At 69.0% G+C, this 56856-nt stretch carries 53 protein-coding genes and 3 tRNA genes (2 of these 56 only partly in view); 40 read left to right on the top strand and 16 right to left on the bottom strand.

From position 1 onward, the window contains the following. The 4 genes in view from D7I44_RS17600 to D7I44_RS17585 are tightly spaced (at most 19 nt apart) and all read left to right on the top strand, a layout consistent with a single transcriptional unit that may run on beyond the window. Window positions 1–1333, top strand: the 3' portion of a protein-coding gene (locus D7I44_RS17600; RefSeq protein WP_120790676.1) for an FtsX-like permease family protein. 8 nt of this gene lie to the left of the window's left edge; only the last 1333 of its 1341 coding nucleotides appear in the window; the start codon falls outside the window, past its left edge; its stop codon occupies window positions 1331–1333. Between the two features lie 19 nt (window positions 1334–1352). Next, window positions 1353–1841, top strand: coding sequence for a ribose-5-phosphate isomerase (locus tag D7I44_RS17595; protein ID WP_120790675.1), 489 nt, complete (start codon window positions 1353–1355; stop codon window positions 1839–1841). A gap of 15 nt (window positions 1842–1856) precedes the next feature. Beyond that, the gene (locus D7I44_RS17590) at window positions 1857–2876 is read left to right on the top strand and encodes an Fpg/Nei family DNA glycosylase (RefSeq protein ID WP_120790674.1); all 1020 of its coding nucleotides are present in this window, start codon (window positions 1857–1859) and stop codon (window positions 2874–2876) included. 8 nt (window positions 2877–2884) lie between these two features. After that, window positions 2885–4351, top strand: a complete 1467-nt coding sequence (locus tag D7I44_RS17585; protein ID WP_120790673.1) for an amidohydrolase — start codon at window positions 2885–2887, stop codon at window positions 4349–4351. Here the strand turns inward: D7I44_RS17585 and D7I44_RS17580 are convergent. Then, entirely contained in the window at window positions 4286–4960 is a 675-nt protein-coding gene (locus D7I44_RS17580; protein WP_120790672.1) for a Pr6Pr family membrane protein, read from the bottom strand. The genes D7I44_RS17585 and D7I44_RS17580 overlap by 66 nt on opposite strands. A 75-nt stretch (window positions 4961–5035) precedes the next feature. Between D7I44_RS17580 and D7I44_RS17575 the strand changes: the two genes are divergently transcribed. From D7I44_RS17575 to D7I44_RS17545, 7 genes are all read left to right on the top strand, one after another. After that, window positions 5036–5106, top strand: a tRNA-Gly gene (locus tag D7I44_RS17575). A 30-nt stretch (window positions 5107–5136) separates the two neighbouring features. Next, a tRNA-Pro gene (locus D7I44_RS17570) sits at window positions 5137–5214 on the top strand. Window positions 5215–5251: 37 nt separating this feature from the next. Further along, the gene (gene tig, locus D7I44_RS17565) at window positions 5252–6673 is read left to right on the top strand and encodes a trigger factor (protein ID WP_162940352.1); all 1422 of its coding nucleotides are present in this window, start codon (window positions 5252–5254) and stop codon (window positions 6671–6673) included. A gap of 171 nt (window positions 6674–6844) precedes the next feature. Next, a complete protein-coding gene (locus D7I44_RS17560; RefSeq protein ID WP_120790670.1) occupies window positions 6845–7435 on the top strand; it encodes an ATP-dependent Clp protease proteolytic subunit in 591 nt (196 codons plus the stop codon). A 28-nt stretch (window positions 7436–7463) separates the two neighbouring features. After that, window positions 7464–8132, top strand: coding sequence for an ATP-dependent Clp protease proteolytic subunit (locus D7I44_RS17555; RefSeq protein ID WP_120790669.1), 669 nt, complete (start codon window positions 7464–7466; stop codon window positions 8130–8132). Window positions 8133–8260: 128 nt separating this feature from the next. Then, window positions 8261–9541: an ATP-dependent Clp protease ATP-binding subunit ClpX gene (clpX, locus tag D7I44_RS17550; RefSeq protein WP_120790668.1), complete on the top strand. Its 1281-nt coding sequence runs from the start codon at window positions 8261–8263 to the stop codon at window positions 9539–9541. Window positions 9542–9579: 38 nt separating this feature from the next. Further along, window positions 9580–9996: a GNAT family N-acetyltransferase gene (locus D7I44_RS17545; RefSeq protein ID WP_120790667.1), complete on the top strand. Its 417-nt coding sequence runs from the start codon at window positions 9580–9582 to the stop codon at window positions 9994–9996. A gap of 162 nt (window positions 9997–10158) precedes the next feature. On the opposite strand, the gene D7I44_RS17540 is transcribed toward D7I44_RS17545, so the two are convergent. Then, the gene (locus tag D7I44_RS17540; RefSeq protein WP_120790666.1) at window positions 10159–12204 is read right to left on the bottom strand and encodes a M3 family metallopeptidase; all 2046 of its coding nucleotides are present in this window, start codon (window positions 12202–12204) and stop codon (window positions 10159–10161) included. A 94-nt stretch (window positions 12205–12298) separates the two neighbouring features. Here D7I44_RS17540 and D7I44_RS17535 point away from each other — a divergent pair, with 94 nt between their 5' ends. Together D7I44_RS17535 and D7I44_RS17530 are read left to right on the top strand one after the other, a co-directional pair. Further along, window positions 12299–12889, top strand: coding sequence for an ArsR/SmtB family transcription factor (locus D7I44_RS17535; protein WP_245979804.1), 591 nt, complete (start codon window positions 12299–12301; stop codon window positions 12887–12889). Continuing rightward, window positions 12886–13092 carry a hypothetical protein gene (locus D7I44_RS17530; RefSeq protein ID WP_120790664.1) on the top strand — a complete coding sequence of 69 codons (207 nt, stop codon included), beginning with the start codon at window positions 12886–12888 and terminating at the stop codon, window positions 13090–13092. Before D7I44_RS17535 ends, D7I44_RS17530 begins: the two co-directional genes overlap by 4 nt. A 3-nt stretch (window positions 13093–13095) precedes the next feature. Here D7I44_RS17530 and D7I44_RS17525 read toward each other — a convergent pair whose 3' ends face one another. Genes D7I44_RS17525 through valS form a run of 3 tightly spaced genes read right to left on the bottom strand, consistent with a single transcriptional unit; the run spans window position 13096 to window position 16436 of the window. Continuing rightward, entirely contained in the window at window positions 13096–13350 is a 255-nt protein-coding gene (locus tag D7I44_RS17525) for a hypothetical protein (protein ID WP_120790663.1), read from the bottom strand. Between the two features lie 16 nt (window positions 13351–13366). Continuing rightward, the gene (locus tag D7I44_RS17520; protein WP_120790662.1) at window positions 13367–13816 is read right to left on the bottom strand and encodes a GNAT family N-acetyltransferase; all 450 of its coding nucleotides are present in this window, start codon (window positions 13814–13816) and stop codon (window positions 13367–13369) included. A 40-nt stretch (window positions 13817–13856) separates the two neighbouring features. After that, entirely contained in the window at window positions 13857–16436 is a 2580-nt protein-coding gene (gene valS, locus D7I44_RS17515) for a valine--tRNA ligase (RefSeq protein ID WP_120790661.1), read from the bottom strand. 291 nt (window positions 16437–16727) lie between these two features. On the opposite strand from valS, the gene ileS reads away from it, so the two are divergent. The 4 genes from ileS to ndk are packed head-to-tail and all read left to right on the top strand — an operon-like array spanning window position 16728 to window position 22157. Then, window positions 16728–19976 carry an isoleucine--tRNA ligase gene (ileS, locus tag D7I44_RS17510; protein ID WP_120790660.1) on the top strand — a complete coding sequence of 1083 codons (3249 nt, stop codon included), beginning with the start codon at window positions 16728–16730 and terminating at the stop codon, window positions 19974–19976. After that, window positions 19973–21346, top strand: a complete 1374-nt coding sequence (locus D7I44_RS17505) for a bifunctional folylpolyglutamate synthase/dihydrofolate synthase (RefSeq protein WP_120790659.1) — start codon at window positions 19973–19975, stop codon at window positions 21344–21346. Before ileS ends, D7I44_RS17505 begins: the two co-directional genes overlap by 4 nt. Then, window positions 21343–21738 (top strand): DUF4233 domain-containing protein, encoded by a 396-nt coding sequence (locus D7I44_RS17500; protein ID WP_120790658.1) that lies wholly within the window; start codon window positions 21343–21345, stop codon window positions 21736–21738. Before D7I44_RS17505 ends, D7I44_RS17500 begins: the two co-directional genes overlap by 4 nt. Continuing rightward, window positions 21735–22157, top strand: a complete 423-nt coding sequence (gene ndk / locus D7I44_RS17495) for a nucleoside-diphosphate kinase (protein WP_120790657.1) — start codon at window positions 21735–21737, stop codon at window positions 22155–22157. Before D7I44_RS17500 ends, ndk begins: the two co-directional genes overlap by 4 nt. A 34-nt stretch (window positions 22158–22191) precedes the next feature. Here the strand turns inward: ndk and D7I44_RS18355 are convergent, their stop codons facing one another. Continuing rightward, window positions 22192–22530: a hypothetical protein gene (locus tag D7I44_RS18355; protein ID WP_162940351.1), complete on the bottom strand. Its 339-nt coding sequence runs from the start codon at window positions 22528–22530 to the stop codon at window positions 22192–22194. A 68-nt stretch (window positions 22531–22598) separates the two neighbouring features. Further along, window positions 22599–23210 carry a vitamin K epoxide reductase family protein gene (locus D7I44_RS17485; RefSeq protein WP_245979798.1) on the bottom strand — a complete coding sequence of 204 codons (612 nt, stop codon included), beginning with the start codon at window positions 23208–23210 and terminating at the stop codon, window positions 22599–22601. Between the two features lie 259 nt (window positions 23211–23469). On the opposite strand from D7I44_RS17485, the gene D7I44_RS17480 reads away from it, so the two are divergent. Further along, window positions 23470–25899 (top strand): Rne/Rng family ribonuclease, encoded by a 2430-nt coding sequence (locus D7I44_RS17480; RefSeq protein ID WP_120790654.1) that lies wholly within the window; start codon window positions 23470–23472, stop codon window positions 25897–25899. On the opposite strand, the gene D7I44_RS17475 is transcribed toward D7I44_RS17480, so the two are convergent. Continuing rightward, a complete protein-coding gene (locus D7I44_RS17475) occupies window positions 25870–26136 on the bottom strand; it encodes a DUF4031 domain-containing protein (RefSeq protein WP_120790653.1) in 267 nt (88 codons plus the stop codon). The two genes, D7I44_RS17480 and D7I44_RS17475, sit on opposite strands and share 30 nt — an antisense overlap. 195 nt (window positions 26137–26331) lie before the next feature. On the opposite strand from D7I44_RS17475, the gene rplU reads away from it, so the two are divergent. The 10 genes from rplU (at window position 26332) to D7I44_RS17425 (ending at window position 33011) form a co-directional block, all read left to right on the top strand. Further along, window positions 26332–26640, top strand: coding sequence for a 50S ribosomal protein L21 (rplU, locus tag D7I44_RS17470; RefSeq protein WP_120790652.1), 309 nt, complete (start codon window positions 26332–26334; stop codon window positions 26638–26640). Window positions 26641–26678: 38 nt separating this feature from the next. Continuing rightward, window positions 26679–26936 carry a 50S ribosomal protein L27 gene (rpmA, locus tag D7I44_RS17465; protein ID WP_120790651.1) on the top strand — a complete coding sequence of 86 codons (258 nt, stop codon included), beginning with the start codon at window positions 26679–26681 and terminating at the stop codon, window positions 26934–26936. A gap of 73 nt (window positions 26937–27009) precedes the next feature. Continuing rightward, window positions 27010–28548, top strand: coding sequence for a GTPase ObgE (gene obgE / locus D7I44_RS17460; RefSeq protein WP_120790650.1), 1539 nt, complete (start codon window positions 27010–27012; stop codon window positions 28546–28548). After that, window positions 28505–29323 (top strand): glutamate 5-kinase, encoded by an 819-nt coding sequence (gene proB, locus D7I44_RS17455; protein ID WP_120790649.1) that lies wholly within the window; start codon window positions 28505–28507, stop codon window positions 29321–29323. Before obgE ends, proB begins: the two co-directional genes overlap by 44 nt. A 10-nt stretch (window positions 29324–29333) precedes the next feature. Further along, entirely contained in the window at window positions 29334–30596 is a 1263-nt protein-coding gene (locus D7I44_RS17450) for a glutamate-5-semialdehyde dehydrogenase (protein WP_120790648.1), read from the top strand. Between the two features lie 40 nt (window positions 30597–30636). Beyond that, complete coding sequence (locus tag D7I44_RS17445) at window positions 30637–30870, top strand: hypothetical protein (RefSeq protein ID WP_120790647.1); 234 nt, start codon at window positions 30637–30639, stop codon at window positions 30868–30870. Window positions 30871–30891: 21 nt separating this feature from the next. After that, on the top strand, window positions 30892–31494 hold the full coding sequence (nadD, locus tag D7I44_RS17440) for a nicotinate-nucleotide adenylyltransferase (RefSeq protein WP_120790646.1): 603 nt from the start codon (window positions 30892–30894) through the stop codon (window positions 31492–31494). Next, window positions 31491–32486, top strand: a complete 996-nt coding sequence (locus tag D7I44_RS17435) for a hypothetical protein (RefSeq protein WP_120790645.1) — start codon at window positions 31491–31493, stop codon at window positions 32484–32486. Before nadD ends, D7I44_RS17435 begins: the two co-directional genes overlap by 4 nt. Before the next feature lie 17 nt (window positions 32487–32503). After that, window positions 32504–32878 (top strand): ribosome silencing factor, encoded by a 375-nt coding sequence (gene rsfS / locus D7I44_RS17430; RefSeq protein WP_120790644.1) that lies wholly within the window; start codon window positions 32504–32506, stop codon window positions 32876–32878. 57 nt (window positions 32879–32935) lie between these two features. Continuing rightward, window positions 32936–33011, top strand: a tRNA-Ala gene (locus D7I44_RS17425). Between the two features lie 20 nt (window positions 33012–33031). Here the strand turns inward: D7I44_RS17425 and D7I44_RS17420 are convergent. Both D7I44_RS17420 and D7I44_RS17415 read right to left on the bottom strand, forming a co-directional pair. Next, complete coding sequence (locus tag D7I44_RS17420) at window positions 33032–34546, bottom strand: MFS transporter (RefSeq protein ID WP_120790643.1); 1515 nt, start codon at window positions 34544–34546, stop codon at window positions 33032–33034. A 24-nt stretch (window positions 34547–34570) separates the two neighbouring features. Next, window positions 34571–35224, bottom strand: coding sequence for a type 1 periplasmic-binding domain-containing protein (locus tag D7I44_RS17415; protein ID WP_181445585.1), 654 nt, complete (start codon window positions 35222–35224; stop codon window positions 34571–34573). A 128-nt stretch (window positions 35225–35352) separates the two neighbouring features. Here D7I44_RS17415 and D7I44_RS17410 point away from each other — a divergent pair, with 128 nt between their 5' ends. The 3 genes from D7I44_RS17410 (at window position 35353) to D7I44_RS17400 (ending at window position 39781) form a co-directional block, all read left to right on the top strand. Next, window positions 35353–36567, top strand: coding sequence for a HupE/UreJ family protein (locus D7I44_RS17410; RefSeq protein WP_120790642.1), 1215 nt, complete (start codon window positions 35353–35355; stop codon window positions 36565–36567). Between the two features lie 61 nt (window positions 36568–36628). Then, on the top strand, window positions 36629–38623 hold the full coding sequence (locus D7I44_RS17405) for a purple acid phosphatase family protein (RefSeq protein ID WP_120790641.1): 1995 nt from the start codon (window positions 36629–36631) through the stop codon (window positions 38621–38623). A gap of 102 nt (window positions 38624–38725) precedes the next feature. Beyond that, entirely contained in the window at window positions 38726–39781 is a 1056-nt protein-coding gene (locus D7I44_RS17400) for a WxL protein peptidoglycan domain-containing protein (RefSeq protein WP_120790640.1), read from the top strand. A gap of 29 nt (window positions 39782–39810) precedes the next feature. Here the strand turns inward: D7I44_RS17400 and D7I44_RS17395 are convergent, their stop codons facing one another. The 4 genes from D7I44_RS17395 to D7I44_RS17380 all read right to left on the bottom strand — a co-directional run bounded on the left by D7I44_RS17395 (window position 39811) and on the right by D7I44_RS17380 (window position 44259). Continuing rightward, window positions 39811–41088, bottom strand: a complete 1278-nt coding sequence (locus D7I44_RS17395) for a sugar ABC transporter permease (protein ID WP_120790639.1) — start codon at window positions 41086–41088, stop codon at window positions 39811–39813. Then, a complete protein-coding gene (locus D7I44_RS17390) occupies window positions 41085–41843 on the bottom strand; it encodes an ATP-binding cassette domain-containing protein (protein ID WP_120790638.1) in 759 nt (252 codons plus the stop codon). The genes D7I44_RS17395 and D7I44_RS17390 overlap by 4 nt, the downstream gene beginning before the upstream one ends. A 91-nt stretch (window positions 41844–41934) precedes the next feature. After that, on the bottom strand, window positions 41935–43005 hold the full coding sequence (locus D7I44_RS17385; RefSeq protein WP_120790637.1) for a sugar ABC transporter substrate-binding protein: 1071 nt from the start codon (window positions 43003–43005) through the stop codon (window positions 41935–41937). Window positions 43006–43137: 132 nt separating this feature from the next. After that, window positions 43138–44259 (bottom strand): coiled-coil domain-containing protein, encoded by a 1122-nt coding sequence (locus tag D7I44_RS17380; RefSeq protein ID WP_181445584.1) that lies wholly within the window; start codon window positions 44257–44259, stop codon window positions 43138–43140. 143 nt (window positions 44260–44402) lie between these two features. On the opposite strand from D7I44_RS17380, the gene D7I44_RS17375 reads away from it, so the two are divergent. Further along, window positions 44403–45773 carry an MFS transporter gene (locus tag D7I44_RS17375; RefSeq protein WP_245979794.1) on the top strand — a complete coding sequence of 457 codons (1371 nt, stop codon included), beginning with the start codon at window positions 44403–44405 and terminating at the stop codon, window positions 45771–45773. Here D7I44_RS17375 and D7I44_RS17370 read toward each other — a convergent pair. Together D7I44_RS17370 and D7I44_RS17365 are read right to left on the bottom strand one after the other, a co-directional pair. Further along, a complete protein-coding gene (locus D7I44_RS17370; protein ID WP_162940350.1) occupies window positions 45751–46797 on the bottom strand; it encodes an FUSC family protein in 1047 nt (348 codons plus the stop codon). The two genes, D7I44_RS17375 and D7I44_RS17370, sit on opposite strands and share 23 nt — an antisense overlap. A gap of 73 nt (window positions 46798–46870) precedes the next feature. Further along, on the bottom strand, window positions 46871–47941 hold the full coding sequence (locus D7I44_RS17365) for an App1 family protein phosphatidate phosphatase (RefSeq protein ID WP_120790634.1): 1071 nt from the start codon (window positions 47939–47941) through the stop codon (window positions 46871–46873). A 119-nt stretch (window positions 47942–48060) separates the two neighbouring features. Here D7I44_RS17365 and D7I44_RS17360 point away from each other — a divergent pair, with 119 nt between their 5' ends. The 8 genes from D7I44_RS17360 to D7I44_RS17325 form a co-directional block, all read left to right on the top strand. After that, complete coding sequence (locus D7I44_RS17360; RefSeq protein ID WP_120790633.1) at window positions 48061–48711, top strand: TetR/AcrR family transcriptional regulator; 651 nt, start codon at window positions 48061–48063, stop codon at window positions 48709–48711. A gap of 74 nt (window positions 48712–48785) precedes the next feature. After that, a complete protein-coding gene (locus tag D7I44_RS17355; protein WP_120790632.1) occupies window positions 48786–49529 on the top strand; it encodes an ABC transporter ATP-binding protein in 744 nt (247 codons plus the stop codon). After that, a complete protein-coding gene (locus D7I44_RS17350) occupies window positions 49526–50215 on the top strand; it encodes an ABC transporter permease (RefSeq protein WP_120790631.1) in 690 nt (229 codons plus the stop codon). The genes D7I44_RS17355 and D7I44_RS17350 overlap by 4 nt, the downstream gene beginning before the upstream one ends. Further along, window positions 50212–50952, top strand: coding sequence for an ABC transporter permease (locus D7I44_RS17345; protein ID WP_120790630.1), 741 nt, complete (start codon window positions 50212–50214; stop codon window positions 50950–50952). The genes D7I44_RS17350 and D7I44_RS17345 overlap by 4 nt, the downstream gene beginning before the upstream one ends. Next, on the top strand, window positions 50928–51878 hold the full coding sequence (locus D7I44_RS17340) for an ABC transporter substrate-binding protein (protein ID WP_120790629.1): 951 nt from the start codon (window positions 50928–50930) through the stop codon (window positions 51876–51878). Before D7I44_RS17345 ends, D7I44_RS17340 begins: the two co-directional genes overlap by 25 nt. Before the next feature lie 136 nt (window positions 51879–52014). Continuing rightward, window positions 52015–54573, top strand: a complete 2559-nt coding sequence (leuS, locus tag D7I44_RS17335) for a leucine--tRNA ligase (RefSeq protein WP_181445632.1) — start codon at window positions 52015–52017, stop codon at window positions 54571–54573. A 96-nt stretch (window positions 54574–54669) separates the two neighbouring features. Next, window positions 54670–55338, top strand: coding sequence for a helix-hairpin-helix domain-containing protein (locus tag D7I44_RS17330; RefSeq protein ID WP_245979791.1), 669 nt, complete (start codon window positions 54670–54672; stop codon window positions 55336–55338). Then, window positions 55335–56856, top strand: the 5' portion of a protein-coding gene (locus tag D7I44_RS17325; protein WP_120790627.1) for a ComEC/Rec2 family competence protein. It continues 836 nt past the right edge of the window; only the first 1522 of its 2358 coding nucleotides appear in the window; it begins with the start codon at window positions 55335–55337; its stop codon lies off the right edge, out of view. The genes D7I44_RS17330 and D7I44_RS17325 overlap by 4 nt, the downstream gene beginning before the upstream one ends.

Below are 56856 nucleotides of genomic sequence, written 5' to 3'. Positions count from 1 at the left end.
CCTCACCATCGCCCGCCTGTTCGCGCGGCGCGCGGGAGGCGACGCGGCCACGGTCGTTCTGCCTGCGACCGCCTTCGCCGTCGTGACGCTGTGCACCACCGTGGTCGCGGGCGGTGTGTCCGCCTTCTTCACCTTCGGCGGCGAGACCGCAGTCACGTACCGCATGCTCGCCCTGCTCGCGCTCGTCCTGCTCGTCGTCCCGCTCGCGTCGCTCGGCGGCGCGGCCGCACGGCTGGCCGCTCGACGCCGTGACGAACGGCTCTCGAGCCTCAGGCTGTTGGGCGCGTCCAGCGGCCTGGTCTCCGCGCTGACCGTGCTGGAATCCACCGCCATCGCCCTTCTCGGTGCTGTCGTCGGCGCCGTCGTCTCACTCGTGGCGCTGCCGCTGTTCGGGCTGCTGCACTTCGACGGCAGAGCGCTGGGCGGCGCCATCTGGCCGCCCGTCTGGGTGTTCTTCGCAGTCATCGGCGCGGTCGGGCTGCTCAGCGCGGTGAGTGCCGCCGTCGGCCTGCGCGGCGTCCTGCTCACCCCGCTAGGCGTGCGCACCCGCGCCGTCAGCGCGCAGGCGAAGTGGATCCGTGCGCTGGTGGCTGTCGGGGTGCTCGTCGCCGCGGTCGCGGTCTCGAGCTCGCTCAACGCACTCGCGTCGATCGGGGGTCTGGTCCTGGTGATCGCGGTCCTGCTCGGCGGCTTCGCGGCGGTGCTCGCGGTGCTCGGTCTCGTGGGGCCGTTCGTGCTGCGACTGTTCGCCCAGCGCTGGCTGAAGCGCGCGAACTCGCCCGCACGGCTGATCGCTGCGCGCACCGTGCTCGACGACACGAAGGCCGCGTGGCGCCAGGTCGGCGCGCTCTCGATGGTGAGCTTCGTCGGGGTCTTCACCGGCATCGGGGTGGCCTTCACGCAGACGATCGGCAACGAGGACGCCGCGACGCGGCTGCTTGCCGCCGACATCCGCACCGGTGTCGTGCTCACGCTCGCCATGTCGTTCGCGATGGTCGCCTGCGCGATCGGCGTGAACCAAGCTGCAGGCATCCTCGACCGCCGGGCGCTGTACGTGAGCCTCGACCGCATCGGGATGCCGGCCGCCGTGATGGACGCCGCTCGTCGCAGGGCCGTGCTCGCACCGCTGCTCGTCGTCACGATCGGCTCCGCCGTCGCGGCCGCCCTGGTCCTGTTCCCGCTCACGGGGTACACGCTGCTGCTGCAGCCGCTCGGCCTCGCGATCGTCGCGGGGTGCCTCGCGCTCGGCATCGGGCTCGTCTGGGCCGGCCTCGCGGCGACGCGCCCGGTGCTGCGCAGGGTGCTCGCCATGGGCATCCTCGACGCCGTCTGACGCCGATATTCTGGTCAGCATGCGCATCCACATCGCCACGGACCACGCCGGACTCGACCTCAGCCAGAAGATCCAAGCGCACCTGCGCGAACAGGGTCACGAGGTCGTCGACCACGGCCCCACGGCGTACGACGCGCTCGACGACTACCCCGCCTTCTGCATCAACGCCGCACATGCCGTGATCGTCGACCAGCAGGCGGGTGTGCACGCGCTCGGTGTCGTCTTCGGCGGCTCGGGGAACGGCGAGCAGATCGCCGCGAACAAGGTGAAGGGCATTCGCGCGGCGCTCGTCTGGAACGAGTCGACGGCGCTGCTCGCCCGCCAGCACAACGACGCGAACGTGATCTCCATCGGCGCGCGCCAGCACACCGAAGACGAGGCGATCCGCTTCATCGATCTGTTCGTCGCCGAGCCGTTCAGCGGGGAGGAGCGCCACGCGCGCCGTATCGCGCAACTCGCCGAGTACGAGGCGACCGGCGACATCGCCGGCAAGGGCGTCGATCACTGATGCCGGTGTCGTTCGATGCCTGAGGGTCACTCCGTCCACCGCATCGCCCGGCAGTTCGCCCGCAACTTCGTCGGGCACCGGGTAGCCGTCTCGAGCCCGCAGGGCCGCTTCGCCGCCGGGGCGAAGATGCTCGACGGAGCCACCATGTCGCGCGCGACCGCTGTCGGCAAGCAGATGTTCCTCGAGTTCGACAACGGCCTCTGGCTGCGCGTTCACCTCGGCCTGTACGGCGCATGGGATTTCGCAGGCGAGATCACGACGGATGCCACGATCAGGTCCGCAGGCGGCCGGATGGGCCGGACGAACCAGCGCGGCACTGACCTTCCCGACGACACCGAGCTCGAGACCGACCGCGACTACCTCGACGACGCCGCGGGCGAAGACTCGGTGCGGTCCATCGGCGCCCCGCGCAAGGCTCGGCTGCACATGGCAGAGTCCGAGAAGGAGAACGACGACGCGGACTTCGACTTCCCCCCGCCGCCCGTCGGCGCGGTGCGCGTGCGCCTGCTCACCGATACCGCCTGCGCCGATCTGCGCGGGCCGACCGCGTGCGAGGCGATCACGGCGTTCGAGGTGCAGCAGGTGATCGACCGGCTCGGCCCCGACCCGCTGAACGACGACTCGCAGGCCGCCGAAGACCGGGTCGTCGCCGGCATCCGCAAGTCGAACCAGCCGGTCGGCCAGCTGCTCATGGACCAGTCGGTCGTGAGCGGCATCGGCAACGTCTACCGCGCGGAGATGCTGTTCCGCGCGCGCCTCGACCCGTTCACCCCGGGAAAGAAAGTGCCCGAGGAGACCGCGAGGGCACTCTGGCGCGACTGGGTTCACCTGCTCGACATCGGCGTGCGCACCGGCCAGATGATGACGATGGACGGCTTGACCGGCGAGGCCTATCGCCGCGCGATGGCGAAGCGCGATGATCGCCACTGGGTCTACCACCGCGCCGGCGAGCCGTGCCGGGTGTGCGGCACGCCGATCGCGATGACCGAGCTGGCGAACCGCAAGCTCTACTGGTGCCCGACCGACCAGAAGTGAGGCATCCGATGACATTGACGTTCAGCGGCGCGCGACTCATCGACGGCCGCATCGTCGACGTCACCGTGTCGGGCGGGACCATCACCGCGGTCACGCCGGCCGGCGAGCTGCCGACGGTGGGCGAGCACGTCGAGCTCGACGGCCACGTGCTGATCCCCGGCCTGTGGGACCGGCACACGCATTTCGCGCAGTGGGCGCAGTCCGCCAGGCGGGTTCAGCTCGGCGACGCGGGTTCCGCGGCGGATGCCGCGGCCGTGCTCGCCGCGCACGCCGAGACGCACCCCGACGGCGACCTCGTCGGGGTCGGCTTCCGCGACGCCCTGTGGCCCGACGCGCCGCACTTCGCGCTGCTCGACGAGGCGCTGGGGGACGACGCGGACCCGGAGCGTCGCGTCGTCGCCGTGAGCGCCGACCTGCACACGGTGTGGCTGAACTCGGCCGCGCTCAAGGCGCACGGCTTCTACGAGCACCCGAGCGGGGTGCTGCGCGAGCAGGACGCGTTCGCCGTGATCGACGCCCTTGACGACGTACCGGAGGCGACTGTCGACGGCTGGGCCCACGAGGCGGCCGAGGCGGCCGCGGCCCGCGGCGTCGTCGGAATCGTCGACTTCGAGCTGGGCTTCGCCCCCGACGCGTGGCGCCGCCGCTTCGCCGCCGGGTTCGACGAGCTGCGGGTCGAGGCCGCGTTCTACCCGGAGCGGCTCGCCGACGTGCTCGCGCTCGGTCTCGGCGGGGGAGCGCAGCTCGACGCGAGCGGCCTGCTCACCCTCGGCCCGCTCAAGGTGATCACCGACGGCTCGCTCAACACACGCACCGCGTACCTGCGCGAGCCATACGCAAGCGACGTCGGCGCTGACGAGCGCGGGCTGCTCACGGTGCCGCCCGACGAGCTCATCGAGCTGCTGCGCCAAGCGGTGCGCGCCGACCTGCAGGCGGCGGTGCACGCGATCGGCGACCGAGCCGTCTCGCACGCCCTCGACGCGTTCGCTCTCGCCGGAGCACGCGGCTCGGTCGAGCACGCGCAGCTCGTCCACCCGGAGGACCTGTCGCGCTTCGCCGAGCTCGGCGTCACCGCGAGCGTGCAGCCCGAGCACGCGATGGACGACCGCGATGTCGCCGAGCGGTACTGGGGCGCGCGCTCGCGGCGCGCGTTCCCCCTGCGCAGCCTGCTCGAGAGCGGGGCAACGCTCGCCTTCGGCTCCGACGCCCCCGTTGCGCCGCTCGACCCGTGGCTCGCGATCGCGTCCGCCGTCTTCCGCACCCGCGGTGACCGCGCGGCCTGGCACGCAGAGCAATGCGTGACGGTGCAGCAGGCGGTGCAGGCATCCGTTCGCTCATCGATCGCCGTCGGCCAGCCCGCCGATCTCGTCGTGCTGGGCGCGGACCCGCTGGGCGCCGAGGTGGCGGAGCTACGCAGCCAGCCGGTCGTCGCGACGATGGTCGCCGGCCGGTTCAGCTACGACGCGATCCGCTGAGCGGCGCAGCAGGATGCCCGGCAGCCTGCTCGCCGCCCAGAACAGCAGCGCGACCACGGTCGCGATGACGACGATCGCGCCGCAGTAGACGGCGACACTGCCGTAGCCGGTCGCCGGGTCCATGAACGGGTACGGCACCCAGCCGTCGCTCGCGCCGCGGATCAGCGTGACCGAGAGCCACGCGACCGCGTACGCGTAGATCACCCAGAGCCTGGAGAGGCGCAGCGGCGCGCGATCGCCGACGAGCAGCCAGTCGAGCAGGCAGTAGGCGGGAACGACGGCGTGCACGACGTCGTTCGTCCACGGGATGGGGACCGGCGTCACCGCGGCGAGCAAGGTCCAGAACACCGTCCCGACGATGAAGATGTAGGTGGTGACGGCGGCGCGCGCATACTCGATCCACCGCACGCGGCGGCCGCGCAGCAGCGCGATGCCGGCGAAGGTCAGCACGAATCCGGCAGCCAGATTGTTCTGGTTGGTGAAGTAGCCGAACCAGTCCCACGGCCACACCGAGACGCCGCGGCGCGCGTCGTTGACGAACGAGGTGCTCAGGGCGGCGAGCATGAGCGCGCTGACGGCGAATCGCAACGCTGCGATGGCGTACTTCACGGGGGCGAGCGTAGCCCGGCTACGCCCATGCCGTATGCTTGACAGGCTGCCTTCCGGCGGCGAAGAACACCTTCCGGGGGTGTAGCTCAATGGTAGAGCCTCAGTCTTCCAAACTGATTACGCGGGTTCGATTCCCGTCGCCCCCTCGCGGTACAACCGTGCGGATCGCATGCATCCGGGGCGTAGCTCAGCTTGGCTAGAGCGCCCGCTTTGGGGGCGGGAAGTCGCAGGTTCGAATCCTGTCGCCCCGACCACTGCCGCTTGAACGTCCACCATCTAGGAGAACCACCAGTGCCCACCACTGTCGAACAGCTGAGCCCGACGCGCGTCAAGCTCACCACCACGGTCTCGCCGGAGCAGCTGAAGCCCAGCATCACCCACGCCTACGAGCACATCGCGGCCGACGTCACCATCCCCGGCTTCCGCAAGGGCAAGGTGCCCCCCGCGATCATCGACACCCGGGTCGGCAAGGGAGCCGTCCTCGAGCACGCGATCAATGACTCGCTCGACGGCGCCTACCGCGAGGCCGTCACCGAGACCAAGGTGCGCCCCCTCGGCCGCCCGGAGGCCGACGTCGTGACCGTGCCCGACGTGAACACCTTCGCGGGCGACCTCGTCGTCACCTTCGAGGTCGACGTCCGCCCCGCGATCAGCGTGCCGGACTACGACAAGGTCGCCGTCACCGTCGAGACGTCCGAGATCACGGACGCCGACGTGGAGGAGGAGCTCCACCGCCTGCGCAGCCGCTTCGGCACGCTCGTGACCGTCGACCGCCCCGCGAAGTCCGGCGACTTCGTGCAGATCGACCTCGAGGCGAAGATCGGCGACGAGGTCGTCGACAGCGCCGAGAACATCTCCTACGAGCTCGGCTCCGGCGATCTGCTCGACGGCCTCGATGACGCGCTCGAGTCGCTCACGGCCGGCGAGGACACGACCTTCACGTCGAACCTGCTCGGTGGCGACCACGAGGGCGAGGAGGCCGAGATCTCGGTCACCGTCAACTCCGTCAAGGAGCGCGAGCTGCCCGAGGCCGACGACGACTTCGCTCAGATCTCGAGCGAGTACGACACCATCGCCGAGCTGCGCGAGGGCCTCAAGTCCGAGGCTGCGAAGTCGAAGGCCTTCGCCCAGGGCAACGAGGCGCGCACCAAGCTCGTCGACCTGCTCCTCGAGCAGGCCGAGATCCCAGTCCCTGAGGGCGTCATCGAAGACGAGGTGCACCGCCACCTCGAGGCCGAGAGCCGCCTCGAAGACGACGTGCACCGCGCCGAGGTGAAGGAGGCGAGCGAGAAGGCCCTGCGCACGCAGATCCTCTTCGACGAGATCGCCGAGTCCGAGAAGGTCACGGTCAGCCAGAACGAGCTCACGTCGTACCTCGTGCAGGCCTCCGCCCAGTACGGCATGGACCCGAACGAGTTCATCAAGGTCCTGGCCGACAACGGCCAGATCCCGCAGATGGTCGGCGAGGTCGCCCGCAGCAAGGCGATCTCGCTCGTCCTCGGCAAGGCCGTCGTCACGGACGAGGCCGGCAACCCGGTCGACCTGAGCGAGTTCGCGGTCGTCGACAACCCCGAGGACGACTCCGACATCATCCTCGAGGCCGAGCCGCAGCCGACCGAGGAAGAGGCCGTCGAGAGCGCAGCCGAGGCCATCGCCGAGGCGAACAGGCCGGCGAAGAAGAGCAAGAAGAAGGCCGCCTCCGAGGAGGAGTAGGCGAGTACGCGATACGGATGCCGGGCGCCACGTGCCCCGGCATCCGTTGTCGTTAATCGACACTGCACCGTCTGAGCGCCACGCACATGCGCCGTGGGCGAACAGTCCCGGTCCCGTGCGTTGCCCCCCGATAGATTCGATGCAGCTACTCACTGAAACGGAGCATCACACATGGCCGAAGCGACACTGCCCAACAGTGTTTTCGATCGACTGCTGAAGGACCGGATCGTCTGGCTCGGCGAAGAGGTGCGGGACGACAACGCCAACGAGATCGCCGCGAAGCTCCTCCTCCTCGCCGCCGAGGACCCCAAGAAGGACATCTACCTCTACATCAACTCGCCCGGTGGCTCGATCACGGCCGGCATGGCGATCTACGACACCATGCAGTTCGTCCCCAACGACATCGTGACCGTCGGCATCGGCATGGCCGCGTCGATGGGCCAGCTGCTGCTCACCGCGGGCACCAAGGGCAAGCGGTACATCACGCCGAACGCGCGCGTGCTGCTGCACCAGCCGCACGGCGGCTTCGGCGGCACCGCGAGCGACATCCAGACCCAGGCCGCGCTGATCATGGACATGAAGAAGCGGCTGGCCGAGATCACCGCCGCTCAGACCGGGAAGTCGGTCGAGCAGGTCACCGCCGACGGCGACCGCGACCACTGGTTCAACGCCGAGGAGGCGCTCGCGTACGGCTTCGTGGACCACATCCGCGAGAGCGCGGTCGACGTGTCCGGCGGCGGCGGCACGGACCCTCAGGCGTAGGCGAGAAGCAGAGACGAGGAACTGACTGATGGAGACCCCCACTTTCATGGCAGGCGGCACCGGGCTGCAGATGCCGAGCTCGCGCTACATCCTGCCGAGCTTCGAAGAGCGCACGGCGTACGGCTACAAGCGCCAGGACCCCTACGCGAAGCTGTTCGAGGACCGCATCATCTTCCTGGGCGTCCAGGTCGACGACGCGAGCGCCGACGACATCATGGCGCAGCTGCTGGTGCTCGAGAGCCAGGATCCCGACCGCGACATCGTGATGTACATCAACTCGCCTGGTGGCTCGTTCACGGCGATGACGGCGATCTACGACACGATGCAGTACATCCGCCCGCAGATCCAGACGGTCGTGCTCGGCCAGGCCGCGTCGGCCGCCGCGGTCCTGACCGCCGCGGGCACGCCGGGCAAGCGCCTCGCGCTGCCGAACGCGCGCATCCTGATCCACCAGCCCGCCGTCGGCGAGGCCGGTCGAGGTCAGGCCTCCGACATCGAGATCCAGGCGAACGAGATCATGCGCATGCGCACCTGGCTGGAGGAGACGCTGGCGAGGCACTCGAACCGCACCCAGGAAGAGGTCAACAAGGACATCGACCGCGACAAGATCCTGTCGGCGGCCGAGGCCCTGGAGTACGGCCTCATCGACCAGGTGCTGACGAGCCGCAAGACGATTCAGGCCGCCCTGGCCAAGTAGTCAGGACCGACGGGTAACACTCAGGGGCCGACATCGCGCAGATACCTGCCGATGTCGGCCCCTCGCGTTAGGCTCAACCCAGGCACCCCGCCACCCGCGACGGGGCTGTGCTTTCGACAGGAGATGGAATGGCACGCATCGGAGAGAGCGCCGATCTGCTCAAGTGCTCGTTCTGCGGCAAGAGCCAGAAGCAGGTCGTGCAGTTGATCGCCGGCCCCGGCGTGTACATCTGCGACGAATGCGTCGAACTGTGCAACGAGATCATCGAAGAGCGCATGGCGGATGCCGAGGCGGGAAGCTCGGGCGAGTTCGAGCTTCCTAAGCCGAAAGAGATCTACTCCTTCCTCGAGGAGTACGTGATCGGCCAAGACGCGGCGAAGAAGGCGCTGGCGGTCGCCGTCTACAACCACTACAAGCGGGTGCGCGCCCGCAACGCGATCGGCCCAGCCGACGTCAAGGCCGACGAGATCGAGATCGCGAAGTCGAACATCCTTCTGATCGGTCCGACGGGGTGCGGCAAGACCTACCTCGCGCAGACGCTCGCCAAGCGGCTGAACGTGCCGTTCGCGGTGGCCGATGCGACGGCCCTGACCGAGGCGGGCTATGTCGGCGAAGACGTCGAGAACATCCTGCTGAAGCTGATCCAGGCGGCCGACTACGACGTCAAGCGGGCAGAGACCGGCATCATCTACATCGACGAGGTCGACAAGATCGCGCGCAAAGCCGAGAACCCGTCGATCACACGCGATGTCTCCGGCGAGGGCGTGCAGCAGGCGCTGCTTAAGATCCTCGAGGGTACCGTCGCCTCGGTCCCGCCGCAGGGCGGCCGCAAGCATCCGCACCAGGAGTTCATCCAGATCGACACGACGAACGTGCTGTTCATCGTCGCCGGCGCTTTCGCCGGGCTGGAAGAGATCATCTCGGCCCGCGCGGGCAAGAAGGGCATCGGTTTCGGCGCTCCGCTGCATGTCAAGGGCGACGACCTCAATCTGTTCAGTGAGGTCCTCCCGGAAGACCTGCACAAGTTCGGCCTGATCCCCGAGTTCATCGGTCGCCTGCCCGTCGTGACGACGGTGACGCCGCTCGACCGCGAGGCGCTCATCCAGATCCTCACCGTTCCGAAGAACGCGCTCGTCAAGCAGTACCAGCGCATGTTCGAGCTCGACGGTGTCGAGCTGGCTTTCGAGACGGGCGCCCTCGAGTCGATCGCCGATCTTGCCGTGCTGCGCCAGACGGGTGCCCGCGGTCTGCGCGCCATCATGGAAGAGGTGCTCGGCCCGGTCATGTTCGAGGTGCCGTCGACCGACGAGGTCGCGCGGGTCGTCATCACGCGCGAATCGGTCGAGTCCAATGCGGCGCCCACGATCGTCCCCGTGCGGGCTTCGCGCCGCGAGGAGAAGTCCGCCTGACCCTCAGCGCCAGGCGCCGCGTTGCGGCCGATCGACCGATGGTCGTGTGTTGGATTCCCGATGCTGCGGCGCTCTACCTGTTCGGCGGCCCGGCTCCGCGTTGGCCGTTCGACGTCGCGCAGCTGAGTGCTTCCGAATCCCGGGCGGGCCACACTGCCTGGGTCCTCGTCGAAGACGACGTGTTGGTCGGGCAGTTCGAACTCACGGTGACCGGCGACGACGCCTGGCTGAGCCGCGTGATCCTGGATCCCGCGCAGCGGGGGCGAGACCTCGCCCATGTGCTGGTCGCGTCGGCGCTCGATCAGGCCAGGGCGCAGGGCGCTTCACGTGTCGGTCTGCACGTGATCGTCGGCAATCATCCGGCGATCCGCAGCTATGCCGCCGCTGGATTCGCCGCGGTCGACGGGGCCGAGCGTCCAGACGTCGTCGCGATGCGCGTCGACCTCCAGAGCTGACCATCGGCATACCTTCGCCGCATTTCGATGAGGGCACCATTTTTCGCGCCATGCCACCATTGGCGCCCGCCCCCCACCAATGGTGGCGAGAGCTCAAGAAATGGTGCCCTGGTCGAAGTGCGCGTGAGGTGACGCGTCGGCCCTGCGCGCTGGGCGCCGCTGCTAGTCGAGGAGGCCGCGGCGCTTCAGCAGCGGGGCGAGCTCGGCCCTGCGGCCACGGAAGTCGACGTAGGCCTCGATCGGGTCCTTCGTGCCGCCGACGCCGAGCAGGCGGGCACGGAAGCGGGAGCCGTTCTCGCGGGTGAGGCCGCCGTTCTCCTTGAACCACTCGACGGTGTCGGCGTCCAGCACCTCGCTCCAGATGTAGGAGTAGTACTGGGCGTCGTAGCCGCCCGAGAAGGTGTGGGCGAAGTACGAGCTCTGATAGCGCGGCGGAACGGGCGCGAAGTCGAGGCCGACAGCCGCCAGGGCGGATGCTTCGAAGGCGGCCACGTCTGTCACGGCCTCCGCCTGCTCCGGGCTGAGCACATGCCACGCCTGGTCGAGCAGCGCCGCCCCGAGGTACTCGCTGGTCGAGAATCCTTCGTTGAACGTCTCCGAGGCGGTGATGCGGTCGACGATGTCCTGTGGGATCGGCTCGCCCGTCTCGTGGTGCTTGGCGTAGTTCGCGAGCACCTCGGGCCACAGCATCCACATCTCGTTGACCTGCGACGGGAACTCGACGAAGTCGCGGTGCACGCTCGTGCCGGAGAACCGCGGGTAGACGGAGTGGCCGAAGAGGCCGTGCAGCGCGTGCCCGAACTCGTGGAACAGTGTGTGCACCTCGTCGAAGGTGAGCAGGGTCGGCTCACCCGCAGCGGGCTTCGGCACGTTGTGGTTGTTGACGACGACGGTGGTGGGCTCGTCGAGCAACTCCGACTGGTCGACGAGGCTGTTCATCCAGGCGCCGCCGCGCTTGGAGTCGCGCGTGTACAGGTCGTAGAGGAACAGGCCGAGCTTCGAACCGTCCTCGTCGAACACCTCGAAGACGCGCACATCGGGGTGGTAGCCCGCGAGGTCGGCCCGCTCGGCGAAGGTGATGCCGTAGAGCTTCGTCGCCGCGAAGAAGACGCCGTCGTGCAGCACGCGCTCGGCCTCGAAGTACGGTCGTAACGCCGTCGTGTCGACGTCGTACTCGGCGACCCGCACTTTCTCGGTCCAGTAGTCCCAGTCGGCTGCGCCGACGGGGGAGCCGGCCGTCGCCTCAAGCGACGCGTGCTCGCGGCGCGCATTGCGCCCCGCGGCCGGCGCGAGCGTGCCGAGCATCTCCGCCACATTGGCGGCGCTGCCCGCGGTCTGACCAGCCGTGACGAAGTCGGCGTGGCTCGCGAAGCCGAGCAGTCGGGCACGCTGCGCGCGCAGGCTGACGAGCTCGAGCACGAGCGGCCGGTTGTCGTTGGCGCCTTCGCGCGCACCACGTGAGCGTGAAGCGGTCATGATGCGGTGGCGCACGTCGGTGCGGCTCAGCGACGAGAGCCACGGATGCCCGGTCGGAAGCACAAGGGTGACGAGGTACTTCCCCTCCAGCCCGCGCTCTTTCGCCGCCTCGGCGGCGGCCGACAGCTCGCCGTCCCCGAGGCCGTCGAGCTCGGTCGCGTCGTCGAACACCACGGCGAGCTCGTTGGTGTCGGCGAGCAGCTGCTTCTCGAACTTCGCCTGCAGGCCCGAGATGCGCTGGTTCAACTGCGACAACTGCGCCTTCGCCTCCTCGTCGAGCCCAGCGCCTGCGAGCGTGAGGTCGGTGAAGTAGCGCTCGACGAGGTAGCGCGACTCGGCGGTGAGGTCGTCGCGGGCGTCCAGACCGTCGCGCACGGCCCGGATGCGCGCATACAGCGCCGCATTGAGGTTGATCGCGTCCTCGTGCGCGGCCATGCGCGGTGCGAGTCGCTCATCCAGCGCGTTGGTCGCGTCCGTCGAGTCGGCCGACGACTTGTTGTAGAACACAGCGGCCACGCGGCGCAGCGTGCGCCCCGCGCGCTCCAGTGCGACCAGGGTGTTCTCGAACGTCGGTGCGTCGGGGTTCGCGGTGATCTGCTCGATCTCGGCAAGATGCTCGGCGAAGGCCGCCTCGAAGGCCGGCTCGTAGTGCTCGTCGGCGATGAACGCGAACGGCGGCAGCCGGTACTCAAGAGTGCTGGGCGAGAGGAGCGGGTTCGAGGCATCCGACATATCGCCACCCTATCGAGCGCCCGCGCACACAAGCAAAGAATGCGTTGCAAATGTTTACTTGCAAAGGATGCTTTGCACCTCTAGCCTGGGAAACATGGCACATCTTCCGCATCGCGAACTCGACGTCGCCGCCATGAAGGGGCTGTCGCACCCGCTGCGGGTGCAGCTGTTCGACAAGCTCAGCGAACTCGGCCCCATGACGGCGAGCCAGCTCGCCGAACTGCTCGGCGAGTCGAGCGGCGCGACGAGCTATCACCTGCGCCAGCTCGCCAGGCACGGTCTCGTCCGCGAGGTCGAGGGGCGCGGAACGGCCCGCGAGCGCTGGTGGGAGAGAGTGCCCGTCGCGGTCACGATCACCGATCGCGGCCCGAACGACACCCCGGCAGGCCGCCAGCTCGCCGAAGACCTGTCGCGCAGGCAGATCGACGTCGAGTCGCAGAACGCCCGCGACTTCGTCCGCTACGCGCGCGATCGTCTGCCCGCGCGCTGGAGCGAGGTGAACGACTTCTCGCTGAGCAATCAGCACCTGCCGCCCGAGGTGCTCGAAGAGCTGATCAGCCGCTACCACGACCTGCTCCAAGAGGTCGTCGGCCCCTACCGCGGCAAGCAACTCCCGGGCACCCGCCCCGTCCAGATCCAGTTCAACGCCTTCGCCCTCATCGGGGGAGAGGAAGTGACGGAATGACCGCCATCTCGGTGCGCGCCGCGCACACCAGTCCCTTCGACCGGCTGCTCGTGCGGCTCGGCCTCGCTCTCGTCCATCTCGGCCGCGCCCGCGCGACCCGATACGAGCGGATGCTGCGTCGGGAACGCGCGTTGCTCGCGGCCGAACGCCGCCGTGCCGGCTATGAGCGCGAGCTGCTCGAGGTCATCGGCCCACGCCGCTGACGATCACTCGGCGCGCACCTCGAAGTCGTTGGAGGTGATCGTGGCGGTGTCCGTCTCGGCGTTGTAGCGGACGACTGTGCCGTCGTCGAGCTCGACCACCGGCTTTCGCTCGAGCCAGGTCAGCGTCCATCGCCAGGTTGAGGCGTCGACGCCGTCAGCGGCCAGCTCGTCTTCCACGGCCTTCACCGCGGCGACGACCACATCGGGAAGCGATGCGGGCGCCTCGGCGCCGATGGGCCAGCGAGTGCCGAGTCTCATCAGAAGACGCAGCGCATCATGCGGGCTGCGCGGCGGTCTGGAGCTCGAAGTACGCCGACGAGCTCGCTTCGCCGCCGGCATCCGTCAACACAGCAGGCAGTGACTCACCGTCTGCCTGCGTCCAGCGGATCACGGTCGCGCCGTGGGCCGCCGCGGCCTCGCGCACTGCACCGAACAGCTCCTGCGCGACCGAGTCGTCGCCGGAGTGGATCGCGTCGACGAAGTACCCGGTCTCGCCGAGCAACGGGCGCGGGAACGCGTGGAAATGCACGAACCCTGCGACCTCGCCCGATTCGTCGAGCGCGACGAGCGCGGACTCGGGGTGGCCGGGGTCTGAGAGCCAGGTCCACAACTGCAGAGCGCGCTGCTCGGTCAGGTCGACTCCGCGCTCAGAGGCATAACCCTCGTACAGGCTGAGCCAAGGGAAGAAGTCGCTGTCGCGCGCTTCCCGGATCGTAACGGTCATTGCACCCCTCCTGCGGTGACCATAGCGCGATTTGTGCTGATCAGGCCAGATCTCCGAGTTCCGCGTCCCTCGCCGAGATGTCGTCGGCGACGGCGTAGGTGACCGCCGAAATGCGTCCCACGGCCTTGAGATCGTCTTCCGCGAGTCGCAGCGCGGCCAGTTGCTCCTCGGTTCCCGTCAGCGTGATCGACACGATCGGGGTCTTCTGGGACACCTTCGCATCGGTCTTCGCCCGACGGATTCCGACGAGCGCAGCGCTTGCAGCGGCGAGCACGGACGGGCCTTCGCCGGCTACGGCGAGCTCCGCCGTCGTCGGCCACGTGGCGGTGTGCACCGAGCCTTCGTTGAACCAGCTCCACGTCTCCTCGGTGGCGAACGGGATCACCGGCGCGAACAGACGGATCAGCACACTGAGCGCGAGGCGCAGTGCGGCGACGGCGGACGCCTGCCCTGCTGCATCCCCCGCCCCATGCGCGCGCTCCTTGACGAGCTCGAGGTAGTCGTCGCAGAACGTCCAGAAGAACGACTCGCTGGTCTCGAGCGCACGGGCGTGGTCGTAGCTGTCGAAGGCCGCGGTCGCGTCGGCGACCACCTTGGCGAGCCCGCGCAGCATCGACCTGTCGACCTCGGCCGTGATCTCGGCGCCAGGCGTCGCCTCGAATCCGAGCACGAACTTGGCGGCGTTCAGCACCTTGATCGCGAGGCGGCGGCCGATCTTGATCTGCGTCGGGTTGTTCACGTCGAACGCGGCATCGGCGCCGAGGCGGCTCGACGCAGCCCAGTAGCGCGTGGCGTCGGAGCCGTGCTGGTCGAGGATCGCGGCCGGCGTGACCACGTTGCCCTTCGACTTCGACATCTTCTTGCGGTCGGGGTCGACGATGAAGCCGGAGATCGCGGCGTGGTGCCACGGCAGCGTGTCGTGCTGCTGGATCGAGCGCAGCAGCGTCGAGAACAGCCAGGTACGGATGATGTCCTGGCCCTGCGGGCGCAGGTCGAACGGGAAGAGCGCCTCGAACAGCTCGGGGTCGCGATCCCACCCGGCCGCGATCTGCGGGGTCAGCGACGAGGTCATCCAGGTGTCCATGATGTCGACCTCGCCGACGAATCCGCCCGCCTGCCCGCGCTGCGACTCGTCGAAGCCGGCCGGCGCGTCCGATGACGGGTCGACGGGCAGGGCGGATGCCTCGGGGAGAACAACCTGGTCGAACTGCGTCTCGCCGTTCTCGTCGACGCGGTACCAGACGGGCAGCGGCACGCCGAAGAAGCGCTGGCGCGAGATCAGCCAGTCGCCGGCGAGGCCGTTCACCCAGTTCTCGTAGCGGACGCGCATGAAGTCGGGATTCCAGTCGAGACCCTTCCCTGCCTCGAGCAGGCGGGCGCGCAGCCCCCCGTCCTTGCCGCCGTTCTTCACGTACCACTGGCGGGTCGAGACGATCTCGAGCGGGCGGTCGCCCTTCTCGAAGAACTTCACGGGGTGCTGGATGGGCTTGGGGTCGCCGATCAGCTCACCGGACTCGGTGAGCAGCTCCACGAGGGTCTTCTTCGCCGTGAACACCGTCGCGCCGGCGATCTTGGCGTAGGCCTCGCGCCCGGCATCGGTCGTGATCGCCTCGGGCGCGTCCGGGAGGATGCGGCCGTCGAATCCGATGATCGCGCGCGTCGGCAGCTGCAGCTCGCGCCACCAGGTCACGTCGGTGATGTCGCCGAAGGTGCAGACCATCGCGATGCCGGAGCCCTTGTCGGGCTGCGCGAGGTGATGCGCCACGACGGGCACCTCGACACCGAAGATCGGCGTGCGCACGGTCGTGCCGAACAGCGGCTTGAACCGCTCGTCGTCGGGGTGCGCCACGACCGCGACGCACGCGGCGAGCAGCTCGGGGCGGGTGGTCTCGATGAACACGTCGCCGTCGGGGCCGTGGAAGGCGAGCCGGTGGTAGGCGCCCGGCTGGTCGCGGTCCTCGAGCTCGGCCTGTGCGACGGCGGAGCGGAAGGTCACGTCCCACAGGGTGGGCGCCCAGTCCTGATAGGCCTCGCCGCGCTCCACGTTCTTCAGGAACGCGAGCTGCGAGGCGCGGATCGACTCCGGCCCGATCGTGCGGTACGTCTGCGCCCAGTCGACCGAGAGGCCGAGCTTGCGCCACAGCGCCTCGAACTGCTTCTCGTCCTCTTCGGTGAGGCGTTCGCACAGCTCGATGAAGTTGCGCCGCGAGACCGGCACCTGGTCGGCGGCCTTGCTCGACTTGTTGTCGCCGCCCTCGTACGGCGGGGTGAAGTCCGGCGTGTACGGCAGCGACGGGTCGCAGCGCACGCCGTAGTAGTTCTGGACGCGACGCTCGGTCGGCAGCCCGTTGTCGTCCCACCCGATCGGGTAGAAGACGGTCTTGCCCGTCATGCGCTGATAGCGCGCGATCACGTCGGTGTGCGTGTAGCTGAAGACGTGGCCGATATGCAGCGAGCCGGACGCGGTGGGCGGCGGCGTGTCGATCGAGTAGATCGCAGAGCGGTCGGATGCCTCGAGCGCGGCGGTGCGGTCGAAGGCGTACGTCCCGGCGGACTGCCAGGACTCACCCCACTTGGTTTCGAGACCCTCAAGGGCGGGCTTGTCAGGAATAGCAGTCATTTTCGGGCCTCGTTCGGATATATGCGGCACCGCGTCGAGGGTGCCTGAATGTGGGATGTGGCGACAGTCTACCGGTAGACTTTCCGCATCGACTTTGATCCGGCCATCACCGGGGAGTCTTCGGAAGAACACCACTGTGCCGGTAAGCGACATGGTGGTCAGTAGAACCGAACGGGTCGGGCCCGTCATCGCCTAGGAACGAGTGGCTCAGACATCCAGCTGGGCAATCGAGGTGGTACCGCGCGACGTGAGCCGCGTCCTCGTCTGAAGAAGACACACCGAGGAGCCCCGTTGCCGTACCCCAAGTCCGAAGAGCCGGAAGTCGTCCCGAGCCCGCGCTTCCCGGAGATCGAGCAGAAGGTGCTCGCGTTCTGGAAGCGCGACGAGACCTTCCACGCCTCGGTCGAGCAGCGCGAGGGCGCCGACGAGTGGGTGTTCTATGACGGCCCGCCGTTCGCCAACGGCCTGCCGCACTACGGCCACCTGCTGACCGGCTACGCCAAGGACCTGTTCCCGCGCTACCAGACCATGCGCGGCAAGCAGGTCAAGCGCGTCTTCGGCTGGGACACGCACGGCCTGCCCGCCGAGCTGGAGGCCGAGCGACAGCTCGGAATCAACGGCAAGGCCGACATCGAGGAGATGGGCCTCGCCGCGTTCAACCGCGCCGCGAAGGAATCCGTCCTGCGCTACACGGAGGAATGGCAGGCATACGTCACCCGCCAGGCGCGCTGGGTCGACTTCGACGGCGGCTACAAGACCCTCGACCTCACCTTCATGGAGAGCGTGCTGTGGGCGTTCAAGCAGCTGCACGACAAGGGCCTCGCCTACGAGGGCTACCGCGTGCTGCCGTACTGCTGGCGCGACGAGACGCCGCTGTCGAACCACGAGCTGCGCATGGACGACGACGTCTACAAGATGCGTCAGGACCAGACCGTGACGGTCACGTTCCCGCTCGTGGGCGAGAAGGCCGAGGCGCTGGGGCTCACGGCGGTGCGCGCCCTCGCGTGGACGACCACCCCGTGGACGCTGCCGACGAACCTCGCGCTCGCGGTCGGCCCCGACATCACCTACGCCGTCGTACCGGCGGGCCCCAACGGCGCAGCCGACACGCCGGAGGAAGCGGGGGAGTACCTGCTCGCGCTCGACCTCGTCGGCAATCACGCGAAGGACCTCGGCTACGACGACGCGGCGGCCGCGCTGGCATCCGTCTCCCGTCGCATCACGGGCGCGCAGCTCGCGGGCGTGCAGTACGACCGGCTCTGGGACTTCTACGCGGATGCCGAGGCGTGGGGCACCGAGAACGCGTGGCGCATCCTCGTCGACGACTACGTGACGACCGCCGACGGCACGGGCATCGTGCACCAGGCGCCTGCCTACGGCGAGGACGACCAGCGGGTCTGCGAGGCGAACGGGATCCCCGTCATCGTCTCCGTCGACGACGGCGGGAAGTTCCTTGCGAACATCGAGCCGGTGGCCGGGCTGCAGGTGTTCGACGCGAACAAGCCGCTCACGCAGCTGCTGCGCGCCGAGGGGCGCCTGCTGAGGCTCGCGAGCTACGAGCACTCGTACCCGCACTGCTGGCGGTGCCGGAATCCGCTGATCTACAAGGCGGTCTCGAGCTGGTTCGTGCGCGTCACGGAGTTCAAAGACCGTATGGTCGAGCTCAATCAGGAGATCACCTGGGTGCCCGAGAACGTCAAGGACGGCCAGTTCGGCAAGTGGCTCGAGGGTGCGCGCGACTGGTCGATCAGCCGCAACCGCTTCTGGGGCTCGCCGATCCCGGTGTGGAAATCCGATGACGCGAACTACCCGCGCATCGACGTGTATGGCTCGCTCGACGAGCTCGAGCGCGACTTCGGCGCACTGCCGCGCAATGCGGAGGGCCAGGTCGACCTGCACCGGCCGTACATCGACGAGCTGACCAGGCCGAACCCCGACGACCCGACCGGGCAGTCGAGCATGCGCCGCATCGCCGACGTCTTCGACGTCTGGTTCGACTCCGGCTCGATGCCGTTCGCGCAGGTGCACTACCCCTTCGAGAACCGCGAGTGGTTCGACGGCGTCGCCGGCGATGCCTCACGGCCGCGGCACAACCCGGCGGACTACATCGTCGAGTACATCGGGCAGACGCGTGGCTGGTTCTACGTGCAGCACGTGCTGGCGACGGCGATCTTCGACCGCCCCGCGTTCCGTTCGGCGCTCAGCCACGGCATCGTGCTCGGCTCAGACGGGCAGAAGATGTCGAAGAGCCTGCGCAACTACCCCGACGTGTCCGAAGTCTTCGATCGCGACGGCTCCGATGCCATGCGGTGGTTCCTGATGTCGTCGTCGGTGATCCGCGGCGGCAACCTCATCGTGACGGAGGAGGGCATCCGCTCGGGCGTGCGCGAGCTGCTGCTGCCGCTGTGGAGCTCGTACTACTTCTTCACGATCTACGCGAACGCGTCGGGCTACGAGGCGAGACGGCGCGCCGACTCGAGCAACGAGCTCGACCGGTACATCCTCGCCAAGCTGCGCGAGACCGTCGACACGGTCACCGAGCACCTCGACGACCTCGACAGCCCGTTCGCGGCCGCCGCCCTGCGCGACTTCGCCGACGTTCTCACCAACTGGTACGTGCGCCGCTCGCGCGACCGGTTCTGGGTCGGCGTGACCGAGGACGGCGAGAACGCCGAAGCGTTCGACACCCTGTTCACGGTGCTCGAGACCCTGTGCCGGCTCGCCGCGCCGCTGCTGCCCCTCGTCACGGAGCAGATCTGGCAGGGGCTCACCGGCGGCCGCAGCGTGCACCTCGAGGACTGGCCGGAGGCATCCGAGTTCGCCGCGGACCACGAGCTGGTCGCCGCGATGGACACGGTGCGCCAGATCGCCTCGACCGGCCTCGCACTGCGCAAGGCCAACGGCCTGCGCGTGCGGCTTCCGCTCGCGCAGCTCACGGTGGTGGTGCCGGATGCCGGCGTGCTCAGCGACTTCGAGGGAATCCTCCGCGACGAGCTGAACGTCAAGGCCGTCGCTCTCGTCGCGGAGACGCCCACGAGCGCCGACGACTACGGCATCACCCGCCGGCTGTCGGTCAACGCCCGAGCCGCAGGCCCGCGCCTCGGCAAGCAGGTGCAGGACGCGATCAGGGCAGCGCGCTCAGGCGACTGGTCGGAGGCAGACGGCGCCGTGGTCGCCGGCGGCATCGCGCTCGAGGCGGGAGAATACGAGCTCGTGCTCGAGGTCGCGCAGACGTCCGAGGATGCGTCGGAGGCGCTCGCACTGCTGCCCGGCGGCGGTTTCGTCCTGCTCGACACCCACGTCACGCCTGAGCTCGCGGCCGAGGGCACCGCCCGCGACCTCATCCGCAGCGTGCAGGACGCGCGCAAGGCAGCCGGGCTCGACGTGAGCGACCGCATCCGCCTGCGACTGACGCTCGAGACGGAATCCGCCCGCGCCGCGCGCACGCACGCCGAGCTCATCGCGGCAGAGACGCTCGCCGTCGACTATGCCGTGACCGAGGGCGAGCACGACATCACGGTCGAGAGGGTGCAGCTGTGAGCGACGATTCCCACCGCGCCGCCGCCGACGCGGCGTACGGAGAACTGCTGACCCGGGTCGGCGAGGCGAAGCCCGAGCGCCGCCTCGACGCGACCCGCCGTGCCGTCGAGGTGCTCGGCGACCCGCAGAAGGCGTATCCGATCATTCACATCACGGGCACGAACGGGAAGACCTCGACAAGCCGGATCGCCGAGAGCATCCTGCGCGCCTACGGGCTGCGAACCGGTCTGCTGACCAGCCCGCACCTCGAGCGCTTCAACGAACGCATCCTCATCGACGGCCAGCCGATCGCCGATGAGGCGCTTGCCCGCAACTGGGACGAGATCAGGCCGTATCTCGAACTGGTGGACGCCGAGCTCGAGGCATCCGGCCGCCCTCGCCTCACCTTCTTCGAAGCGGTCACCGCGCTGGGCTTCGCCTGCTTCGCCGACGCACCCGTCGATGTCGCGGTGGTCGAGGTCGGCATGGGCGGCGAGTGGGACTCGACGAACGTCGGCGACGGCACCGTCGCCGTGTTCACACCCATCTCGCTCGACCACCAGGCGGCGCTCGGCAGCACCATCGCCGAGATTGCGCGGACCAAGGCGGGCATCATCAAGGACGGCGCGACCGTCGTGACAGCACGACAGACCCCGGAGGCGATGCGCGAGATCCAGGCCGCGGCGAGTCGGCACGGCGCATCCGTCATCGCGCAGCCCTCCGAATTCGACGTGACCGCCACCTCCGTCGCTGTGGGCGGCCAGCTCGTCGACGTGCGCGGCGTGGCGGGCGCGTATGACGGCCTCACCCTGCCGCTCTACGGCGATCACCAGGCCCAGAACGCGGCCGTCGCGATCGCGGCGGTCGAGGCGTTCATCGGCGGCGGCGCGCACGCGCTGACCCACGAGCTCGTCGAAGAAGGCATCGCAGCCGCCTCGTCGCCCGGCCGATTGCAGCTGATCGGCACCGAGCCGACCGTGATCGTGGATGCCGCGCACAACCCGGCCGGCGCCGCGACCCTGCGCGCCGCACTCGATCGGTTCTTCGACTTCGACGAGGTCGCCGTGGTGCTCGGCATCCTGAAGGACAAGGACGCGCACGGCATCATCGACGAGCTCGCCCAGGCGGCGTCGCTGCTCATCGTGACCCAGTCGCACTCCGAGCGGGCGCGCCCCGCCGAGGACCTCGCAGAGGACATCTATGAGTGGACCCAGGAGCATGTGGAAGAGGTCGACGACCTCGGCGAAGCCATCGAGGCCGCTCGCGCGTGGGCTCTGAAGGGCGAGAAGCGCGCGGTCGTCGTGACCGGCTCGATCACCCTCGTCGGCGAGGCGATGACGTTGGCAGAGCAGCGTGGCTGGCGCTCAGCGCGGACGGATGAGCTCGAATGAGCGCCGACGCGCCCGCGCCCCGCACGCGGCGCACGCGGAGCCTGCGCGAATCCGTCGGCTCGATCGTGCTCGGATTCGAGCTGATCGTGCTGTTCCTCGGCACCCTCGTCGCGTGGGGTCTGCATGCCGCCCCCGCAGGCGTCGTCATCGGCGGCGGCGGTGCGCTCATCGTGCTCGCAGTCTTCGCGATCCTCACCCTGCGCTACCGCAGCGGCACCTGGCTCGGCTTCGCCGTGCAGATCCTCGCGATCGTCGCCGGCATCTGGGTGCACATGATGTTCATCGTCGGCGCGCTCTTCCTCGCCATCTGGATCTACGCGATGTACTCGGCGGACAAGGCCGAGCGCGTCAAAGCCACCCAGCAACCCAACGGAACGGAGAACCCGCTGTGACCACCTCTGTCGAAGAGACTCTCGTCCTCATCAAGCCCGACGGCGTCGCCCGCAGCCTCACCGGCGAGATCCTGCGCCGCATCGAGGCGAAGGGCTACCAGCTCGTCGACATCCGCCTCGTCGAAGCCGAGCTGGAGCTGCTCGCGCAGCACTATGCCGAGCACCAGGGCAAGCCGTTCTACGAGCCGCTGCTGGAGTTCATGCAGTCCGGGCCGATCGTCGCCGTCCGCGTCGCCGGTCAGCGGGTCATCGAGGGCTTCCGCTCGCTCGCGGGCGCGACCGATCCGACGACCGCTGCGCCCGGAACGATCCGCGGCGACCTCGGGCGCGACTGGGGTCTGAAGGTGCAGCAGAACCTGGTGCACGGGTCCGACTCCCCGGAGTCCGCCGCGCGCGAGCTCGCACTCTGGTTCGCCTGACGCGCCGGTCCCCGCCCGGCGCACCGCAGGCGAACTAGAGATCGATGCCTGCGCTGCGCGCGTCTGCCGCGGTGTCGATGTCGCCGATGACGGCGGGGGCGACCGGATGCCTCGCGAGCCGCAGGCCGCCGACCAGCGCCTTCATTGAGGCACCGGCCGGATCGCCGAGACCGGCCAGCCGCCGGCGCAGGGAATCGACACGGCAGATGCCGCAGAGCCACTGCGGGCGAGCGTCGGGGCCTGCGAACGGAGCATCTTCCCGAACCCATTGCGCCCCGACTCCCGGCGCGCTCGGGGCCGACGGTGATTGCGCGGGCACCCGCGTCGCGGGCCGCAGCGACTGCTCCGGCCAGCAGGTTGGCCGCCTGACCATGGTCGGATTCCTGCGCGGCGAGTCGATGAACGTGTACGCGGGCGTCGAGCGTCTGCGTGTGCCCGAGCTCAGTGGAACAGCTGGCTGATGATGTCGAGTCGCAGCTGGGCCTCCAGCGCGATGACGACGTAGAGCACCAGGCTGAGCAGCGGGACCCAGCTGAGCAGCGCGCTGCCAGTGCCGATCAGCGCGTGGCCGTAACGGCCGACCGCCATGTTGTGCAGCGTGACGGCGAGCCACATCGGGATCACGACCGCGTAGACCAGGGCGCACCACGGGCACAGGGTGCCGATGAAGAAGATGCTCTCGGTGGACAGCCACCCGATGAAGATGATCGCGAACCAGTGCCCGGCGTTGAACACCAGCCAGAACCAGTTGGGGAAGCTCACGCGCCCGAGCAGTGCGACGCCCACGATGATCGGCGCCGGGAACGTCATGAGACCGAGCATCGGGTTGGGGAATCCGAACACGCTGCCCTGCCACGACCCGATGTTCTTGCCGCACTGGACAGCGGCCGAGATCGTGCAGCCGAGATTGGTTGTCGGATCCGCCAAGAGCGCGAGGTCGTCCTTCATCAGCGAGAACGACGCGAGCAGCCCGAGCGCTCCGCCCACGATGAGCAGGATGGCGAGGGCAAGGTGACGGGGGCGAGCAGCCGCCTCGGCAACGGTGTCTGACACGCCCTGAGTATCGCATGCCGAAACCGGCATGAACCGGGTCGAGAGACACGCCGTGCGATAATGAAATGCAGGTCATCCCGCGAGGCGGACGATGGCCTTTGAATACAAGGTTTTCGCGTTCCCACAGCGAACGCGAGCAGGCGGGCGATATGGCCCGCCGGTTGGAAGGTTTGCGGCGGCTCGAGAAGCCGCCCCTGGAGAGTTCCCGTAGCGACCGGGGTGAAGGCTTCGGCCGCTCGGTACGAGGAGTGCACCAGCGATGGTGGAAAAAGATGAATACAACAGTTCGAACGAAGCGGGAAAGCGCCGCGGGCGGTTTTTCGGAGGGCGGCGACGCAGGGCCGGCGAGGCCGATGCCCCGGTCGAGACGGTGACGCAGCCGGCGCCCGAGGCTCCGGAGGTCGCTGAGACCGAAGAGCCTGCGGAGCTGGCCGCTCCCGTGGTCGACGCGGAAGCCGTGGCCGCCGACCAGGACCACCCGCTGGCCCCGGCTGTGCCGCAGCCGCTCACCACGCCGATCCCGGTCGTCGGCACCCAGGCCGACCCGCTCAGCGGCCCGGTCTCGACCACGACCCTGCTGTTCCAGGCTCCACCGGTCATCACGGCGCCCGCGTTCGACGAGGACGACGAGGCGGATGCTGACGCAAGCGCTCCTGGCGTCCGGCGCCGCCGTCGCCGCGGCGGTTCAGCAGGGGCATCCGACGACCAGCCGCGCGAACCACGCCAGCCCGTCAAGCGCGAGCCTGAGCTCATCACCGAGCCACAGAAGGTCAAGGGCTCGACCCGGCTCGAGGCGAAGAAGCAGCGCCGCCGCGATGGCCGCGACGCCGGCCGCCGCCGCGCGGTGATCACCGAGGCAGAGTTCCTCGCCCGTCGCGAGGCCGTCGATCGCACCATGGTCGTCCGGTCCAAGGCAGGCCGCATTCAGATCGGCGTCCTCGAGGACAAGGTGCTCGTCGAGCACTACGTCGCCAAGAGCCAGGAGGCGTCGCTCATCGGCAACGTCTACCTCGGCAAGGTTCAGAACGTGCTGCCCAGCATGGAGGCCGCCTTCGTCGACATCGGTCGCGGCCGCAACGCGGTGCTCTACTCGGGCGAGGTCGACTGGGAGGCCGCGCAGGCCGAGTCCGGGGAGAAGAACCAGCCCCGCCGCATCGAGCTCGCGCTCAAACCCGGCGACAAGGTGCTCGTGCAGGTCACGAAGGACCCCGTCGGCCACAAGGGCGCCCGCCTCACCAGCCAGGTGTCGCTGCCCGGCCGCTACCTCGTGTACGTGCCGAACGGCTCGATGAACGGCATCAGCCGCAAGCTGCCCGACACCGAGCGTGCGCGCCTCAAGAAGATCCTCAAAGAGGCGCTGCCCGACAATGTGGGCGTCATCGTGCGCACCGCGGCGGAGGGTGCGACCGAAGAGCAGCTGACGCTCGACGTCACCCGCCTCACCTCTCAGTGGGCCCAGATCCGCGAGGCCAATGAGAAGGTCCAGGCGCCTGCGCTGCTGCACAGCGAGCCCGACCTGCTGATCAAGATCGTCCGCGACGTCTTCAACGAGGACTTCCAGAAGATGGTCATCCAGGGCGATGACGCCCGCGAGACCATCGAGCGCTACCTCTCGGGCGTTGCGCCGGAGCTGCTCGAGCGGGTCGAGCCCTACAGCGGCGGCAAGGACGACGCGTTCGACGAGTTCCGCATCTCCGAGCAGATCGAGAAGGCGCTCGACCGCAAGGTCTGGCTGCCCTCCGGCGGCTCGCTGATCATCGACCGCACTGAGGCGATGACGGTCATCGACGTCAACACGGGCAAGTTCGTCGGCTCAGGCGGCAACCTCGAAGAGACCGTCACCAAGAACAACCTCGAGGCGGCGGAGGAGATCGTCCGCCAGCTGCGTCTGCGCGACATCGGCGGGATCGTCGTGGTCGACTTCATCGACATGGTGCTCGAGTCGAATCGCGACCTCGTGCTGCGCCGGCTCGTCGAGTGCCTGAGCCGCGACCGCACGAAGCACCAGGTCGCGGAGGTCACCTCGCTCGGCCTCGTGCAGATGACCCGCAAGAAGCTGGGCCTCGGTCTGCTCGAGACCTTCAGCGAGCCCTGCGAGGTGTGCGCGGGCCGCGGCATCATCGTCCACCACGACCCCGTCGTGAAGCACCGCGCCCAGCAGCCGGAACGCGGCACCGAGCGCCGCCGCGGTCGCGGAGGCAATGGCGGCAGCGCGCCGGCGACCAGCACGGGCAACGGAAACGGGGCCCACGCCCACGAGGGCACGCACCAGCTCACCGAAGAGGCGCGCAGCAGCCTCGCCCGCATCGCCGCGAGCACGCTCGGCCACCCGACGACCGGCGCAGTGCCGATCATCGCCGACGAGCCGCAGCCCGAGCAGGCGGCTGCGACCGACGAGGCGCCGCGCTCGAGCAGCCGCCGCTCTCGCTCGCGCCGTGCGCGCGGCGGGGGAGCGGGGGATGCTGCGCCGAGCGAGCAGCCCCAGGCATCCGTCATCGAGCTGCCGGCCGCTCAGCCCGCGCAGGAGCCGCGCGCCGTCAACGCGGAGGCGACCGCGCAGCTGTTGGACTCTGTGCTCGACTCGCTGCCCGCGAAGCAGCCTGCGCGACGCAGCCGCCGTGTCTCAACGGGGGCGCTGACGGCTGAGACCGGTCAGGAGTCAGTGCCGGTCGACGGCGCGGACGCGTAGCCCACTGCTGCGCAGCCGCTCGACCAGCTGCCTCATGGACACCTGCTGGGCGCCCAGGGCGACGAGCTCGTCGTAACGCTCGGCAGGCACGTCGTAGTGATCGAGATCGAAGGCGCGGCGTGGCACTCCGGCATTCTCAGCGAAGGCGTGCAATTCTTGAAGGGACGCATCACTGACCAGGTGCGACCACAGTGTGCCGTGAGCCGGCCACGCTGGGCGGTCGATGAGCACGGTCATGGGTGTCGAGCCTAGACGTGGTCTCGGTTTGACCGTGCATTCCGCATCAAGTAATCTTGATTGTTGGCGTGCGCTGGCTCTTGCCGCGTCCGCAGATCAGGTTTCCCGCGCCCGACCCGTACGGTCGCCGGCCGGTGAGTCACCCAGAAATCAAGCATCGGAGCGGCTTCGCTCCCCGGAGAAGTAGGTACTGAAGTGGTTTTCGCAGTTGTGCGCGCCGGCGGTCGGCAGGAGAAGGTCGAGGTCGGCACCATCGTGACGCTCGACCGCATCAAGGCTGACGCGAACGGCAACGTCGAGCTCGCCCCGGTGTTGCTCGTCGACGGCGACAAGATCACCTCCGACGCCAAGGCGCTCGCCAAGGTGAAGGTGACCGCTGAGGTTCTCGGCGACCTCCGCGGCCCGAAGATCGTGATCCAGAAGTTCAAGAACAAGACCGGCTACAAGAAGCGCCAGGGGCACCGCCAGGACCTCACGCGCGTCAAGGTCACCGCAATCAAGTAGTCCGCAGGGCTGCAGAGAAGACATAGAGGCACACAGAGATGGCACACAAGAAGGGCGCAAGCTCAACTCGCAACGGCCGTGACTCGAACGCCCAGCGCCTCGGCGTGAAGCGCTTCGGCGGCGAGCAGGTCAACGCAGGCGAGATCATCGTCCGCCAGCGCGGCACCCACTTCCACCCCGGCGCCAACGTGGGCCGTGGCGGCGACGACACGCTCTTCGCGCTGTCGGCCGGCGCCGTCGAGTTCGGCGTCAAGGGCCGCCGCAAGGTCGTCAACATCGTGACGGCCGAGGCATAACAGCCGAATCGGTGCGATTCAATTGAGGGGCGGGCTTCGGCCCGCCCCTTTCTTTTACAAAGGAGACCTCGAGATGGCGACGTTCGTCGACCACGTGACCCTGCACTTGCGCGCCGGTCACGGCGGAAACGGCTGCGTGAGCGTACGCCGGGAGAAGTTCAAGCCGCTCGCCGGCCCTGATGGGGGCAACGGCGGCCACGGCGGCGACATCGTGCTCGTCGCAGACCCTCAGGTCACCACGCTGCTCGGCTACCACCGCCGCCCCCACCAGGTGAGCGAAAACGGCGGCTTCGGCATGGGCGACATGCGCCACGGAGCCCGCGGCGAGGATCTCGAACTGCCGGTGCCCGTCGGCACCGTCGTCAAGACCCCGGAGGGCGACGAGCTGGTCGACCTCGCCGAGCCGGGCATGCGCTTCGTCGCCGCAGCCGGCGGCGTCGGCGGACTGGGCAACGCCGCCCTCTCCAACCCGAAGCGCAAGGCGCCCGGCTTCGCCCTGCTCGGCACACCCGGATGGGAGGGCGACGTCGAGCTCGAGCTCAAGACCATGGCCGATGTCGCGCTCGTCGGCTACCCGTCGGCCGGCAAGTCGTCCCTCGTCGCCGCCCTGTCGGCCGCGAAGCCGAAGATCGCCGACTATCCGTTCACGACGCTCACCCCCAACCTCGGCGTCGTGCAGGCGGGGGAGTCGCGCTTCACGATCGCCGACGTCCCAGGCCTCATCGAGGGCGCCAGCGAGGGCAAGGGGCTCGGCCTGGAGTTCCTGCGCCACGTCGAGCGCTGCACCGCTCTGCTGCACGTGCTGGACTGCGCGACCCTCGAACCCGGTCGTGACCCCGTCACCGACCTCGAGGTGATCCTCAGCGAGCTCGCGGCATATCCGGTCCCGGCCGGCCAGGTGCCCCTGCGCGAGCGTCCGCAGCTCGTCGCGCTCAACAAGATCGACGTTCCCGACGGCAAGGACCTCGCCGATTTCGTGCGGCCCGAGCTCGAGTCGCGCGGCTACCGCGTGTTCGAGATCTCGACGGTGAGCCACGAGGGCCTTCGCCAGCTCTCCTTCGCCCTCGCCGAGGTCGTCGACGCCGAGCGCGCCCGCCTCGCCGTCGAACAGGAGGAACGGCCCCGTATCGTCATGCGGCCGAAGGCCGTCGACGCAGCTCCCTTCACCATCAAGGTCGAGGGCGGCAGCGACGGCACGTACTACCGCGTCCTCGGACAGAAGCCCGAGGCATGGGTCGCGCAGACCGACTTCCAGAACGATGAGGCCGTCGGCTTCCTCGCCGACCGCCTTGCGAAGCTCGGCGTCGAAGACGGCCTGTTCGGGGCCGGAGCGGTCGCCGGCGACACGGTCGTGATCGGCCCGGGCAGCGGGATCGTGTTCGACTGGGAGCCGACGCTGACCTCCACCGCGGAACTCGTCACCGCGCCTCGCGGCACCGACGAGAGGCTCAGCCAGGGCTCCCGCGCCACGCGGCGCGAGCGTCGTGAGCAGTACCACGACCGCATGGACGGCAAGGCCGCCGCCCGCGCCGAGCTCGACGCCGAGCGTGAGGCGGGGATCTGGGCCGATGACGTGGACGCAGACGAAGAAGTGGAAGGGAACGACGATTAGCACCCGCACCACCGTCACCGACGCGAAGCGCATCGTCGTCAAGGTCGGCTCCTCGTCGATCAGTGGCGACAACTCGTGGCAGATCGCCCCGCTCGTGCTCGCCCTCGCCGCCGCGCACCGGCGCGGCATCGAGGTGGTGCTGGTGTCCTCGGGCGCCATCGCGACGGGTATGCCGTTCCTCGAGCTCGATGCCCGTCCCGACGACCTGGCCACGCAGCAGGCCGCGGCGGCCGTCGGCCAGAACGTGCTCGTGCACCGCTACCAGGCGGCGCTCGACCCCTATGGCATCGTCGCCGGCCAGGTGCTGCTCACCGCCAACGACATGGACGACCCGACCCATCGCGGCAACGCCCAGCGCGCGATGGAGCGGCTGCTCGAACTGCGCATCCTGCCGATCGTCAACGAGAACGACACCGTGGCGACCCACGAGATCCGCTTCGGCGACAACGACCGGCTCGCTGCCCTCGTCGCGCGGCTCATCGGCGCCGAGGTGCTCGTGCTCCTCTCCGACGTCGACGCGCTCTACACCAAGCCCCCGCAGCAGCCCGGCGCCGAGATGATCCCGTTCGTCGGCGTCGGCGACGAGCTCGTGGGCGTCGAGATCGGCGCGACGACGGTGAACAGCGTCGGCACCGGGGGAGCGCTCACGAAGGTCTCCGCGGCGCGGCATGCCGCGGAGGCGGGCATCGCGGTGGTGCTGACGTCGACGCATCTCGTCGCGGACGCGCTGGACGGGGCATCCGTCGGCACCTATTTCGAGCCGGCGCGAAACTAAACTGGCAGGCATGCTCGATTTCGACCCGACCGGCCTGCACGCGAAGCTCGACGACGCGAAGACCGCGGCACGGGCGCTGGCAACGGCCAACACCGCAGCGAAGGACAGCGCCCTCGAGGCGATCGCCCAGGAGCTGCTCGCCCACGTCGACGAGATCGTCGCAGCCAACGCGGAAGACCTCGCCCGCGGCCGGGAGAACGGCATCGGGACCGGCCTGCTCGATCGGCTCACCCTGACGCCGCAGCGCGTGCATGCTCTCGCGGACGCGGTGCTCGACATCGTCGCCATCGCCGACCCCGTCGGCGAATCGGTGCGCGGCAAGACCTTGCCGAACGGGGTGCACCTTGAGCAGGTGCGGGTTCCATTCGGCGTCGTCGGCGCCATCTACGAGGCGCGTCCCAATGTCACGGTCGACATCGCGGCGCTCGCCCTCAAGAGCGGAAACGCGGCCGTGTTGCGCGGCGGGTCGGCTGCGGAGAGCACCAACGCGGTGCTCGTCTCCGTGATCCAGGGCGCGCTGGTGCGCGCTGGCCTGCCCGCGGCATCCGTTCAGACCATCGACGAATACGGTCGCCCGGGCGCATCCGCGCTGATGCGCGCGCGCGGCTACGTCGATCTGCTCGTGCCGCGCGGCAGCGCGCAGCTCATCCAGACCGTCGTCACCGAATCGACGGTGCCGGTCATCGAGACGGGCGCAGGCGTCGTGCACATCCTGCTGGATGCGAGCGCCCGCGAGGACTGGGCCGTCGACATCGTGCGCAATGCCAAGGTGCAGCGCCCCAGCGTGTGCAATGCGGTCGAGACCGTGCTGGTGCATGCGGATGCTGCGGCGAGGCTCCTTCCACCCGTGCTCGGCGCGCTGCGCGAGCAGGGCGTGACGATCCACGCCGACGCGCGCGCCCGTGCGATCTTCCCCGACGCGGTGCCCGCCGTCGAGGAGGACTGGGAGACGGAGTACATGAGTCTCGACCTCGCCGTGCGCGTCGTCGACGTCCTCGACGAGGCGATCGAGCACATCCGCCGGTACTCGACCGGCCACACCGAGTCGATCGTCACGAACGACCTCGGCAACGCCGACCGCTTCCTCGCGGAGGTCGACTCGGCGGTGGTGATGGTGAACGCGTCGACGCGGTTCACCGACGGGGGAGAGTTCGGATTCGGCGCAGAGGTCGGCATCTCCACGCAGAAGCTTCACGCCCGCGGGCCGATGGGCCTTCCCGAACTGACGAGCACGAAGTGGTTGGTGCGCGGCTCCGGCCAGATCCGCCGATAGACTGAGCCCGACGCCCCACGTCGAAAGGAACCAGACCGCAATGCTGCACTCCGCCGTCCTCGCCGCGTACGAGTATCACGAGCACGAGCTGCCGATCCCCGCGATCGTCTACGGCATCATCGGTGCGGTGGTCTTCATCTTCCTGGGTGCGGTCACCTGGAGCTACAAAGACGTCGCGCGGCGGCACGCCCCTTCGGGCGATCCGGACGCAGCACAGCACCAGACCTCGACCGGCTCCGAGGCACACGGCTCCGGCCACCCGGGCCACCACTAGGGCCTGCGGCCGCCAGAGCACATGGTCGCGCCTCAGCTCGGCCGCCGACGCGTCGGGGTCATGGGCGGAACCTTCGACCCGATCCACCACGGCCACCTGGTCGCCGCGAGCGAGGTGGCCCAGTCGTTCGGGCTCGACGAGGTCGTCTTCGTCCCCACCGGCCAGCCGTGGCAGAAGGGCCCGGTGAGTGCCGCCGAGCACCGCTACCTGATGACCGTCATCGCGACGGCGTCCAACCCCCGCTTCACCGTGAGTCGCGTCGACATCGACCGCCCGGGCCCGACCTACACGATCGACACCCTGCGCGACCTCAAGTCGCAGCGACCTGACGACGAGCTCTACTTCATCTCAGGGGCCGACGCGATCGCCCAGATCCTCACCTGGCACGACGTCGAACAGCTCTGGGAATTGGCCCATTTCGTCGCTGTGAGTCGTCCGGGACATGAACTGAGCATTACAGGTTTGCCGACGGGCGACGTAAGCTTGTTGGAAGTTCCGGCACTGGCGATCTCCTCCACGGATTGCCGCAGCCGGGTGAGCAGGGGCTTCCCCGTCTGGTACCTGGTTCCTGACGGCGTTGTCCAGTACATCTCCAAGCACCATCTGTATCGGAGCGTGGCATGACGTTGAGGCAGGATCAGCAGCAGCCGCTGACGCGCCGTCAGCTCCGCGAGATGGAGCGGGCCTCTCAAGAGGCAACGACCGGCGAGCAGCAGGTTCCCGCCGTCGAACTGCCCTTCTCGGCTGCGGTGCCGGCGACGCCCGCACCCGTTCCCGCCGACTTGCGACCGGTGCTCTCGACCGACGCCCCGCCGCCAGCGCCCGTGGTCCCGCTGACGCGCCGCCAGCTCCGTGCGCTGCAGCAGGCTGAGGAGATCCAGTCGGCTCCTGTGGAAGACGTCGAGCAGCCGCAACAGCCTGCGGCGCCAGCATCCGCACCCATCGCCGCCGTGCCGGTCGCGGCGCTCCCCATCGCAGCGCTGCCGTTGCCGCAGCCGCCGGTGATCGCGGCTGCCCCTGAGCCCGAGATCCCCGCTGCGTTCACCGCGGCGACCCCCGAGGTGATCGACGACGTCCCCGTCGGGCTCACGACGGGGGAAGTGCGCGCATATCAGCCGCCGACCGGTCACTGGTCGCTCGGCGCGAACGAGAGCTTTGACGACGTGATCGCCTCCGGTGTCACCGACGCGCACATCCGTTCGGTGGAGTCGTCCGGGGCCACCACCGCGTCGAACGCGCTGATCATCCCCATCGTCCCGTCGGCCGTCGATATGACCGGGCCGCTCAATGCGACCGGTGAGATCCTGCTGACGGGGTCGATCGATCTGCCCCGCGGTCTCGGCTCGACCGGTCAGGTCCAGGGTCATTTCGACGGCTCAGACATCGATCGCCTGCTCGATCAGCACGATCGCGACCTCGCGCCGAACTCGAGCGTCGAGCCTGTGGCCGCGACCCGCGCGATCGCGACGCACGCGCCCTCGGCGAGCCCCAACATCGTTCCCCCCAAGAAGACGAGCCACAAGGTCGGCGCGATCATCGGTGTGTCGGCAGGCGGCGTCGCCGCACTCGGCGTCATCGGCGCGGTCATCGCCGGGTTCGTCTTCCACGTCTTCTAGGTCAGAGAGATCACTGCATGACGGCATCCGCCCAGGCCCGAGAGCTGCTCCAACTGGCTGCGGTGGCAGCCGACTCGAAGGCCGGCGAAGACCTCGTCGCGCTCGACGTTAGCGGCCCATTGCCGCTCACCGACATCTTCCTGCTCGTCTCGGGGAACTCGGAGCGCAACGTCGTCGCCATCGCCGACGGCGTCGAGGACGCCCTGAACGAGGCCGGTGTGAGGACTCTGCGCCGCGAGGGGAAGGAGCAGGGCCACTGGGTGCTGCTCGACTTCGGCGACCTCGTCGTGCACGTCTTCCACCAGGAGGATCGGCAGTACTACTCGCTTGAGCGGCTCTGGCGCGACTGCCCCGTGGTGCCCCTCGATTTCATGAGCCGCCAGCCTCTGTAGTAAGCTGAACGGGTTGCCGCGAGAGCGGCCAGTGCCGATTTATTCGGCCACGCAAACGGGTCTGTGGCGCAGCTGGTAGCGCACCTGCATGGCATGCAGGGGGTCAGGGGTTCGAGTCCCCTCAGATCCACCACATGAAGCGAGAACCCCGGGTCACGTACCCGGGGTCTTCTCGTTTCCGGGGGCCCGCTGTGTGATGTCTAGCGAACCTGTGAAGGCTGGATCGGCGAGCGACGAGTTCGGCAGAGCAGGCGTTCGATCGGTGCCCTCGGCGCTGCCCTCGCGCTGACGCTGCTCGATCTCGCGATTGATCTGCACGAGCTGGGCGTCGCTGAGGTCGTAGCGGCTGATGATGAAGACGGCGAGGATCAGCAGTATCGCGGGGATGACGGACACGAGCCAGAGGATGCCCTGCTGGGTCCGTGCGCTCTGCTGTGCGGAATCCGTGACGAACCCGGTGAGCGCGAGGACGATCCCGGGCACGACCCCGCCGAGGGCGAAGCCGGCGCGGAAGAAGATGCCGGTCAGCGCGTTGACGATGCCCGAGATCCGGCGCCCCGTCTTCCACTCGCCGTAAGAGATCACCTCGGGTACCAACGCCCACATGTACCCGGTGGCGACGATGACGCCGATGGAGCGCACGACCTGGGCGACCATCACCCACGCCACGTTCTCGTGCGGGTTCGGGATGAAGTACAGCATCGCGAGCCCGATGATGCCGATGAGAAGGAACGCGATGAACAGGGGGCGCTTGCCGATGCGGCGCCTGATCATCGGGACGAGAGGCAGGAAGACGAACGCGGGCAGGACTCCCAACGCATTGAACAGCCCCGCGAGATCCTCCCGTTTCACGACCTCCGTCATGTAGAAGGCGGCGCCCGAGTTGCCGACCGCCATCATCGCGAAGGCGGTGACGAAGAAGAACGCGAGCGTGCGCAGCGGGCGATTGCGGCGGAACTCGACCGCGAGGTCGGTGATCTTCACCTCGTCCTGGAGGGACGCGTCCATGACGACGCGCTCTTTGGTCTGGGTGAAGCAGAAGATCAGGATGAGGAACCCGATCACGATCAGGATCGACATCGTCGCAAGCCACGCGCCGGCCGCCGCAGGCACACCCCACTCGTTGTTCGGGGCGATGGCCTGCACGATCACCGGCACGCCGAACGCGACGACGAGGCCGCCGATGTTCGCCATGAACATGCGGGTGGTGGTCAGCACCGAGATCTCGTGATTGTCCCGCGTCAGCGAGGCGTTGAGGGCGCCATACGGGACGTTGAGCAGGGTGTATGCGAGCTCAAGACCGATGTACATGACGTACGCATAGAGCAGAGAGCCCGAGAATCCGTCCCAGAAGACGAGCACGCCGAAACCCGCCGTCGGGATGCCGGCCAGGATGAGCCAGCCACGATAGCGGCCCCACGGTGTCGTGTGCTTGTCGATGAACGTGCCGACGAGCGGAGCCCAGACCGCGTCGATGATCCGCACGATCAGGAACATCGTCGCCGCGACTCCGGCCCCCAGGCCGAAGACCTGCGTATAGAAGAACAGCAGGTAGGTGGCGATCGTGTTGTAGATCAAGTTCTGGGCGAGATCACCCGCACCGAAACCGATCCGCTGCAGCCAGTTCAGGCGATAGAACCCCGCGCTTTCACTTTGAGTCGCTGACACACTTCGGAGTGTAGGGCTGCGTGGTCACCGGAGCCAGAGCACGACACCGGTCATTCCGGTGAGAACCGCGGCAACACCGGCGCGGATGCCACGACCGCAGCGCTCGGCCGTGAAGCTGCGGGGGTCGTAGCGTGACGACATCCCGAGACCCTCGCCGCGGAAGGACGCCCCCGCCCAGTCGACCGCGGTGACGTTCGCGGTGGGCTCGGCGACCTCGGCGCCGACGATGAGGAACTGCTGGTCGAGGTGGTTCGCCGTCACGGTCGCGAGCGGGTCGACGAGGTCGTTCCCGACGCTCACGACCAGGTCGGGGTTGAGCCGCATGGCTGTGACGATGCCGCCGACGAGATCGTCGTCGGCCTTCACGATGCGCAGCTCGACGTCTTCTGCATCCGCCCACGCGACGACGGCGGCCACCAGCGCCTTGGTGGGCCCGTCGTGGCCCGCGCTGACGAGCGCGGCACGCATGCCGGGAGACGGGTGCACGGCGTTCCACGACCCTGGCGCCGGGTCGACGGTCGCCTCCGGGCTCGGGGTGGTCGCCGGGGCGAATCCCACCGCCGGCTCGCCGACCGCGGTCGGGGCCGGGTGCGGCGCACTCCAGTCGGAGGCGGCGCAGCCGGTGAGCAGGGCGGAGGCGAGGGCCGCCGTGAGAGCGGCGATGACGGCGCGGGGCACGTCACTACTTTCGCCGACGCGAGACGGCGCTCACGACCGATCCGGCGGTCGTTCCACTTCCGTTCGCATGGGGACAGGAATCCGTTAATAAACGCCCTGAATGGTCATAGCCAACCCGAAGGAGTTCCATGCCTGCCCGAGCACGCGGGGTCCTCGTGACCCTGCTCGTCGCCGTCGCCGTCGTCGCATTCGGCCTCATCGCCTCTGCGCCCGCGTCGGCCCATGGCTTCACCTCCGTGGTCTACGCGACGGTCGCCGGTGACCGCTCGGGCCATGTCCGCGCCGCACTCGACCTCGAGTACGACTTGCTGGTCGTGTCTGCCGCAGACGCGCAGAATGACGACGGCCTGTTCCAGGAGGGACAGCCGGCGTTCGACCACAGGGATGAGGCGGCCGAGGCGGGTGCGCTCGAGAATCATTCGGACACCGTGCTCGGCTATGTCTCGAAGCGGTTCACGGTGATGTCGGCAGGCTCGGCGTGCACGCCGAAGATCGACGGCAGCGTGGCGATGAAGCAGCGCGACGGGGCGCCGTACGCGACGGTCGTGTTCGACTATGCCTGCCCGAAGCCGAGCTCTGCGCACGTCATCGGCAGCACGCTGTTCCCCGACGCGGAGGGCTACGTTCGCGACACCAAGACAGTGCTGACCTACAACCTCGACACGCACTCGGGCAGCGCCGCACTCGATGCTCAGCAGCCGTCGTTCTCGACGGAGCAGAGCACGGGCGAGAGATTCTGGGAGTTCTTCAGGCTCGGTTCGGAGCACCTGCTCACCGGCATCGACCACATCCTGTTCCTGCTTGCGCTGATCGCCGGCTCCCGACGGCTGCGCGAGGTCGTCTACGCCGCCACGACGTTCACGATCGCGCACTCAGTGACGTTCATCCTCGCCGCCACGCACCTCGTGAGTGCGCCGTCGAGTGTCGTCGAGCCGATCATCGCGCTGTCGATCACCGCGGTTGCGGTCTGGTACCTGTTGCGGCTGTGGCAGGGGCGGGCGGATGCCGCACGGCTCGACATCGCCCGCGGCCCGCTGGGGCTCGACCGCCCGGGCTGGCTGCGCCTCGGCGTCGTGTTCGTCTTCGGGCTGGTTCACGGGCTCGGCTTCGCGAGCGCGCTCGGCATCGACGAGCCCTGGTCGTGGACCCTGCTGTGGTCGCTGCTCGTCTTCAACGTCGGCATCGAGGTCGTGCAGCTCTCGATCATCGCGCTCGTCTTCCCGCTGCTCGCCCTCCTGCGGCACCGCTCACCCCGCCTCTTTATCTGGGTGACCGTCGTGATCGCAACCGGAGTCTCCATCGCCGGCCTCGTCTGGTTCGTCCAACGCGTTCTCGGCCTGTGAGGCGCCCAAGATCTCTTTTCCCCTGAGAAGTTCCACCCCATCGAAGAGAACGGATCAACCCATGCCACACACCGCGGCAACGCACATGCTGCGCCGCGGCCGCCGCCGAGCGACCGTGTTCCTCTCCGCAGTCGCGCTCGGCGCGACCTGCGCCCTCGGCGGTGTCGCCGTCGCGCCTGCCTTCGCAGCCGACGCGGCCCCCGCCAACCTCACCGGCATCATCCTGGGCGTCGGCGCCTCGGAGTCCCAGCGCATCGTCACCTGGTACTCCTCCGCCGACACCGCCCAGTCGGTGCAGCTCGCCCCCACCAGCGCACTGGTGAACGGCGACTTCCCTGCCGGGGCGGCGAGCTTCGCAGCGCTCGGGGCGGCGAACATCGCCTCGAGCGGCGGCTTCAACCGCCACGCCACACTCGACGGGCTGCAGGAGAACACGCAGTACTCCTACCGCGTCGGCAGCGACGGCAACTGGTCGACGACGTACGCCTTCAAGACGCAGTCCTTCGACGGCCCGTTCGACTTCCTGTTCTACGGCGACCCGCAGATCGGCTCGTCGGGCGACACCGCGAAGGACGGCGCAGGCTGGGCCGACACGCTCGATGTGTCGCTCGCCGCGAACCCCAACGCCGAGCTGCTCGTCTCGGGCGGCGACCAGGTCGAGACCGCGAACACGGAGTCCCAGTGGGACGCGTTCCTCGGCTCGGACAAGCTGCGCCAGTACCCGTGGGCGGCGACCATCGGAAACCACGACGTCGGCGGCAAAGCGTACGAGCAGCACCTCGCCACGCCGAACACCGACCGCAGTGCGGCGTACTACGTGGACGGCAAGCCGAGCGGCGCCAGCTCAGGCGGGGACTACTGGTACATCTACAAGGACGTGCTGTTCATCGACCTGAACAGCAACAGCTACGCCACCTCGCAGGGAGGCGGCGGCGACGCCGCACACCTCGCGTACGTCACCTCCGTCGTGAACCAGCACGGCGGCGACGCGAAGTACACGGTCCTCGTCTACCACCACGCCATCTACTCGCCGGCCGACCACGCGAAGGACGCCGACAACAAGGTGCGCCGCGTGGACTTCCCGACCACGTTCTCCCGCCTCGGCGTCGACCTTGTGCTGCAGGGCCACGACCACAGCTACTCGCGCAGCTACGAGATCAAGAACGGCGCGAAGGCGAACCCGGACGAGCAGCCCGGCGACGCCGACGTGTTCACGGGCCCCGGCGGCGTCGTGTACGTGACCGCGAACTCGGCATCGGGCTCGAAGTACTACGATCTCACCACGCCGGACAACAGCGGGACGAGCGGCGCAGGCAACGGCGCCGACCCCCTGAAGCCGCAGGACTACTGGTACAACTCGGTCGAGAACCAGGAGCACGTGCGCACGTACGTGAAGGTGTCGGTGCAGCCCGACCAGCTGGTCGTGCAGGACATCCGCAGCGGCACCTGCGCGGCGCCCAACGCCGCGGTCGAGCGCGGCAATGTCCCGTGGTGCGGCCCGAACAGCGGCGCGTCACCAGCCCAGCCCGTCGGGTCGATCGTGGACGCGGTGACGATCCACCCGAACCACGGCAATGGCCAGGACATCCAGGTGACGTTGCCCGAAACCGCCCCCGGCGACTTCGGCTGGACGATCGATGGCCGCAATGGCCTCGTGAACCTGGGCACCGCGACCGAGAGCCTCGGCGACTACTTCGAGGCGCAGGGCGAGATCAACCCGATCGCAGTCACCGACACCCGCCGCTCTCTCGCGCCTTGGTCGATCTCGGCCAGCGTGACCGACTTCCGCGACGGCGCCAACACCTTCTCGGGGAAGTACCTCGGCTGGTCGCCGGCGCTCGCCCAGAGCGGCGCGGGCGCCGCGGCGGGACAGCCCGTGCAGTCGGGCTTCGACGGCGGTGACGGCCTGTCCGTCTCGCGCGGTCTCGGCTCGGCGGCACAGGGTCACGCGCGCGGCACCGCCAAGCTCGGCGCGGATCTGGACCTCAAAGTCCCGACCAGCGTGAGCAAGGGCAGCTACCGCGGCACGCTCACCATCACGGCTCTGAGCGAGTAGCCCTCGCCCAGAAGCCGAAACCGACGACCCGGTGCGGGTGGGGCACGCACACCCGCCCGCACCGGGCCTTCGCCGTTCTCGACCCGGAAACCCAGGACCCCCATGCACGCGAAAAAGGCCATCGCCCTCGCCACCGCCGCGCTCACGGCGGCCATCACACTTCTCGTCGCGCCCGCCGCCGACGCCGCGGGCGACGACGTCACCTGGGCGGTGCGGACGGCTTCGAACGACTACGGCGCCGCCCGAACGAGCTTTCACTACACCGTGAGCCCGGGCGGCTCTCTCACCGACGCGATCACGGTGGCGAACCAGGGCGACGAGCCCCTCGAGCTCGGCGTGTACGCCGCCGACGGGTTCACGACCGGCGCAGGGCAGCTCGATCTGCTGCGCGCAGACCAGAGGCAGCACGGGGTGGGGGCATGGGCACAGGCATCCGCTCAATCGGTCGCCGTCGCACCGGGGGCGACCGCCGAGGTGCCGTTCACCATCAGTGTGCCGAAGGGCAGTGCGCCGGGTGACTATGCCGGCGGCATCGTCACCACGCTGACCCAGCCCGACCAGGCGCAGGGCATCGCGGTCGACCGGCGTCTCGGCATCCGCATCTCACTGCGCGTCAGCGGTGAGCTGCAGCCCGCGCTCGCCGTCACCGACGCGCACGCGCACTGGCGCGGCGGCCTGAACCCCTTCGCCAGCGGCGACGCGACGCTCAGCTACACGATCCGCAACACCGGCAACACGACGATGGATGCCGCACAGTCGGTCGCCGCGAGCGGGCCGTTCGGCCTGTTCCACGCGAAGGCGGCGCATGTCGCGGCCCCGCCCAGCCTGCTGCCGGGGGAGAGCTGGAAGGTGACCGTGCCGATCCACGGCGTCGCTGCGGCATTCTGGTTCACCGCGACGACGAGCGTCACCCCAAAGTTCGTCGACGCATCGGGCTCGACGAACCCGTTGCCTGCGGTCTCGGCCACGGCGACCGGCGCCGCAGTGCCGTGGGGGCTGCTGCTCATCATTCTGGTCATCGCGGCTCTCGCCGTCGCCGGCGCGCTGCTGCAGCGACGGCGACGCGCCCGTGCCAAGCTCCGCGAGGACGAGCGGGTGCAGGAGGCGGTGGAGCGCGCACTCGCCGAGGCGAACGAGAAGGCGCCGGCCGACTCGTAAGTCCACCGGCGCCTTCTCGTGCCCTGCGGCTATCGCCTGAACAGGCTGCCCCCAGAGCGGAGCCGGGAGAGCGCGTCGATCGTCGCGGCGAGGATCAGAACCGCGCCGGCGATCACATTGTTGAGGCCGGACGGCAGGTTCAGCAGCCCGAGACCGTTCGTGATGACCGTGATGACGAGCGCGCCGACGGCGGCGTGCACGAGCCGGCCGCGCCCGCCGAACAGACTGACGCCGCCGACCACCGCCGCCGCGACACCCGACAGGACGATGTCCTTGCCGGCGGTCGCATCGACCGAGCCGACACGGCCCGCGGTGAACAGGCCGGATCCGACCGCGAGGAACGAGCAGATCACGAACACGAGGAACCGGATCAGGATGACGTTGACGCCGGAGCGGCGCGCGGCCTCGGCGTTGCCGCCGACAGCGTAGATGTAGCGGCCGAACTTCGTGCGGTCGAGCACGAAAGTGCCGATCCAGAGCACGGCGAGCACGATCGGCACGACGATCGGAACGCCACGAACCGCGATGATCGACGCTGAGCGATCCTGGCTGAGCAGGAACACTGCGATGCCGCCGAGCACCAGCAGAGCGCCCGACTTGATCAGCACGAGCGTGAGCGGCCCGTTCGGCACGTTCGCGGCCTTCCGGCGGCTGCGGTCCCAGAATGCGGTTCCGAGCGACAGTGCGACGAACACCGCGAGCATGAGCCAGCCACCCCAGACCGGCAGGTTGCTGTTCATGAGCGCGACGATCGCCGGCGTCTGCACCTGGTAGTTGCCGCCGGTACCGATGATGATCAGCTCGAGACCCTGGAAGCCGAGGAACAGGCCCAGGGTGACGACGAACGACGGAATGCCGACGCGTGCCACGAAGAAGCCGATGAACGAGCCGATCGCGATGCCCGCGAGGAACGCGATGAGCAGCGCGAGGAACCAGTTCAGCTTCGTGACATCCGTCAGGACGATCCAGATGCACATCGTGAGGCCGCCGGTCACACCGGCGGAGAGATCGATCTCGCCGAGCAGGATGACGAACACGAGCGCCATGCCGAGCATCACCAGCTCGGCCGACTGGGTGAGCAGGTTGGCGAAGTTGCGCTCGGTCAGGAAGTAGGGGCTCAGGAAGGCGAACAGGATGCTGAGCACGATGAAGCCGGCGACGGCGGGCAGCGCCCCCATGTCGCCCTGGCGCACGCGCGAGCCCCAGGAGCGGATCTGCTGGCCGAGCCCGCCCTCCTGCCCGCTGCCGATGAGATCGTTCGTCGGCTCCGGAAGGAGCGTGGTCGTATTGGTGTCAGGCGCGCTCATGCTCGGGCTCCGCTCGGGGTGTACGTCCTGCTGCCGGTGATGTACCCGACGACGTCGTCGTAGGTGGTCTCGGCGGTGGGCACCTCGGCGACCATCGTGCCGAGGTAGAGCACGCTGATGTAGTCGGCGACCTTGAAGACGTCGGCGAGGTTGTGGCTGATGATGATGACCGCGACGCCCTGGCTGGCGAGGCGCTGGACGAGGTTAAGCACCTGCTCCGTCTGGGCGACGCCGAGGGCTGCCGTCGGCTCGTCGAGGATGACGACCTTGGCCTTCTTGAGCACCGCCCGCGCGATCGCGACGGTCTGGCGTTGGCCGCCGGAGAGCGACGCGACCTTCTGTCGCACCGATTTGACGGTGCGGACGTTCAAGGACCTCAGCACCTCAGAGCTCTGGCGCTCCATCTTGCCCTCGTCGAAGGTGCCGGCCACCAGCTCCTCGCGCCCGAGGAACATGTTCTGCACGATGTCGAGGTTGTCGCACAGCGCGAGGTCCTGATAGACGACCTCGATGCCGAGCTCCGCCGCGTCGCGCGGATGCGTGAGCGAGACGGGCTTGCCCTCGAACCGCACCTCGCCCTCGTCATACGGCTGCACGCCGGCGAGGCCCTTGATGAGCGTCGACTTGCCGGCACCGTTATCGCCGACGAGGGCCGTGACCTTGCCCGGGTAGGCGCGCAGCTCGACGCCTCGCAGCACGTTCACCGGCCCGAAGCTCTTGACGACCCCCGTCAGTTCGATGATGGGAGTTTCCATTTTTGGGAATCCTTTCGAAGGAACAGGGGAGGGGCCGGAGGCCGGGTTCACCGGCGCCCCGACCCCTCCGCCTGGACGTGTCCGACTACTGCTACTTGACGCCGTAGGTGGCGCAGGCGGCGGCGACGGCTCCGGTGCAGAGATCGGATGCCTTGGCGTCACCGGCCTGGACGACCTTCTCGACGTCCTTCGGGCCGACGAGAACGGGCGTGACCGCGATGTACGGCGTGCCGTCGTCGAGCTTCTTGTCGACGCTCGGCTTCTGACCCTTCAGCAGCTGGATCGCGAGGTCGCTCGCGGCCTTCGCCTCGTCGGGGACGTGCTTCCACACGGTTCCGGTCTGCTTGCCGAGAAGGACGTTCTGCAGACCCTCGGTCGAGGCGTCCTGACCGGAGACCGGCACCTTCAGGTTGTTCTTGTCGAGGACCGAGATGACTCCGGCTGCGTTGGTGTCGTTCGCGACCCAGACCGCGTCGACCTTGCCGCCGAGCGCGGTCAGCGCCTGCTCGAAGTTCGTCGCGGACTTGGCGCCGTCCCAGACCCCCGGCGGCTCCTTCGCCGGCTTGATGCCTGCTGCGGTCATCACCTCGGCAGCGCCGTCGTGGAACATCTTCGCGTTGCCGTCGGTCGGGTCGCCGCCCATGTAGACGACGGTCGCCGTCGCCGGGTCCTTGCCTTCGGCCTTGAGACCGTCGACGATCGCCTGGCCCTCGAGCTCGCCGACCTTCTCGTTGTCGAACGACACGTAGTAGTCGGCGCCGGCGATCGGGCGGTCGTAGGCGATGACCGGGATGCCCTGCGCCTTGGCCTTCTTCGCGACCGAGACGCCTGCGCCGTTGTAGTCGACGAGCAGCATCACGCCGCAGCCCTTCGACAGTTCCTGGTCGGCGATGGTCGCGTACTTGCTGGTGTCGCCCTGCGCGTTCTGGATGTCGGTCTTGAACCCGGCGCTTTCGAGCGCCTGCTTCAAGTCTGGCCGGTCCATGCCTTCCCAGCGGGGGGAGGACGCTGCGTCGGGAAGGATGACGCAGGCCGTCTTCGACGATGCCTTTGCGGCCGAGCCGGACTTGCTGTTGTTGTCGCCGTTGCCCGAACACCCTGCCAGCACCAATGCTGCCGCGGATGCAAGAACAGCGAGCGAAACCATTGAGCTGCGCTTCACGTCGCGCTCTCCTTCGATTGCTGTGTAAAGCGAGAACACTCTCGCTGCCACCTCGACATTGAGAGTGGCATAGGAATCATGCCTGAATCCGGCGACTAATGCACGGAACCGGTTAAGGGTTTTTGTGTCAGTTCAATACCAGTTCGGCGTGTGGGACAGTTCGAACGACCACGCACCGCAGGGATTCCCGTAGGAGCTCTTGATGTAGGCGAGGCCCCAGTTGATCTGCGTGACGTAGCTCGTCATCCAGTCGGAGCCGTACGTCGCCATCTTCTGACCAGGCCACGCCTGCGGGATTCCGTACGCGGCGCTCGATGTGTTGTAGGCGTTCACCCGCCAGCCGGACTCGTGCGTCCACAGCTGCAGCAGGCAGTCGTACTGCGTGCCGTCCCAGTTGTAGCGGCCCATCTGCGACTGCGCGTAGGCCTTGGCGGCCGGTGGGTCGGGCGTGATGCTCCGCGACACCTGGTACAGGTATGAGCTGTCGCCCTGCGCAGCGCGCTGCGCCGCGAGCGCCGCGAGGTACGCCTGGTACTCCGCGTACTTCTGCTGGATCGCCGCGCTCTGCTGCTGCAGCTCCGCCATCTGCGCATACGCGGTCTTGCTCTGCGCCTGCGACGTCGCAAGCGCGTCGTCCGCCTTCTTCTGCGCATCCTGGGCCGCCTTCAGGGCGGTCTGCGCATCGCCCGCGAGCTTCTGTCTCGCCTGCCGCGCGTCGGCTGCCTCCGCCGAAAGCGAGGCTGCGACGTTCGCCTGCTGCGACGCGTGGTCGCGCAGGCCTGCGGCGAGGCCGGTGAGCCGGCTCATCGCGCTCAGCTTGTCGAGCAACTGCTTCGCGTCGCCGCGGTTCAGCAGCAACTGCGTGGTCAACCCGCTGTTCCCACCCGCGACGTAGAGCTGCGATGCGATCGAGCCGAAGCGGCGGTTCGCCGACGTCGAGGCCTGCTTCGCGGCGTCCGCCTGGGCCTCAAGGCTCGCCGCCTTCGCGCTCGCGTCCTGGAGGGCCTGCTCGGCCTTCGCGTAGTCGTTCTGCTTCTCGAGGGCCGTCGTGGCCGCCGAGACCGCCACCGCCTGGTTCTGTTGCACCAGGCCCTGGATCTTGGCGTATTCGGCCTTCGAAGACGCGGCGTCCTGCTTCGCCGCCTGCACCTCGGCCTCGGTGGGCCACTGTTCGTCGGCCGCAGCGGGGCCGGCGGCGCCGATGCCGACCACCAGCACGGCCGCAACCGCGACCGCGAGGGCGCCAAGGGTCACTCTCGTCCTACGCATACGCACGCAACCATACAAACGACGGCACAGCGCGCAGGCGCGGAACACGCGGGCGAGCGCAAATCCTGTCGACCCCCGCACGGGGGTCACACGCAGTCGCGGAGCGCAGGCGGTGCTTGACTGAGGTCGTGACGCAGCGAACGGTCCTGCTGGTGGCGATCCTCGCGTCGTTCGTCGCCTTCCTCGACGGCAGCATCGTCAACGTCGCGCTGCCCGCGATCGAGCGCGAGCTCGGCGGCGGCCTCGCGTTGCAGCAGTGGGTCGTCGACGCCTATCTGGTGACGCTCGGCGCTCTCATCCTCGTGGCCGGGTCGCTCAGCGACCTGTTCAGCCGCACCCGGGTGCTGTTCATCGGGCTGATCGGCTTCGGCGCGGCATCCGTGCTCTGCGCGATCGCGCCGACCGCCGGCGTGCTGATCGCCGCCCGCGCGCTGCAGGGCGTGGCGGGCGCGCTGCTCGTTCCGAGCTCGCTCGCGATGATCATCTCGGCGTTCGACGGCGAGGCGCAGTCTCGGGCGATCGGGCGCTGGACGGCGTTGACCGGCGTCGCCATGCTGATCGGCCCGTTCCTCGGCGGGGTGTTCGTCGACACGCTCTCGTGGCGGTGGGTCTTCGCCGTGAACGTGCTGCCGATCGCCGTCACGCTGACGCTGCTGAGCCGGTTGCCGAAGGCGCACGCCCGCCCCGGCGCGCGCGTCGACGTGCCAGGCGCGGTTCTCGGCGCCGTCGCGCTCGGCGGCGTGGTCTTCGCCCTCATCGAACAGGGCACACGTGGGTGGGCGGATGCCGTGGTGCTCGTCTCTGCGGCCATCGGGGTCGCCGCAGGCGTCGCGTTCGTCATGGTCGAGCGCCGCGCGCGGCAGCCGATGCTGCCGCTCGCCATCTTCCGCGCGCACGACTTCGCCGTCGGCAATGTCGCGACCTTCGCGATCTACGCGGCGTTCTCGCTCGGCCCGCTCATGGTCGGGCTGTACCTGCAGCAGGTCGCGCACCTCGCCGCGTCGCTCGCCGGTCTCGCCCTCGTGCCGTCGACGCTCGCAGCGCTGCTGCTCGCCGGCCGGTTCGGCAGCATGGCGGGCAAGGTGGGCGCCCGCTGGTTCATGACGGCCGGCCCGCTGATCGTCGCTGCCGGGTTCCTCTCGATGCTGCTGATCAGGGATCCGTTCGACTACTGGACCCAGCTGCTCCCGGGCACGGTCATCGTCGGCGTCGGCATCGCGATGACCGTCGCACCGCTCACCTCGGCGGTCCTCGGCGCGATCCCGCCGGCGCAGGCGGGTATCGCCTCGGCGATCAACAACGCCGTCGCCCGCGTCGCCGGGCTGGTCGCGATCGCCTGCGCCGGTGTGATCGTGGGGGAGCACCTCGACCTCGCCGGCCTGCAGCGCACGATCATCGTGCTGGCGGTGCTGCTCGCCGCGGGCGCCGTCGTCTCCTGGCTCGGAATCCGCGACGAGTTCCTCGTCGCGCAGCGCGCTACGCCAGCTCCTCGCCCGTGATCTCCTCGCGGATGCGGCGCAGGTCCTCGAGCAGCGAACCGATCAGGATCCAGTGCGTCGAGTCCGGACGGGCGACGGTGAGCGGGGCGGTGAGGGCAGGCGGCTCCGTCTGCTCATGGACGGATTCCTCGGCATCCGCTCGCGGCACGAGCCGCAGCAGCCTGAGGTCGTGAGCCGCCCGCCTGGTCTCCTCCGCGAGCGCGGCGATCGTGGGCTCGGCCGGCAGCTCGTCGACATAGCGGTCGTGCAGGGTGCGGGTCATCGCGGCCGTTCGCGACACGAGACTGGCCAGGCGATCCCGCAGCGCCACCGCCTCGCTCAGCCCGGGCTCGTGGCGATTGCGCCGCGGGTTGATCGACAGCGAGTCGTCTGCGGCCTTCAGCGCGGCGTCCGTCTTCTCGAGCATGGGCCGCAGCAGCCGGGCGAGCAGGAGCAGCTCATCGAGACGCGACGGGGTCTGGGGTGCCGTGAGCGCGCCCGCGATCGCGTCGATGCGGTCGGCGATCTCGTCGAGCAGCGCGTCGACGGACTCGCGCGCCGGCCGGATGGCGATGGGCGGCACCACGAAGACGTTGACCACGAGGCCGACCGCCGCGCCGATCACGGTCTCGACGATGCGATCGACCGCGTAACCGGGCGTCGTCGCGCCGATCGAGAGCACGAGCATCGCGCTGATCGGCACCTGCACCGAGGTCGTCGGCGTCAGGCGAAGCGCCCAGGTGACGGCGATCGCCGCGACGATCGAGAGCAGCACGACCCAGTAGCCGCTGCCGAACACGATGCCGACCACATAGGCGACCAAGACGCCCGCGATGACGCCGATGCTGCGCTCGATCGCCCGCGACAGCGACTGGTTGAGGCTCGGCTGAACGACGAGCAGGGCGGCGATCCCGGCGAAGGCGGGCAGCTGGCCAGGGATCAGGAGACCCGCGAGGATCCATGCGGCGATGGTTGCGAGCGCCATCTTGGCCGCCTGCAGCAGCGGGACGCGGGCGGAAGCGCGCAGCGAGTCGAGGTAGCGCACGTCTCAACGCTACCGAGCAGCGTGGAAGCGGCGGAAGCACGCCACTAGGGCCTCGAGGTGCAGGCGGCGCGGCTCAGACGCGCCGGCCCTCGTCGTGGTGCCCGCCCACGAAGCCGAGGTCGCGCAGCTGGCGGTAGATGCTCGTGCCATCCGGTGCGTACACCCACGGCACGCCACCCGCCTCGCTGTGCCGCTCGGCCTTCGAGCGGCCGCCCGCGAGCACCGCCTCGGTCGGGTAGAGCTGGCGGATCGCGACGGCGGCGACCGAGTCGGGATGCTGCGCGATGAAGTTGCTGTAGATCGCCTCGTCGTGTTGCCCGTCATCGCCGAAGAGCAACCACTTGATGTGCGGGAACTCGCTCGCGAGCCGCTCGAGATTCTGCTCCTTGTGCACCCGGCCGCTGCGGAAGAAGCGGTCGTGCGTGGGGCCCCAGTCGGTGAGCAGCAGCGGGCCCGACGGGAACATGTTGCGGGTCAGGAAGCGACGTAGCGTCGGGGCGACGTTCCACGGGCCCGTCGAGAGATAGACGAACGGCGCCCCGCGGTGCTCGGAGCGGATGCGCTCGTAGAGCACCGGCATTCCTGGCGTCGGCACCCGCGCGTGCTCGTCGAGCACGAAGGTGTTCCACGCAGCGAGCAGCGGGCGCGGCAGCCACGTCACCATCACGGTGTCGTCGATGTCGCTGACCACGCCGAACTCGGTCTCGGGGCCGACGATGAGCAGAGTCGCGGAACTCGCGGTCTCGAGGCCCTGCGGGCGCAGCCGGATCTCGTGGCGGCCCGGCGCGAGCTCGACGGGAACGACCTGGTCGATCACCCCACCGCGGTCGGGTGTCAGCGCATGCTCGACGCCGTCGATCTCGGCGATCACAGGCACGTCGCTGATCGGCACGCTCGTGAAGCTGCGCCAGCCGCGCACGCTCTCCTCTCGCTTGCGGTACTGGCCGCCGAGCCTCGTGCCCGGCACCGGATCCTGCGCGAGCACGACGCGCCCGAGCACGCGCGCCCACTTCGGCGCGCCGTAGCCGGCGTACGGGACGACCGTCGGCAGGAATCCCTTGGCCCTTGCCCGCCGTGCGCGGTAGCGGTTGACTGCGTCGTCGAACTGCGCTGCGCGGTGCGGGTGGGGGCCGGGCGTTGACATCGCAACGAGTCTGACATGCCTGCGCGACGCGCCGACTCAGGAATGCGGATGTGAGGGGCCGTCAGGAATTGACGGTCTAGAATCGTTGCGCAGAAGCAATCGAAGGGGACACTACTTCCGTGCCTATTCACGATCTCGCCAAAGATCCGGAGCGCTCGCTCGCCGCGCTCGTCCGCACCGAGCCGATCCAGGAGCGCAGCGCCGCCCGGGTCGACGCTCTGCTGGACGCAGCAGCCGCGGTCGTCGACGAGATCGGCTTCGACCGCCTCACGACCGCCATGGTGGCCGAGCGGGCGGATGCATCGATCGGCACCGTCTATCGGTATTTCCCCGACCGCATCGCCCTCCTGCAGGGTCTGCGCGAGCGCGCGATCGGCCGCTTCCGCGTCGCCGTGGTGCAGCGCATCGAAGAGGTGCACCCGAGCACGTGGCTCGAGGCCGTCGAATGCTCGATCGACGCGGTCGCGACGATGTACCGCACCGAGCCGGGTTTCCGCATCATCCGCTTCGCCGATGACGAGCGCGGAAACGACGCGACCGGTGAGTTCTCAGGCGACACGGTGCCGCTCTCGCACGGCCTCGCAGAGGTGCTCTCGGGCGACTTCGGCCTGCCGGCCGGCGACGAGCTCGTGTTCCGGGTCGCGATCGCCATCGAGATCGGCGACGCGCTCGTCGGTCGCGCCTTCGTGTCGAACCCAGAGGGCGAAGAGCGCTACATCACCGAGGCCCGCGCCGTCATCAGCGCATATCTGAGCAACTACTACAGCTGATCGCCGGGCATGCGGCATGTACGCGTATTGCGTACAGCATTGCCAGTGTCGGTGGTCCGTGGTCCGATTGACCCGTGATCGAATTCCGCGCCGTCACGAAGCGCTTCGCTGATGGCACTCTGGCTGTGTCCGAGCTCGACCTGGTGATCCCGCCGCGGCAGATCACCGTGTTCGTCGGCTCTTCGGGCAGCGGCAAGACAACGGTTCTGCGCATGATCAACCGCATGGTCGACCCGACGAGCGGCACGATCCTCATCGACGGCGACGACATCGCGACGCGCGAGCCGGTCGCCCTGCGCCGCTCGATCGGCTACGTCATGCAGAACTCGGGCCTGCTGCCGCACCGCACGGTGGTCGACAACATCGCGACCGTTCCGGTGCTGCGCGGCGAGAAGAGGGCGGATGCCAGGGCGCGCGCTCGCGAGCTGATGACGGTCGTCGGGCTCGACGCCAAACTCGCGGACCGCTACCCGGCACAGCTCTCCGGCGGCCAGCAGCAGCGCGTCGGCGTTGCGCGCGGGCTGGCCGTCGACCCCAACATCCTTCTGATGGACGAGCCGTTCGGCGCCGTCGACCCCCTCGTGCGCGTCGAGCTGCAGACCGAGCTGAAGCGACTGCAGCACGAGCTCGACAAGACCGTCGTGTTCGTCACGCACGACATCGATGAGGCGTTCCTGCTCGGCGACCAGGTCGTGCTGTTCAAGCCGGGCGGCACCATCGCCCAGCTCGGCACGCCGTCGGAACTGCTCGAGAGCCCGGCCGACGACTTCGTGGCGGAGTTCATCGAGGCGGGCCGTCCCAGGAGCATCCTGAGGTGAACTGGGTCGTCACCAACTGGAGCCAGGTGTCGGAATACGGCCTGGCCCACATCTGGCTCTCGATCCCGCCGATCGTGCTCGGCTTCCTGATCTCGGTCCCGATCGGCTGGGTCGCCAACCGGTACCGGCTCAGCCGCGGCGTGGTGCTGACGATCGCCGGCATCCTCTACGCGATCCCGTCTCTGCCGCTGTTCACGCTGCTGCCGTCGCTCATCGGCACCCGCATCCTCGACCCGATCAACGTCGAGATCGCTCTCACGCTCTACGCGGTGGCGCTCATGGTGCGCACGACGGCCGACGCCCTCGCCGCAGTCTCAGACGATGTGAAGCTCTCCGCCTCCGCGATCGGCTTCGGCCTGTGGCGGCGCTTCTTCGGCGTCGAGCTGCCGCTGGCGGGGCCCGTGCTGCTCGCGGGCCTGCGGGTCGTCTCGGTGAGCACCGTCTCGCTCGTCACGGTCGGTTCCGTGATCGGCATCAACAGCCTCGGGTTCTTCTTCCTCGACGGGTATCAGCGGGCGTTCCCGACCGAGGTGTGGGTCGGCATCATCGGCACGGTGCTGATCGCGCTGGCGTTCGATGTGCTGCTCGTGCTGCTCGGCCGCTGGCTCATGCCCTGGACCCGGCGGCAGGGCGGCGCGACGCGGAATCTGGCCGTGGTGCAGAGTGAGACGGCGGTGCTGCGATGAACTCCTACTCCGACGCGTTCGCATGGCTCGTCGACCCTGTGCATTGGGCCGGCCCGTCCGGCATCCCGCAACGCCTTCTCGAGCACCTCGGCTACACGGGTCTCACGCTCGTCATCGCCATCGTGATCGCGCTGCCCGTCGGCCTCTACATCGGACACACGGGCCGCGGGCGCGAGATCGTGGTGCCGTTCACGGGCGCGCTGCGCGCTCTTCCGACGCTCGGCCTCGTCATCTTGCTCGCGCTGGGGCTCGGCATCGGCATCCTGCCGCCGCTCATCGCGCTCGTGATCCTCGCGTTGCCGCCGATCATCGCGGGCGCGTACTCCGGGCTCGAGTCGGTCGACCGCGAGGTCGTCGATGCGGCGCGCTCCGTCGGCTTCACGGGCTCCGGCGTGCTCTGGCAGGTCGAAGTCCCCCTGGCCCTGCCCCTGATCGTCGGCGGAATCCGCTCAGCATGCCTTCAGGTGATCGCCACCTGGACCGTCGCCGCCTTCCTTCCCCTCGGCGGTCTCGGCCGCTTTCTTTACGATGCGTTACCCAATCAGGATTACGCCCAGCTTCTGGCTGGTTCGATTCTTGTGATCGTGCTTGCGCTGCTGGCCGACGGGCTCTTCGCCATCGTGCAGCGGCTCGTCACCCCACGTGGGGTGACGGCAGGGCGTACCGCCGACATCCGCACCAAGACGCAATCACCACCCCGAAAGGATCCGTCATGGCTCGCACCAGAAAAGGCCTGATCGCCGCAGCAGGCGCTCTCGGCCTGGCAGCCCTCGTGCTCACGGGCTGCTCCAACGGCAACCCGCTCTCTTCCGACGACTCAGGCAGCACGGGCTCGTCCAAGACCATCACCATCGGCTCGGCCGCATTCCCCGAGAACGAGATCCTCGCTTACATCTACGCAGACGCTCTCGACAACGCCGGCGTGAAGACCGCCGTGAAGCCGAACATCGGCCAGCGCGACCGCTACATCGCGGCGCTCAAGAGCGGCGAGATCCAGCTGGTTCCCGAGTACACGGGCAACCTGCTGCAGTTCCTCGACGCGTCGGCCACGGCGACCTCGAGCGACGACGTCTACGCGGCGCTGCAGGCAGCCACGAAGAGCGGCGGCTCGGGGAAGCTCGACGCCGACAAGGCAGAGGTGCTCGAGCAGTCGCCCGGCCAGGACGCCGACTCGTACAACGTCACCAAGAAGTTCAGCGACGACAACAACGTCAAGAGCCTCGCCGATCTCAAGAACGTGACGACGCCACTGAAGGTCGGAGCGAACCCCGAGTTCGCGACGCGGCCCTACGGCATCCCCGGCCTCAAGTCGACCTACGGCGTCGACGCCACGCTCACGCCGATCAGCGACAGCGGCGGCCCGAACACGCTGAAGGCGCTGCTCGACGGCGATGTGCAGCTCGCGGACATCTACTCGACGACGCCCTCGATCAAGCAGAACGACCTGGTCACCCTCGCCGACCCTGAGCACCTCATCGGCGCTCAGAACGTCGTCCCGCTGATCGCGACCGCCAGCGCGAGCAGCAAGGTCACCGACACGCTGAACAAGCTCTCGGCGAAGATCACGACCGACGTGCTGATCGACCTCAACACCAAGAGCTCGGTCGACAAGCAGTCCGCTCAGCAGATCGCGAAGGACTGGGTCAAGGCGAACGGCTTCTAGGCAGGCATCCGCCGCTCGCGAACGCCCCCTGCCCTCGCAGGGGGCGTTCGTCATGCTCCGGTAACCTTGAGTGTTGGCGCTCAGCGCCGCACCACGCAGCACGGAAGACGGGACACACGTGGCAGACGAGCAGACGGTGACGCGGGAGAGCGACGAGGCGCGCGAGGAGCGCTACGACTTCGCCGCCATCCAGGACAAATGGGCTCCCGTGTGGGAGGCCATCACGCCCTTCGCGACCGACGACCCGGCCGACAAGCGGCCGCGCAAGTACGTGCTCGACATGTTCCCGTACCCCTCCGGCGACCTGCACATGGGCCATGCAGAGGCGTTCGGCTTCGGCGACATCGTCGCCAGGTACTGGCGGCAGCAGGGCTTCAACGTGCTGCACCCGATCGGCTGGGACAGCTTCGGCCTGCCGGCCGAGAACGCCGCGATCAAGCGCGGCATCGACCCGCGCGGGTGGACGTACGACAACATCGCCCAGCAGAAGGCGAGCTTCAAGATCTATGCGCCCAGTTTCGACTGGTCGCGCGAGCTGCACACGAGCGACCCCGAGTACTACAAGTGGAACCAGTGGCTGTTCCTCAAGCTGTATGAGAAGGGCATCGCCTACCGCAAGGACGGCAGCGTCAACTGGTGCCCGAACGACCAGACCGTGCTCGCCAACGAGCAGGTCATCGACGGGCACTGCGAGCGGTGCGGCTTCCTCGTCACGAAGAAGAAGCTGACGCAGTGGTACTTCCGGGTCACCGACTACGCCGACCGCCTGCTCGACGACCTGAACCAGCTCGAGGGCACGTGGCCGACGCGCGTTCTGACGATGCAGCGGAACTGGATCGGCCGCTCCGTCGGCGCCGACGTGCGCTTCACGATCGAGGGCCGCACGGAGCCGATCCCGGTCTACACGACGCGCCCGGACACGCTGTACGGCGTGACGTTCATGGTCGTCGCGCCCGACTCCGATCTCGCGCAGGAGCTCGCGGCCGAGGCATCCGTCGAGGTGCAGGCCGAGTTCAACGCCTACCTCGAGAAGGTGCGCGGCGCGACCGAGATCGAGCGGCTGTCGACCGAGCGCGAGAAGACAGGGGTGTTCCTCGGGCGCTACGCGAAGAATCCGCTGACCGGCGAGCGCATCCCGATCTGGTCTGCCGACTACGTGCTCGCCGAATACGGCCACGGCGCGATCATGGCGGTGCCCGCTCACGATCAGCGCGACCTCGACTTCGCGCGCACCTTCGGCCTGCCTGTGAAGGTCGTTGTCGACGTGAACGCCCCCGTGACCGGCGCGATCCCCGTGATCACGGGCGACGATGTGCCCGACGAGCTGCCCCCCGTGCTGCCGGACCCCGCGCAGACCGGCGAAGCGCTCGCCGGTGTCGGGCGCCTGATCAACTCGGGCCCGTTCGACGGGCTGAGCAAGAACACGGCGATCACCAAGGTCACCGAGGCGCTCGCGCAGTCCGGCATCGGCGGGGCGGCCAAGAACTACCGCCTGCGCGACTGGCTGATCTCGCGCCAGCGCTACTGGGGCACGCCGATCCCGATCATCCATTGCGCGGAGTGCGGCGAGGTGCCGGTGCCCGAGGACCAGCTGCCGGTCGTGCTGCCGGACGCCGCGGGGCTCGACCTGCGCCCGAAGGGCTCCAGCCCGCTGGGTGCTGCCGAGGACTGGGTGAACGTCGACTGCCCGAAGTGCGGTGGCCCCGCCAAGCGCGACAGCGACACGATGGACACTTTCGTCGACTCGTCGTGGTACTTCCTGCGCTTCCTGTCGGCGAACGACGACGCCCGCGCCTTCGACCCGGCAGAGGCCGGCAAGTGGGCGCCCGTCGACCAGTACGTCGGCGGCGTCGAGCACGCGATCCTGCACCTGCTGTACGCGCGGTTCATCACCAAGGTGCTGTTCGACCAAGGCTACGTCGACTTCACAGAGCCCTTCATGTCGCTGCTGAACCAGGGCCAGGTGCTCATGGACGGCTCGGCGATGAGCAAGAGCAAGGGCAACCTGGTCGAGTTCGCCTCGCAGCTGCGCGAGTATGGCGCCGACGCGCTGCGCGTCACGATGGCGTTCGCCGGGCCGCCCGAGGACGACATCGACTGGGCCGACGTCTCGGTGACGGGTTCGTCGAAGTTCCTGGCGCGCGCCTGGCGCGTGGCGCGCGACGTCACGTCGTCGCCCGACGCGATCTGGAAGGACGGCGACCTCGCTCTGCGGAAGCAGACACACCGGTTCCTCGCGGACGCCCCCGGGCTCGTCGAGTCGTTCAAGTTCAACGTGGTGGTCGCCCGCCTCATCGAGCTCGTGAACGCGACCCGCAAGGCGATCGACTCGGGCCCCGGCCCCGCCGACCCCGCTGTGCGCGAGGCGGCCGAGGTCGTGGCGATGTCGCTGAACCTGTTCGCTCCGTACACCGCCGAGGACATGTGGCAGCTGCTCGGATACGAGCCGACCGTGGCGAACGTGCAGTGGCGCAAGGCCGACCAGACGCTGCTCGTCGAGGACACCGTGACCGCGATCGTGCAGGTCAACGGCAAGGTGCGCGACAGGTTCGATGTGCCGGCGAAGATCGGCGCCGACGAGCTCGAGCAGCTCGCGCGCGCCTCGGCCGCGGTTGCCCGTGCGGTGGGCGAGCAGAAGATCGTCAACGTGATCGTGCGCGCACCCAAGCTCGTCAACATCGCGACCAAGCCGTAGAGGTCTTCCCCAGCACACGCTGCGGCTCGTGCCAGGCATCCCCAATACGGATGCCTGGCACGCTGCTGCTCCCGCGGCGGCCCCTAGCCTCGCCGGGTGAGCGAAACCGCACAGGAGCCGGAAGAGGCACTGGCCGCCTCGGCTCGCGTCGGCCCGCGGTGGCGCGTCGGGCTCGGCGCGGCCGTGGCGCTGCTCGTTCTCGGCGTCGCGGTCGCGGTGGTCGCCGGCCTCGTCTCCGGCGGCGGGGGAGCACAGCCTCTCGCCGAGCCGGCGCCGTCACCGGATGTGGGCATAACGCCTGCGTCGCCGAAACCGATGGCTGCGGCACCCGTCGTCGTGCATGTGCTCGGGCAGGTGAACCGGCCGGGGGTGTACGAGCTGTCCGACGGCGCCCGCGTGATCGACGCAGTCGGCGCCGCCGGCGGGTTCGCCGCTGAGGCGGATCAGAACGGGGTGAACCTGGCACAGATGCTCGTCGATGGCCAGCAGGTGGACATTCCGAAACCGGGGGAGGTGCCGCCGGCTGCGCCGGCGGACTCCACAGCCACCGGCAGCGGACCCGGACCCGACGCGAAGGTCGACCTCAACACGGCCACGTTGGAACAGCTTGAGACCCTGCCGCGCGTCGGCCCGGCGATGGCGCAGCGCATCGTCGACTGGCGCACGCAGAACGGGAAGTTCGCGTCCGTCGACGATCTGAAGAACGTCACGGGTATCGGCGACAAGACCTTCGCCGATCTCAAGGACCTGGTCGTGGTGCGGTGAGGCGCCGCGGACTCGACTTGCGGCTCGTGCCGCCTGCGGCCGCCGCGTGGGCGACGGCGGGCGTGCTCGTCGCCCGGCCGGAGGCAGGGTGGTGGTGCGCGGCGGTCTCAGGGCTCCTTGCCGTCGCGGCTGTCGTGATCGGATTCCGCGGCCGCCGCCGTCTCGCCGGCAGTGCGGCGCTGACCATCGCCGCGATCGGGCTGGCGGCCGCTGCGACCGCGGTCGCCGCGCCGCTGCGTCACCCGCCCGAGCTCGACGAGCGTGCGAGCGGGCACTCCGTCGCTGTTCTCGCGACAGTCGACTCGGGCACTCGCGCCGCTGCGGGCGCACCCTTCGGCGGCGGCGATCGGGTGAGCTTTCACGCCACTGCGGTCGAAGTCGACGTGGGCCGCGCGCACATCGGCGGGCGCATCCCGGTTCTCGTGTACTCGATGCGCGGCGCGCACGAGCCGCGCATCGGCGAGCGGGTGCACATGTCGGGAACGGCGAAAACCTCGGCACCCGAAGACGACGTGGCGCTCACCCTGTATGCGGACTCCTGGCGGGAGGAGGCGCCGCCACCCGCCTGGCTCGGGTGGGCCGACGGCTTGCGCACCCGCTTCGGCACGGCGACCGCGCAGCTGCCTGGGGATGGCGGCGAACTCCTGCCAGGGCTCGTCATCGGCGACGAGACCCGCGTCGGCGCCGACCTGGACGCGAGCATGAAGGCGGCGTCGCTCAGCCACCTCACGGCGGTGTCCGGCTCGAACTGCGCCGTGATCATCGCCGGGCTGCTCGCGCTCGCGGCTGCGGTCGGCCTGCCGCGCGGGTGGCGCGTCGTGGCGGCGCTCGTGGGGCTCGCAGGGTTCGTCGTCCTCGTGACTCCCGGCGCGAGCGTGCTGCGCGCGGCCGTGATGGCCTCCATCGTCGTGCTGGGCACCGCGCTCGGGCGCCCGGGCCGCGCGCTCCCGGCGCTCGCTCTCGCCGTGCTGGTGCTGCTCATGCAGAATCCGTGGCTCGCCCGCGACTACGGCTTCGCGCTGTCTGTCGTCGCGACTGCCGCGTTGCTCGTGCTCGCGCCGCCGCTCGCGGCCCGGCTCGAACGCTGGTTGCCGCGCTGGCTCGCTCTCGGCCTCTCCGTCCCGATCGCCGCCCAGCTCGCCTGTCAGCCGGTGCTCGTGCTGCTGAATCCCACCGTTCCGGTCTACGGCGTGGTCGCCAATGTGCTGGCCGAGCCGGCTGCGCCGGTCGCGACCGTGATCGGGTTGATCGGATGCCTGCTGGTGCCGCTGTCGACCGCCTTCGCGGCACCGCTCCTGTGGGCGGCGTGGGCGCCCGCAGCCTGGATCGCCGGCATCGCCCGCACCTCCACAACGCTTCCCGCGGCAGCGCTTCCCTGGCCGGCCGGCATCGCGGGATTCGGCCTCGCCGTCGTGCTCACGGTCGCGGTCGTCGTGGTCATCGCTCGGCCGAGCACGGCACGCGGCCGCCGGGCGCGAGGCGCGGTCGCCGGGGCATCCGCCCTGCTGATCGTCGTCG

This window comes from Gryllotalpicola protaetiae (assembly GCF_003627055.1).
GTDB classification, from domain to species: Bacteria; Actinomycetota; Actinomycetes; order Actinomycetales; family Microbacteriaceae; genus Gryllotalpicola; species Gryllotalpicola protaetiae.
This window is presented reverse-complemented; position numbering and strand designations above follow the sequence as displayed.

Excerpts from the sequence above, each read along its gene's own strand:
- D7I44_RS17595 (WP_120790675.1), top strand. The coding sequence starts at position 1,353 with ATGCGCATCCACATCGCCACGGACCACGCCGGACTCGACCTCAGCCAG.
- D7I44_RS17590 (WP_120790674.1), top strand. The coding sequence starts at position 1,857 with ATGCCTGAGGGTCACTCCGTCCACCGCATCGCCCGGCAGTTCGCCCGC.
- D7I44_RS17585 (WP_120790673.1), top strand. The coding sequence starts at position 2,885 with ATGACATTGACGTTCAGCGGCGCGCGACTCATCGACGGCCGCATCGTC.
- D7I44_RS17560 (WP_120790670.1), top strand. The coding sequence starts at position 6,845 with ATGGCCGAAGCGACACTGCCCAACAGTGTTTTCGATCGACTGCTGAAG.
- D7I44_RS17555 (WP_120790669.1), top strand. The coding sequence starts at position 7,464 with ATGGAGACCCCCACTTTCATGGCAGGCGGCACCGGGCTGCAGATGCCG.
- clpX (WP_120790668.1), top strand. The coding sequence starts at position 8,261 with ATGGCACGCATCGGAGAGAGCGCCGATCTGCTCAAGTGCTCGTTCTGC.
- D7I44_RS17545 (WP_120790667.1), top strand. The coding sequence starts at position 9,580 with ATGGTCGTGTGTTGGATTCCCGATGCTGCGGCGCTCTACCTGTTCGGC.
- D7I44_RS17540 (WP_120790666.1), bottom strand. The coding sequence starts at position 12,204 with ATGTCGGATGCCTCGAACCCGCTCCTCTCGCCCAGCACTCTTGAGTAC.
- D7I44_RS17535 (WP_245979804.1), top strand. The coding sequence starts at position 12,299 with ATGGCACATCTTCCGCATCGCGAACTCGACGTCGCCGCCATGAAGGGG.
- D7I44_RS17530 (WP_120790664.1), top strand. The coding sequence starts at position 12,886 with ATGACCGCCATCTCGGTGCGCGCCGCGCACACCAGTCCCTTCGACCGG.
- D7I44_RS17525 (WP_120790663.1), bottom strand. The coding sequence starts at position 13,350 with ATGAGACTCGGCACTCGCTGGCCCATCGGCGCCGAGGCGCCCGCATCG.
- D7I44_RS17520 (WP_120790662.1), bottom strand. The coding sequence starts at position 13,816 with ATGACCGTTACGATCCGGGAAGCGCGCGACAGCGACTTCTTCCCTTGG.
- valS (WP_120790661.1), bottom strand. The coding sequence starts at position 16,436 with ATGACTGCTATTCCTGACAAGCCCGCCCTTGAGGGTCTCGAAACCAAG.
- D7I44_RS17500 (WP_120790658.1), top strand. The coding sequence starts at position 21,343 with ATGAGCGCCGACGCGCCCGCGCCCCGCACGCGGCGCACGCGGAGCCTG.
- D7I44_RS18355 (WP_162940351.1), bottom strand. The coding sequence starts at position 22,530 with ATGGTCAGGCGGCCAACCTGCTGGCCGGAGCAGTCGCTGCGGCCCGCG.
- D7I44_RS17480 (WP_120790654.1), top strand. The coding sequence starts at position 23,470 with ATGGTGGAAAAAGATGAATACAACAGTTCGAACGAAGCGGGAAAGCGC.
- D7I44_RS17475 (WP_120790653.1), bottom strand. The coding sequence starts at position 26,136 with ATGACCGTGCTCATCGACCGCCCAGCGTGGCCGGCTCACGGCACACTG.
- rpmA (WP_120790651.1), top strand. The coding sequence starts at position 26,679 with ATGGCACACAAGAAGGGCGCAAGCTCAACTCGCAACGGCCGTGACTCG.
- obgE (WP_120790650.1), top strand. The coding sequence starts at position 27,010 with ATGGCGACGTTCGTCGACCACGTGACCCTGCACTTGCGCGCCGGTCAC.
- proB (WP_120790649.1), top strand. The coding sequence starts at position 28,505 with ATGACGTGGACGCAGACGAAGAAGTGGAAGGGAACGACGATTAGCACC.
- D7I44_RS17450 (WP_120790648.1), top strand. The coding sequence starts at position 29,334 with ATGCTCGATTTCGACCCGACCGGCCTGCACGCGAAGCTCGACGACGCG.
- D7I44_RS17445 (WP_120790647.1), top strand. The coding sequence starts at position 30,637 with ATGCTGCACTCCGCCGTCCTCGCCGCGTACGAGTATCACGAGCACGAG.
- nadD (WP_120790646.1), top strand. The coding sequence starts at position 30,892 with ATGGTCGCGCCTCAGCTCGGCCGCCGACGCGTCGGGGTCATGGGCGGA.
- D7I44_RS17435 (WP_120790645.1), top strand. The coding sequence starts at position 31,491 with ATGACGTTGAGGCAGGATCAGCAGCAGCCGCTGACGCGCCGTCAGCTC.
- rsfS (WP_120790644.1), top strand. The coding sequence starts at position 32,504 with ATGACGGCATCCGCCCAGGCCCGAGAGCTGCTCCAACTGGCTGCGGTG.
- D7I44_RS17410 (WP_120790642.1), top strand. The coding sequence starts at position 35,353 with ATGCCTGCCCGAGCACGCGGGGTCCTCGTGACCCTGCTCGTCGCCGTC.
- D7I44_RS17405 (WP_120790641.1), top strand. The coding sequence starts at position 36,629 with ATGCCACACACCGCGGCAACGCACATGCTGCGCCGCGGCCGCCGCCGA.
- D7I44_RS17400 (WP_120790640.1), top strand. The coding sequence starts at position 38,726 with ATGCACGCGAAAAAGGCCATCGCCCTCGCCACCGCCGCGCTCACGGCG.
- D7I44_RS17395 (WP_120790639.1), bottom strand. The coding sequence starts at position 41,088 with ATGAGCGCGCCTGACACCAATACGACCACGCTCCTTCCGGAGCCGACG.
- D7I44_RS17390 (WP_120790638.1), bottom strand. The coding sequence starts at position 41,843 with ATGGAAACTCCCATCATCGAACTGACGGGGGTCGTCAAGAGCTTCGGG.
- D7I44_RS17365 (WP_120790634.1), bottom strand. The coding sequence starts at position 47,941 with ATGTCAACGCCCGGCCCCCACCCGCACCGCGCAGCGCAGTTCGACGAC.
- D7I44_RS17345 (WP_120790630.1), top strand. The coding sequence starts at position 50,212 with ATGAACTCCTACTCCGACGCGTTCGCATGGCTCGTCGACCCTGTGCAT.
- D7I44_RS17340 (WP_120790629.1), top strand. The coding sequence starts at position 50,928 with ATGGCTCGCACCAGAAAAGGCCTGATCGCCGCAGCAGGCGCTCTCGGC.